Consider the following 54909-nt stretch of genomic DNA (forward strand, 5'->3'; position numbering starts at 1 on the left):
CTCCGCCCCATGCCCACCCGCGGAGAATGGACCGATCAGATCAGCAGCGGCAGGAGGAGAGCGCCGTGGCGCTTACAGCTTTCGACGAAGCAGAGCAATTTTCTGACGACGGATAGCCTGAAGCAGGAGACCGTGAGAAGGCTGGCGTGGAGGCTGGGCGTTTCGAGCAGCGGTAAAGGATACCCGTGCCGTGTTCCGGTCACGCGCAGTTCCTGCCCGAGAGCGCGCTGGCCCGCGAATACATCCATGCGAGCTGAGGCATGTAGGTGTCCTTACCTGACGATGACCGGCGAGGAGTATACTGCGTCGCGAACGGAATCTTGGCTTGCAACTATTTGGCATCGTTGGCGTTCCCTGTCACATGCATGGCGGCCCCCTCGGGGTTGCCGAGCACGGGGCTTGCCGCGCACGCAGGGGTTCAGATGATCCGGTCCGAATTGATCCAGAAGATTGCCGACGAGAACCCCCACCTGATCCAGCGTGACGTTGAGAAGATCGTAGGCACCGTGTTCGAGGAGGTGATCGCCGCCATGGCGCGCGGCGACCGGGTCGAGTTGCGGGGCTTCGGCGCGTTCTCGGTCAAGCAGCGCGACGCGCGGCAGGGCCGCAACCCGCGCACCGGCGACATGGTGCAGGTGGAACAGAAGCACGTCCCGTTCTTCAAGACGGGCAAGCTGCTGCGCGACCGGCTCAACCCCGACGACTGAGGGCGGGCAGCCGTCATACGCGCCCACCGGCCTGGCTTCGGGGCGGTTGCGAGCGGCGGCGCGATGGGCCAGATTGCGCCCGACGCCGCCCCGCCGTCCGGTTCGCCGCACCGCGCGGGCCCGTGGCCGCCGACCCGATAGGAGCCTTTGATGCGAACCCTGCGCCTGCTGCTCGTGACCCTGCTGGGCCTGATCCTGATCTGCATCGCGCTGGCGAACCGCACGTCGGTCACGGTCAGCCTGGTCCCGCGCACGGTGGCAGAGTTCGCGGGCGGTCGCTGGTCGGCCTCGATGCCGCTGTTCCTGCTGATCTTCCTCGCGCTGGCCCTGGGCATGGTGCTGGGGATCGTGGTCGAATGGATGCGGGAATCGCATTACCGCAACCTCGCCGCCGCCCGGCAGCGCGACCTGGCGGCCCGCCAGCGCGCGGGCGATGTCGTCGTGACCCGCACCGGCGCGGTCGCGCCCCGCGACGAAGTGCTGGCGATCCTCGACGCGCCCAAGGCGCCGCGCCCGCAAACGACCGCCGGGCTGCCGGTTCCAGGCACCGCAACGGCGCAACTGCCGGTGCCCGCGTCCGCCACGGCCGTCGCCCGCCCGTGAACGGACGCCCCGAAACGGCCGTCAAGATCTGCGGGCTGCGGACGGCGGCCGACATCGAGGCGGCGGCACAGGTAGGCGCGCGCTATGCGGGCTTCGTGTTCTTCCCGCGCTCGCCCCGCAACCTCTCGGTGGACGAAGCCGCGGCGCTTGCGCTGGCCGCACCGGACGGGATCGCTCGGGTGGGCCTGTTCGTGAACCCCACCGACGCCGACCTCGATCATGTCCTCGCGTCCGTGGCCCTCGACATCGTGCAGCTGCACGGGGCCGAACCGCCCGCCCGCGTGGCCGAGGTCCGCGCCCGCACCGGCCTGCCGGTGATGAAGGCGGTGGGCGTCGCGGGCCCCGGCGACTTGCCCGCGCTGACCGACTACGGTATTGTCGCCGACATCCTGCTGATCGACGCCAAGCCGCCGAAGGATGCGGCCCTGCCGGGCGGAAACGGCCTTGCCTTCGACTGGTCGCTTCTTGCCGGGCGCCGGTTCCTGCGGCCGTGGATGCTTGCCGGCGGCCTGACACCCGGCAACGTGGCCGAGGCGATCCGGCTGACCCGCGCGCCCGCCGTGGACGTCAGTTCCGGCGTCGAAAGCGCGCCGGGGGTCAAGGATGCGGGGCTGATCCGCGACTTCGTCGCCGCCGCCACCGGCGCGACCGCCACCAGGGGCACAACCGCCCCGGACGCCAGGCGGTGATCTGGCGCGAGGCCACCCGCGACGACGTGCCCGCGATCGTGGCCATGCTCGCCGCCGACTCGCTCGGGGCATCGCGCGAGGTCGCGGACCCCGCCGCCTATCTCGCCGCCTTCGACGCGATGGCGGCCGAGGGAGCGAACCTGCAGATCGTGGCCGAGGACGGCGGGCGCGTCATCGCCTGCTACCAGATCACCTTCATCTCGGGCCTGTCGCTGCAGGGCACCCGACGCGCGCTGGTCGAAGGCGTCCGCGTCGCGCCCGAACTGCGTGGGCAAGGCGTCGGCGCGCAGATGTTCGCTGATGCCGAAGCGCGCGCCCGCGCCGCCGGCTGCCGGGTCATGCAGCTGACCACCAACGCCGCCCGCACCGATGCGCACCGCTTCTACGACAGGCTCGGGTTTACCGCGTCCCATGTCGGGTTTAAGAAAACGCTCTGACCCTGCCGACAGGAGCGTGCGATGGCCGACGATCTGCTGAACAGCTACATGAGCGGCCCCGACGAGCAGGGCCGCTTCGGCATCTTCGGCGGCCGCTTCGTCAGCGAGACGCTGATGCCGCTGATCCTCGACCTGCAGGCGGAATACGAGAAGGCGAAAACCGATCCCGCCTTCGCCGCCGAGATGGAGGATCTGCAGGTCAACTACGTCGGCCGCCCCTCGCCGCTTTACAAGGCCGAGCGGCTGACCGAACGGCTTGGCGGCGCCACGGTGTATTTCAAGCGCGAAGAGCTGAACCACACCGGCAGCCACAAGGTGAACAACGTGCTGGGCCAGATCCTGCTGGCGCGGCGGATGGGCAAGACCCGGATCATCGCCGAGACCGGCGCCGGCCAGCACGGGGTCGCGACCGCGACCGTCTGCGCGCGCTTCGGGCTGAAATGCGTCGTCTACATGGGCGCGCACGACGTCGAGCGCCAGCAGCCCAACGTGTTCCGCATGCGGCTGCTGGGGGCCGAGGTGATCGCCGTTCGGTCTGGCCGGGGCACGCTGAAGGACGCGATGAACGACGCCATGCGCGACTGGGTCACCAACGTCCACGACACCTTCTACTGCATCGGCACGGTGGCGGGCCCCCACCCCTACCCGGCGATGGTCCGCGACTTCCAGTCGATCATCGGGCGCGAGACCAGAACCCAGATCATGGCCGCCGAAGGCCGCCTGCCCGACACGATCATCGCCGCGATCGGCGGCGGCTCGAACGCGATGGGCCTGTTCCACCCGTTCCTCGACGACTCGTCGGTCCGCATCATCGGCGTCGAGGCGGGCGGCAAGGGCGTGGATGCGCGGATGGAACACTGCGCGAGCCTGTCGGGCGGCCGCCCCGGCGTCCTGCACGGCAACCGCACCTTCCTGTTGCAGGACGACGACGGCCAGATCCTGGAAGGCAGCTCGATCAGCGCGGGCCTCGACTATCCCGGGATCGGGCCGGAACACGCCTGGCTTCACGACGTGGGCCGGGCCGAATACGTGGCCATCACCGACGACGAGGCGCTGGCGGCCTTTACCCTGTGCTGCGAGACCGAGGGGATCATCCCCGCGCTGGAACCCTGCCACGCGCTTGCCCACATCGCCAAGATCGCGCCCGCGCTGCCGCCCGAGCACCTGATCGTGCTGAACCTGTCGGGCCGCGGCGACAAGGACATCTTCACCGTCGCCCGCCACCTGGGGGTCGAGATCACGGCCTGACGGCGTGCCCGCTCAGCGGGTCAGCGTCAGGACGTTCAGGATCGACTCGCGATAGGGCTGCGGGAACAGGATCCGGGCGCTGTCGGGGCCGGTGACCTCGAACACGCCAACGTCGGGCAGGGTTTCGCCCGCCGAGGTGTCCACGACCTCGGGGAAATCCGCGTAATCCATCGGCTGTTCCCCGGCGACGAAGGTCGAGCCGAGATAGACCCAGCGCCCGTCCGCAAGTTGCAGCGTGCCGCGCGTGCGCTGCGATCCGGTGAGCTTGTCGAAGGTCAGGCGGCCGACATCCGCCGCGATCCGGCAGCGGAACGGCGGATAGCCGACCGCGGGCAGCAGCCCGCCGATCTTGGTCATGCTGCACTTCCAGTCGCCAGTCAGGTCTGCCGCGGCCACGTCTTCGGCAGGCTGGGCCAAGCCCGTCAACGCAAGCCTCGCCAGCGCCAATTGGGCCGCATCACCCTCGACGACCAGCTGGCGCAAGGCCGTGCCGGTCGCTGCGTCGAGGTTCGCAAGCCGCTCCGCATCCGCCTGGCGGATGGTCGGTGCGGGTGCCGACTGTGCAAGGGCAGCACTTGGAAGGGCAGCACTTGGAATGGCGGTCGCCAGCAGGGCGGCGACGAAGATCGGGCGGGTCATGGCAGGCTCCTTTCCGCCGGGACGGGATCACGGGGATCAGCCCCCGGTCACCCCGTCCCCGTTGCGGGTCTGGCCGTCAACGGCGTGCGCCCGCAGCAGTTCCAGCGGCACCACCCGCGTCGCGGCGCTGTGCGTCGCCGAAAGGACGACCCGCGGCGCCGCGAATTCCTGCGCCGCCTGCAGGAACCGGCTCGCGCACAGGCACCAGCGGTCGCCCGGCTTCAGCCCGGCGAAGCGGTATTCGGGGCGCGGCGTGGACAGGTCGTTGCCGAGATATTTCGAGAACGCGAGGAACTCCGCCGTCAGGATCACGCAGACGGTGTGGCTGCCGACATCCTCGGGGCCGGTGTCGCAGCAGCCGTTGCGATAGAACCCGGTCATCGGATCGGTCGAGCAGCTTTCAAGCGGCCCGCCCAGGACGTTCAGCGACGGCTCCATCACGACTTGCCCCCGAACATCGCGCGAAGGGCGTCGAGCTTTCCTTCCAGGTCGGCGGGGCGGTCCGCCTGTGTTTGCGCCACGGGCGCGGGCTTCGGCGGTCTTGCCTCGGGCGCAGCCGCTGGCCGCGCGGTCCCGCTGTTTCTCGCCGGCTGCGTCCGCGCCGCGACCGCCGTCATGAACCGCCCGTCGTCGCGCGCGGCCAGCGCAGGCGCGCCGTCCGAAACGCCCCGGATCAGGTCGTCCAGCCACGCGCCATCCGCCTTGGCGAAGTCCGACAGGACATAACCCGCGACCCGGTCCTTGTGCCCGGGATGGCCGATCCCCAGCCGCACCCGTCGATACGCCTCGCCCACATGCTGGTGGATCGAGCGCAGGCCGTTATGGCCCGCGTGCCCGCCCCCGGTCTTGACCCGGCACTTGCCGGGGGCAAGGTCCAGCTCGTCATGCAGCACGACGATGTCGGCGGGATCGAGCTTAAGGTAGCGCATCGCCTCGCCCACCGACTGCCCGCTGAGGTTCATGAAGGTCTGAGGCTTCAGCGCCACGACCTTTTCGTCGCCCAGCCGCCCCTCGGCGACCAGCCCCTGGAACCGCGCCCGCCACGGCGAAAACCCGTGATCGGCGGCGATCCGGTCGATCGCCATCCAGCCGATATTGTGGCGGTTGCCCGCATATTGCGCGCCCGGGTTGCCCAGTCCGACGATCAGCTGCACCGGCCCACCTTTCCCTGCAATTCGACCCATCCCTTGCAGGTGGCCTCGCGCGTTACTAAGACTCTGTCAACCTTTCGCCCGTAAAGACGGTGGACGGGCAGGACCGCGGGCGGGTGCCCGCGATGGACGATCACAGGGGCTTCGATGCACGATCCGCAAGAATTCTACATGAACACGCTCGTCCCGATGGTGGTGGAACAGACCAGCCGGGGCGAACGCGCCTACGACATCTTCTCGCGCCTGCTCAAGGAACGCATCATCTTCGTGTCGGGGCCGGTCCACGACGGCATGTCGACGCTGATCTCGGCCCAGCTGCTTTTCCTTGAGGCGGAGAACCCGTCCAAGGACATCAGCATGTACATCAACAGCCCCGGCGGCGTTGTGACGGCGGGGCTGTCGATCTACGACACGATGCAGTACGTGCGCCCGCGCATCTCGACCCTAGTGATCGGGCAGGCCGCGTCGATGGGCGCGCTGCTGCTGGCGGGCGGCGAAAAGGGCTCGCGCTTCTCGCTGCCCAACAGCCGGATCATGGTCCACCAGCCCTCGGGCGGGTTCCGCGGCAACGCGACCGACCTGCTGATCCACGCCGAGGAAACCCACAAGCTCAAGCACCGCATGAACGAAATCTACGTCGAACATACCGGCCGCACCCTGGACGAGGTCGAGCGCGCGCTTGACCGCGACCGCTTCATGTCGCCGCAAGAGGCCAAGGAGTTCGGGCTGATCGACGAGATCCTGGAAAACCGCGGCAAGGCCGTTCCCGACAGCTGATCGCGGTCCCGTGACGCGCGGTCGCTTGCCGGCCGGGGTTTCGGGATTGTGACGACGATGCGCGGCCCTTAAGATGGGCCGACCCGCGGGTGCGGCGCTTGCCGCCCCCGACCCTGCCGGCCCCTTCGGGTCGCAGTGACGAAGGACGAGGATCCGACCATGGCCAACCAGCCCGGCAGCGACAGCAAGAACACGCTCTATTGCAGCTTCTGCGGGAAAAGCCAGCACGAGGTGCGCAAGCTGATTGCGGGCCCGACCGTGTTCATCTGCGACGAATGCGTCGAACTGTGCATGGACATCATTCGCGAGGAAACGAAGTCGTCGGGCCTGAAATCCGGCGAGGGCGTGCCGACCCCGCGCGAGATCATGGCCGTGCTGGACGATTACGTCATCGGCCAGGAACACGCCAAGCGGGTCCTGTCAGTCGCGGTCCACAACCACTACAAGCGCCTGAACCACGGCTCCAAGGCCGACATGGAGCTGGCGAAGTCGAACATCCTGCTGATCGGCCCGACCGGGACCGGCAAGACGCTGCTGGCACAGACGCTGGCGCGGATTCTCGACGTGCCGTTCACCATGGCCGACGCGACCACACTGACCGAGGCGGGCTATGTCGGCGAGGATGTGGAAAACATCATCCTCAAGCTGCTGCAGGCGTCGGAATACAACGTCGAGCGGGCGCAGCGCGGCATCGTCTACATCGACGAGGTCGACAAGATCACCCGCAAGTCGGACAACCCCTCGATCACCCGCGACGTGTCGGGCGAGGGCGTCCAGCAGGCGCTGCTGAAGATCATGGAAGGCACCGTCGCCAGCGTTCCCCCGCAAGGCGGGCGCAAGCATCCGCAGCAGGAATTCCTGCAGGTGGACACGACCAACATCCTGTTCATCTGCGGCGGCGCCTTTGCCGGTCTGGAACGCATCATCGCGCAGCGCAACAAGGGCACGGCGATGGGCTTCGGCGCGACGGTCAAGGACAACGACGATCGCGGCGTGGGCGAGATGTTCAAGGAACTGGAGCCCGAGGACCTGCTGAAGTTCGGCCTGATCCCCGAATTCGTCGGCCGCCTGCCGGTGATCGCCACGCTGACCGATCTGGACGAAGAAGCGCTGATGATCATCCTCACCCAGCCGAAGAACGCGCTGGTCAAGCAGTACCAGCGGCTGTTCGATCTTGAGGACGTGAAGCTGACCTTCACCGACGACGCGCTCAAGGCGATCGCCAAGCGCGCCATCAAGCGCAAGACCGGCGCGCGCGGCCTGCGCTCGATCATGGAGGACATCCTGCTGGACACGATGTTCGAACTGCCCGGCCTCGACAGCGTGGACGAGGTAGTCGTGAACGAGGAAGCGGTGGACAACCCGGCGGCCAAGCCGCTGCTGATCCACGCCGAGCCGAAGAAGGAAGTTTCGGCAGGCTGATTTCCCCTGACGGCATTCATGAAGCGCGGCTTGACGGCCGCGCTTTTTGCAGCCGGCACGGCGAACCCGGCTTGACCGATACTGCCGACGCACGTTTCCTGACGGCATGAACAGGATCGCCTTCGGTCTCGCCGTCTCGCACGCGCAAGTCAGCGTGTTCGATCTATCGTTCGCGGACTTTCCGATCTGGACGGATGCGGATGTCGCACGCGGCTTCGTATCGCACCAAAGCCACGTTGCCATCGGGCTGCCCGACTGCGTCGCAGTCCACGTCATCTTTGCGCTGCATGGAGGCGCCCTGTCGAGCGATAGAGCGAATGAAGTGCCGCTCCACGCCCGATCCGACCGCATCATGATCGCGTCCGTGCCTGACGAGCGCGAACTGAACGTCCGTCCCGGCAGCTACTTACTAAGGTTTGAGATCACCGACCACGCGGCCGAAATCCCGACCATGCGCCTCGATCTCGCCCCCTTAGGCCAGGGCGGTTCCGGTCACGTCCCCATATAGCTCAACCTGTACCCCAGCGCCTCGGCCAGATGAGGCGGTGGATCGTTTTGCGCGGTCATGGGTTCGGACTGATCGCCCGCGCCGCTCTCTCAGGTGATCGTCCGCGCGGGGCGGTCAAGCTCCGCGACCGATCCAGGCGCGGCCCGCTTATAGCGCCATGCCACGCACCCACAACCTCGTCAGTGCGCCGGCCCCGCCTTGATCAGCTTCTGCATATCCGCAGCCGTCAGCACCTCCGACCGGCCGCCCCACTGCTGGCGCAGGTAGTTCACCAACTCGGCCAGCTGCTGGTCGCTCAGCTGCGCGGCGTAGCCGGGCATGCGCTGCATCCGCTCGCCGTGGGCAAGCTCCTGCGGGGCGATCCCTTCGCGGATAACCCGGACCAGGTTCAGCGGGTCGTCCATCATGGCGGTGGTGTTGGTCGCTAGCGGCACCGACGAGTGGGGCTGCCCCTGGCCGTTGGTCCCGTGGCAGCCCGCGCACAGGCCGAGGTAATGCAGCCGCCCCGCCGGATCGGGCGAGACCGCCGCCGGCAGCGCGGCCGCCGCGCGGCCCTGACCGCCAAGCAGGTAGGTCGAGATGGCGGTCAGCGACGCGTCGTCCATGTGGCTGGTCGATTGCTGCAGGACCGGCAACATCGTCAGCGTGGGCACGCCCTGCGGCGACACGCCGCGATGCAGGAAGGCGATCAGGTCGTCGGGGTTCCAGCCGCGCCGCACCATCGAATTTTGCTGGAGATCGGGCGCATAGGCGCCTTCCAGCACCTGGCCGCCAAGGGCCGGCTCGGTCATCGCGAAGGCGAGGTTCCGGGGCGTGTGGCATTCGCCGCAGTGGCCCAGCACATCGACCAGATAGCGGCCGCGGGCGCGGTCGGGCGCCTCGCCCTCGGCCGGGGCAAAGGGCTGCGCGTCGGGCCGGAACAGCGCGTTCCACAAGGACAGCGCCGGCCGCACGTTGAAGGGGAACATTAGGTCGGGGCGGCGGCTCGGTTTCTCGACCGGGCGCTGCGCCATCAGCCATGCGTAAAGCGCGTCGGAATCCGCGCGGGTGATCGCGTGGTAGCTGACATAGGGCATCGCCGGGTAAAGGTTCCGGCCCCCCGGCGCCACGCCCCAGGCGACCGCGCGGTACAGGTCGTCCGCGCTCCACTCGCCGATGCCGTGTTCGCGCGAGGGCGAGATGTTGGTGCCGTACAGCGTCCCCATCGGCAGGTGCATGGGATAGCCGCCGCCCAGCTCCGATCCGCCTTCGGGATCAAGGTGGCAGGCCACGCAGTCGGCATCGCGCGCGACCTCGGCCCCGCGCGCCACCAGCGCGGCACGGTCAGGCGCCGCGAGGGCGGCGAAATCGACGGTGGCGGGCGGCAGCGGGGCCAGCCGGGTGCCCTTCCAGTAAAGCAGGCCGGTGACGATCAATGCCAGCAGGACGGCGATGGCGAGGTAGCGCAGCAGACGGACCATCAGCCACGCCCCCCGGCTGCCGGACCTGCGGCCGCGGTGACCGCGGGCTCGGGATCGCCGGTGGTGAGGCCGGGAGTGTTCAGCACCACGTCGCGCACCGCGCCGAGATAGCGGACATAGCCGGTGCAGCGGCAGATGTTCTCGTTCATCGCGGCAAGCACCGTATCCTCGACCTGATCGCGCGGGACCGGCGCCCGCTCAAGCCGTTCGACCAGCGCCTGCGCCGAGATGACGAAGCCGGGCGTGCAGAAGCTGCACTGAAACGAGAAATGATCAAGGAACGCCTGCTGGATGGCCGAGGGCACGGGATTGCCCTGCCCGTCATCGCCCGCCATCCCTTCGATGGTGCGGATGGACTTGCCGCTGGCATAGGCCGCGCCGGTCACGCAGGCCGGCAGCGGCGTCAGCGCGGCGGCGCTGCCCGCCACCCCGTCGTCGATCAGCACCGAACAGGCGCGGCACACCCCCTGCCCACAGGCGACGCGGGTGCCGGTGAGGCCGAGATATTCGTGCAGAAGCTCGGTCAGCATCAGGTCGGCCGGGATGTCCAGCGGCCCGACCTTCTGCCCGTTGACGGTCGCCTCGAATGTGATCCGGTCGGCCATCACAGCAACTCCCTGATGCGCTCGGGTGTGAAGGGGGTGCGGTAAAGCCGCTTGCCCGTGGCGTGGGCGATGGCATTGCCGCAGGCGGCGACGACGGGGATCATCACGACCTCGGCCATGCCCTTGGGTGGATCCTGCTCGGACAGCGCCGGCAGGACGTGACCGGTCTGGGTCCACACGGCAACGTCGGCCGCGCGCGGCAGGAGGTAGCGGCTGAGGCCCCACTTGCCGTTCCCCGGCCCTTCGGGGCCAAGCGGCAGATCCTCGTAAAGCGCGTGGCCGATGCCCATCGCGATGCCCCCCTGCATCTGGCCCGAAACGAGTTCCGGCACGATCTGGGTGCCGCATTCCAGCCAGGACTTGTGCGACAACAGCCGCGCCTCGCCCGATCCGGTGGCGACCGACATCTCGACCATCGTCGCGCAGGGGGCGTAGTAGACGGTGCCCGCGTTGTTGCGCTGGACCGGCGGATACAGCACCCGCAGCCGCGGGATGAACGCATAGCCGCCGGCGGTCATCGCGGCCTTGCGATCGGGCGGCGCGCCGTCGCCATAACGCACAGACAGCGCATCGACGGGCGCGCGGAAGGTCTGGCCGTTGACGTTGAAGTCCGCCTCGGCCCAGGCCCAGCGGTTGAAGGTGTGGACGCAGACGCCGGTGACGAGCCCCATCTGGTGCGCGCGCTCGGCCAGCCGTTCCAGCGACAACGGCTCCATCGAGCGGGCGGTCAGGCGCCCCTCGAACCAGCGCGCGTCGGACAGCTCAAGCGGCTCGGCCAGCGCCTGGCCGCCGTCGCCGCCGCCGGACCAGATCGACAGCGCCGCATCCCACAGCCCCAGCCGCAGCAGCAACTGCGCCGCCTGCTGGGTGGCGTGGGTGAAGTAGTAGGCCGAGTTCGACGCCGACCGTGGCGAGGTGATCCGGGGCACCCATGCGGGGTCCTGCGCCAGCCGGTTTTCCTCTTCCTGCGGGGTGGAATAGGGCTGGTCCTGGGTGTGGACGGGCATCTGCGGCCAGTGCATGACCGAAAACTCGACGTCATCCGCAGGCCGCCCCAGCCACGGCTGGACGACCAGCAGCTGCGCGGTGGTGGACCCGCAGCCGATCTCGGCCGAGACGTGGCGCATCTGCAACCGGCCCTGCGGCGTGATCTCGATCTGCACGATCGCCGCCTCGGCGCCGGTGCCAAAGTCTTTCTGCACGGCCGCGAAGCCGACGCCGTACAGCGTGCCCGGGTTGGCCGCCTCGTATTCGGCCTTGCGGGCGGCGCGGTTCGTCCACAGGGGGTCGTTTTCGGCCAGCGCCAGGATCTCGTCGATACGCAGGTGGCCCGAGGGGACCGCGCCCTGGGTGTTCTTCATCCCCGATTTCAGGACGTTGATGCGGCGCAGCGCGATGGCGTCGCGGCCCGTTTCGGTCGCGATCTCGTCCACAAGCATCTCGGTCGCGGCCATCGACTGCAACGTGCCGTAGCCGCGCATCGACCCGGCGGTGACGTTGACCGAGGGGCGCACCTCGCATTTCAGGTCGCTTTTCGGGAAGTAATAGATCGACTGCGCCGCCGTTACCGCGACCGTTCCGACCGAGGGGCTGAAGTTCATCACCCCGCCGCCATCGCCGATCATCTCGCAGGCGAAGCCCTGGAACACGCCGTCGGCATCGACCGAGATCGTCATGTCCGTCTCGAACGGGTGGCGCTTCAGCGCGAACTGGAAGTGCTGCCAGCGGTCCAGCACCAGCCGCACCGGATTGCCCTGCGCGTAAAGCCCGGCAACCGCGACGTAATAGGGGAAGGGCTGGTGTTCCTTCTGCCCGTAGCCGACCGTGTAGCCGGTCACGAAATCCAGCTTGTTCAGCGCGAACCGGCTGGCCTTGACCATCGCCAGCAGATGTTCAGCGACCGTATAGGGCGACTGGGTGGCGCCGATGACGTTCAGCGCACCGGCCGCGGGGTCGTACCAGGCGAGGCCGTTTTCCGGCTCCATCGCCGCGGGATCGACCGACTGGGATGAGTAATGGCGGGCAAAGACCTGCATGCCGGCCGGCGGTGTCGCGAACTCGGCGTGCAGCTGGGCCGCATGCCGCCGCGCCTGGCCGAACACGGGGTGATCGTCATCGGGCCACTTGATGTCCCTGTCGGTTTCCTCGGGCCAGATGATGTAGTTCTTCATTGGCGAGAACTCGTCCGCGCCGCGCGGGTCGGGACCGGCGATCCGCACGAACTGCGCCCCGCCATAGGACTTGCGCGGCGGCTGCGGCGCCTCGTCGCCCCACACCCAGATCGCGTCGTTGAACTGCAGAAGCTTCCTTGCGGCACGGAAGCGTTCGTAGTCGTGCCAGATCGCCAGCGCGGCGGGCTGGCCCATCATGCCCGGAACCTGCCCGCGAACCGCGAAGAAGCGGCCGTAGAAGTCCGCTTCCTGCATCTCGATCCCGTCGGCGGCGAGACGGGCGTCGTCGATCAGCACGTCGGGTTGCAGCGCGTCGCCCAGCACCGACAGGTCCAGCGCCTGCCACACGCGGTCCGCGCGCGGCAGGTGCAGCGTCATCGCGTGGGATTGCCGGTCAGGCCAGCCCTCGACGTCGCGGGCCCGCATGTCGAGCGAGAACACCTTGGACCCGGTGACCTTGGCCATCCCGTCGCGGCGATAACGCAGCCGGCCACCCTGGAACCACTGCGGATCGCGCCCCACCGCCGACGGCATCATCGCGGCCTCGGCCGGCGCCAGCGGCCGAACGACGGCAATCACCCCAAGCGCCGCGGCGGTCCCCAGGAACTGGCGGCGCGAAATGTCTTTGGCTGGCATGGAACCCCCGTCCCGGCGTGCAACATGCATCATCGATAACGTGGACCGCAGGTGGCTGCAACGCGGCGGAGCGGACTTCGTGACCCGGACGTGAAGCTGGAAGCGAAGGACGACCGGGCCGTCACGGACTAACGGCGATGCAACAAGGCAACCCTCTTGCCGCGCCTGCATAATTTCCTTGCCCGAACCCTCGCCATCCCCGATAAGCCGCCTACGGACTGGACAGGAGAGTCGGGCTTCGCGCCCGCGCCGACGGAGCAACGCCCCGGAATCTCTCAGGCAAAAAGACTGCCAGCCCGATACTCTGGAGAGAGATGCAGCAGCATCCGCCGAAGGAGAAAGCCGCTCGCGGCGATGCTCTCAGGCAAAAGGACAGAGGGGGAATGCGTCCGATCGGGCGTGTTCTAACCTTTGGAACCGGAGCGCAGCATGCATTCCATCGCCGTCATCGGCGCCGGCATTACCGGCGTGACCACCGCCTACGAACTCGCCACGCGCGGCTTCGACGTGACCGTCTACGACCGCAACCGCTATCCGGCGATGGAAACCAGCTTCGCCAATGGCGGCCAGCTGTCCGCGTCGAACGCCGAGGTCTGGAACCACAGCAGCACCGTGCTGAAGGGCCTGGGCTGGATGCTGCGGGCCGACGCGCCCCTGTCGCTCAGCCTGCGGCCGACCTGGCACAAATACAGCTGGCTGGCCGAGTTCCTGGGCAACATCCCGAACTATCGCAGCAACACCGCCAAGACGGCGGCGCTCGCGGTCGCGGCCCGGCAGCGGATGCGCGACATCGCGGCGCAGGAAGGCATCGACTTCGACCGCGACGACGCGGGCATCCTGCATTTCTACGGAACCGAGGCGCAGATGGCCCACGCCCGCCGCGTCTCCGAACTGCTGGCCGAAGGCGGGGTCGAGCGGGTCGAGCTTGACGCGGACGGCGTCCGGCGGCTGGAACCGCGGCTGCGCGGCGACTTCGTCGGCGGCTTTCACACGCCGGGCGACGCGACCGGCGACATCCACCTGTACACCACGGGCCTTGCCCGGGCCTGCACGCGGCTGGGCGTCCGGTTCGAGATGGAATCCGAAGTGCTGGCCGTCGAGAACGGGGCCGACGGACGCCTTCTGCGGTTCCGCGACGGCGAGGGCCGCGTGCGCGATGCGCGGCACGCGGCGATCGTGGTCTGCGCCGGGATCGGCAGCCGCAAGCTGGCCCGTTCGCTGGGCGACCGGCTGAACGTGTATCCGGTCAAGGGCTACTCCATCACCGTCAACCTGCAGGACGCCGCCTCGCAGGAAGGCGCGCCGCGCATCAGCCTTCTGGACGACGCGACCAAGATCGTGACGAGCCGGCTTGGCGAGAACCGCTTCCGCGTTGCGGGCACGGCCGAGTTCGCGGGCGAGAACCGCGACATCCGCGACTGTCGGGTGCAGCCGCTGGTGGCGTGGGTGCGCCGCCACTTCCCCGATGTCTCGACCCGGCATTGCGTCCCGTGGGCGGGCCTGCGGCCGATGCTGCCGTCGATGATGCCGAAGGTCGGCCCCGGCAGGAACCCGGGCGTGTTCTACAACACCGGCCACGGGCACCTGGGCTGGACGCTGTCGTCGGCCACCGCCGAGCTGGTCGCGCAGGCCGTCGAGGCCCAGCTTGGCCGGCGCTCCCGCCCGCACCTGCGCGCGGCCGCCTGAGGCGGTTGCACCGACCGGCATCGCCGGCCATGAACCGGCGCATCCCCGGCCGCGGGGGTGCGCCGGTCGCGTTCAGCGGGTCCGCGTATCGACCGGGTAGACGGACGTGAACTTGGTCCGTTCCATCGCGAAATGCGAGGTCAGGTTCTTGATCGGCACCGCGTCGGTCAGCCGCTTGTAGAGCGCGTCGAACGACGCCATGTCCGCGACCGCGACCCGCAGCAGATAGTCCATCTCGCCAGCCATGCGGTGAACCTCCATGATCTCGGGGATCGCGTCGGTGGCGGCGACAAAGGCCTGACGCCATTCGGCCGAATGGTCCACCGCCTCGATTCCCACGAACACGGTCAGTCCGAATCCCAGCCGGGCCGGATCGGCCAGCGCCACGCGGCCGATCAGCACGCCGCTGTCCTGAAGCTTCTGGATCCGCTTCCAGCAGGGCGTCTGCGAGAGCCCGACCCGTTCGGCGATCTGCGCCACCGGGATCGTCGCATCGCGCATCAGCTCTGCCACGATCTTGCGGTCGATGAGATCGAGTTCGTCCATTTCGCCCCTGCCCGCCCCCTGCTGCCGCACGCCGACAGACGGGCGGGGACACGGCGCCAGAACATGACAGAGACGCGAAAATTGTCTATGTCGTTGATCGTCTATTTACCGCTTTGACAACACGAGAAATTTCAATGACTTGTCCGCCGCCGTCGTCGCGACGGGCACGGTTCCGCCGATGACATTGTTGATTCGCCCAGGTCCGTCTGTTTAGGTTTGGCCCATGATTACCCAGAAGATGAAGTACGCGCTCAAGGCCCTGCTGGCACTTGCGGACGAGGCCGCGCGCGAGCAGCCGCGCGCGCTGACGATCGAGGAGATTGCGGCGCGGTCCGGCGCCCCCAAGCGGTTTCTGGAACATATCCTGCTCGAGGTTCGCAACGCCGGTGTGATCGCGTCGATGCGGGGGCGGTCGGGCGGCTACCGGCTGGCGAAGCCGCCGTCCGAGGTGTCGATCTCGGACCTGTTGCGCCGCATCGACGGGCCGATCGCGCCGCTGCCCTGCCTGTCGCGCAGCGCCTATCAACGCTGCGACGACTGCCGGGACGAGGCGACCTGCCGCATCCGCCGCACCTTTGGCGAGGTGTTCTGGAGCTATCTGCTCATCATCGAGTCGCTGACGCTCGAGGACATGCTGCGGTCGGACACCAAGGTCGAACAGATCTTCGGGACCTGAAGCGCGTGCGGCCGTCCCGTGCAGCGCTGGGCGGCAAACGGTTTCAGCGCCGATTTTCCGCGCTGCAAGCCGTAGAATAATCTTCCATATACACGAGCAACTTTGGCGAGATTAGTTCTTGCTAAACTCGACCTGCGCTGTCGTTATTAAGCCAACGAGCGGCATCCGTCGCCTCGAACGACAACCGGAGGCCGAGAATGAGCTACGCGAACCAGGCTCAGTTCGTCTCGAACCGACTGCCGCTCGGCCACGAGAGCGCGCAGGACGGCGAGGCGATCGCCGACGACGCCGCCCCTCACGGCCGTCTCTGCGCCGTCCACCTGATCGACCGGCGCACGGGTTGCGCGCACCGGATCAACGGCACCCCGCTCATCATCTTCACCCACGATCCGCACGCCGCCCGGGCCGAGCTTCTGGCCGGGCGCGACCCCGCCCTGTGGGACACGCTGATCGAGGCGCTGCCGGCGGCGGTCCGTCCCGCATCTGCCGGCGGGTCCCGCAGCCCCAACCAGAAAGCGCGCGCATGACCGGCCAGATGATGCGGAACCAGCCGATGACGATCATGGGGATGGGCCCGGTCCTGCCCCGCCTGATGACGAACGACAAAAGACCCGCCGACGACGCCACGCGGCGCCCGGCACGACAGGAGAACTTCATGCTGCCCACGACGACCCCTGCCCGCACCCCCCGGCAGGCCGCTGAAGCCGCCGCCGCCCCCCGCAACGGCTGGGCCCTGCCCCGCATCCTGCGCGACGCGCTGCCGGTGCTGGCGCTTGGCCTGATGGCGCTCGGCGCGCCCAAGGCGCAGGCGGAAACGCTGCTCAACGTCAGCTACGACCCGACCCGCGAATTCTATCGCGAGTATAACGAGATCTTCGCCAAGCACTGGCAGGGTCTCGGCCACGACGCGCCGCAGATCGAAACCAGCCACGGCGGCTCGGGCAGCCAGGCGCGCGCGGTGATCGACGGGCTTCAGGCGCAGGTGGTGACGCTGGCGCTCGCGGGCGACATCGACAAGATCGCGGCGGCCGGCAAGCTGCCAGCCGACTGGCAGTCGAAGCTGCCGCACAACTCGTCCCCCTACACCTCGACGATCGTCTTCCTCGTGCGCGAGGGCAATCCCAAGGGGATCAACGACTGGGGCGACCTGGTCCAGGACGGGATCGAGGTCATCACGCCCAATCCCAAGACCTCGGGCGGGGCGCGCTGGAACTACCTCGCCGCCTGGGCCTGGGCGCAGAAGAACGGGCAGGACCCGAAAGAATTCGTGACCAAGCTGTTCAAGAACGTGCCGGTGCTCGACTCGGGCGCGCGCGGGGCCACGACGACCTTCGCCCAACGCGGCATCGGCGACGTGCTGCTGGCCTGGGAAAACGAGGCGTACCTGGCGCTGAACGAACTGGGCGAGGATGAATTCGACATCGTCGCGCCGACGATCTCGATCCGCGCCGAGCCGCCGGTCGCGCTGGTCGAAGGCAATGCCACGACCCCGGAATCGCGCGAGCTGGCGCAGGCCTATCTCGATTTCCTCTACACTCCCGAAGCGCAGGCGCTCGCGTTCAAGCACTTCTATCGCGGCTGGGACACGTCGGCGGCGAACCCCGAGGATGTCGCGCGCTTCCCGCAGATGCAGCTGGTCGGGATCGAGGACTTCGGCGGCTGGGGCAAGGCGCAGCCCGAGCATTTCGGCGACGGCGGCATCTTCGACCAGATCTACGTCCCCAAGTGACGCGATCCGGCCGACACCACGACATGAGCACGAGGTAGCGCAAGCCGACATGGGCAAGCCACTGATCCACAGATCCCCGATGCCGGGCTTCGGCCTGTCGGCGGGGATCACCCTGACGATGCTTTCCATCATCGTGCTGCTGCCGATCGGCGCCCTTCTTGCGAAGGGCGCCGGCTTCGGCATCGGCAACATCTGGGAAACAGTGAACCGCGAACGGGTCTGGGCCGCGCTGTTCCTGTCGTTCCGGCTGTCGCTGTTCGCGGCGCTGTTCAACCTGGTCTTCGGCGTCGTGCTGGCCTGGGTGCTGGTGCGCTATCGCTTTCCCGGCCGCCGGATCATCGACGCCGCGGTCGATCTGCCCTTCGCCCTGCCGACCGCCGTCGCGGGGATCGCGCTGACCGCGCTTTACGCGCCGAACGGGGCGTTCGGGTCGCTGTTCAAGGAACTGGGCGTCCGCATCGCCTATACCCAGTGGGGCATCCTGATCGCGCTGATCTTTGTGGGGCTGCCGTTCGTGACCCGCACGGTCCAGCCGGTCGTCGAGGAAATCGAGCGCGAGGTCGAAGAAGCGTCGGCGACGCTGGGCGCCAGCCGCGCCTACACGCTGCGCCACGTCGTCCTGCCGATGCTCGCGCCGGCCGCGCTGACGGGCTTCGCGCTCGCGCTCGCGCGCGCGGTGGGCGAATACGGTTCGGTGATCTTCATCGCCGGCAACCGGCCGCTGCAGACTGAGATCGCGCCCCTGCTGATCGTGATCCAGCTGGAAGAGTTCAACTACGAGGCGGCGGCGGCCATCGGGATCGCGATGCTGCTCATCAGCTTCGCGCTGCTGCTGGTCATCAACCTGATCCAGGTCTGGAGCCGTCGGAGGATCGGATATGTCTGACGCAACCCTGGGCCGCGCGCCCGCGGCCGCCCGCGCCTTCCGCCCCGCGACGCAGGAAACGCCGTGGGTCCGTTGGACCCTCATCGTGATCGCGGTCGCGGGCCTTGGCATCCTGGTCGCCGCGCCGCTGATCGTCGTCTTCGCCGAGGCGCTTGGCGAAGGCTGGGCGGCGGTGATCGAAAGCCTTGGCCACCGCGACGCGCGCTCGGCCATCCGGCTGACGCTGACCATCGCCGCGATCGCGGTGCCCCTGAACGCGGTCTTCGGGATCGCCGCCGCCTGGCTCATCACCAAGTTCGATTTCAGGGGAAAGGCGTTCCTCATCACCCTGATCGACCTGCCGTTTTCCGTAAGCCCCGTCGTCGCGGGCCTGTGCATCGTCCTGATGTTCGGCGCCAACTCGTTCGCCGGCGGGTGGCTGGTCGCGAACGGCATGCCGATCGTCTTTGCGGTGCCCGGCATCGTTCTGGCCACGCTGTTCGTGACCTTTCCCTTCGTCGCCCGCGAGCTCATCCCCGTGATGATCGAGCAGGGCCGCGCCGAGGAAGAGGCGGCGCTGACCCTTGGCGCGTCGGGGTGGCGGGTGTTTCGCACCGTGACCCTGCCCAACATCCGCTGGGCGCTGCTTTACGGGGTTTTGCTGAGCAACGCCCGCGCGATGGGCGAGTTCGGGGCGGTCGCCGTGGTGTCGGGCAAGATCCGGGGCCAGACCGCCACGATGCCGATCACCATCGAGATGCTCTACAACGAATACCTGTCCGTCGCCGCGTTCGGCATGGCCGCCCTGCTGACGCTTCTCGCCCTCGTCACCCTGCTGCTGAAGGCCGGCCTGGAAATCCGCCACGCCGACCAGCTCGCCGCCTTCCGCCGCCTGTGAGGAAAACGCCCATGCATATCGAGATCGACGAAATCGCCAAGATCTTCGGCGCCACCACGGCGTTGCAGCCGGTGTCGCTGGCCATCCCCTCGGGCGCGCTCGTGGCGCTGCTGGGTCCGTCGGGGTCGGGCAAGACGACGCTGCTGCGGATCCTCGGCGGGCTGGAATACCCGTCGTCGGGCCGGGTTCTGTTCGACGGCCAGGACGCGACCGGGCTTACGGTACAGGAACGCCGCGCGGGCTTCGTGTTCCAGTCCTACGCGCTGTTCCGGCACATGACGGTGTTCGACAACGTGGCCTACGGGCTGAACGCCCGCCCCCGCGCGACGCGCCCGCCGCGGGCCGAGGTCGCGCGCCGGGTGACCAAGCTGCTGGACCTGATCCAGCTGCCCGACATCGGCAAGCGCTACCCGAGCCAGCTTTCGGGCGGCCAGCGGCAGCGCGTGGCGCTGGCGCGCGCGCTCGCGATCGAGCCGCGGATGCTGCTGCTGGACGAGCCGTTCGGGGCGCTGGACGCGAAGGTCCGAAAGGAACTGCGCCAGGGCCTGCGCCACATCCACGACGAGACCGGCCTGACCACCGTGTTCGTCACCCACGACCAGGAAGAAGCGATGGAGCTTGCCGACCTGGTCGTCGTGATGTCGATGGGCCGGATCGAACAGATCGGCAAGCCGTCCGACATCCGCGCCCGTCCCGCCACGCCCTTCGTGCGCGAGTTCATCACCGCCTGATCGACAGGTGCCCGCAGGCGCCAACAAGCGTCCCGTCGCTACTCCCGCAGCGCGTCGGGCACGTGGATGCTGACGACGACCGACAGGCCCGGCAGCAGCAGCTCGGACATCTCCTGCCCGGGGTCGATCACGATCCGAAGCGGGACCCGCCGGGTGACCTTGGTGAAGTTCCCGGTCGCGTTGCTGGCGGGCAAAAGGCTGAATTCGGAGCCGGCGGCAGGGGAATAGGATTCGACAACCCCCGTGAACTCCCTCCCGCCCATCGCATCGACGGTGAAGGTCGCGCGCTGGCCGATGCGGACCCCGTGCAGGTCGGTTTCCTTGAAGTTCGCCACGATCCAGACATCGGGCGCGACCAGCTGCGCCAGCGCGGTGCCGGCGGTGACGTACTGCCCCAGCCGCGCGCCGATCTGGCCCATCCGCCCGTCCTCGGGCGCATGCACGACCGTGTTGTCCAGATCGACCCGCGCCAGGTCCACCGCCGCCTCGGCCGCGGCCACGTCCGCGCGCCGCGCCTCGATCGAGACCTCGGCGCTTTTCACGTCCTGGGCGCCGGTCTCCAGCGCCGCGCGGGCGGCCGCCACGTCGGCCTGCGCCTGCGCCAGCGCCGCGCCCGAGCTTTCGACGGCGCTTTCGGACGCGACCCCGCGCTCCCGCAGTTCGGACGACCGCGAGGCGGCGGATTGCGACGCGGCAAGCGCCGCCTCGGCCGACTGCACGCCCGCCTCGCGCGACTGGACCAGCGCGCGGGCGGAATTGATCGACTGCTCGGCGATCGCGACGCTCGCGCGCGCCCCTTCCAGTGCCGCTTCGGCCTGTTCAAGCCGGTGGGTCGCCTGCCGGTCGTCCAGCCGCACGATCACGTCGCCGCGCTTCACCGGCTGGAAGTCCTGCACCTCGACCGACACGACGTAGCCCAAGACCTGCGGCGCAAGCGTGGTGACGCGGCCCCGGACGGCCGCGTTCTCGGTCATCGGCAGGCGCGGGGTGAAGGGGGGCAACTGCCAGGCGTAAAGGATCGTCAGCACGCCGATCGCGCCCAGCACGAGGACGACGAGGGTCGAGATTGTCTTGCGTGTCATGGGGTGACCTGTGGCGGGTTGGAGCTGGCAGGGGGCGCGATCGCCGCGGCGGCGGTGCCCGCCATACGGTCGCGCAGCATGTGCAGGACAAGGATGATCGCCGCACCCGCCGCCGCCAGCGCGGTCAGCAGGAAGGCGTCGTTGTAGGCGAGGACAAAGGCCTGCGCCCCCGCCTCGTCGGCGATCTGCGACACGGCCTGCGCCTGTCGCAACAGCGGGTCGGTCAGCACCCCCGACATGCCGCGGGTCAGCGCCGCGACCTGCCCGGACACGATCTGCGACGTGACCGGCAGGTTGTTCGCCAGTTCCGCCAGGTGGACCGCCTGCCGTTCGTTGATGAAGGTCGTGAACAGCCCGCTGCCCAGCGTCCCCCCGATCGCCTGCGTGGTCAGGAACACGATCACGAACGACAGGATATAGGCCGGCCCCTTGGCCAGCGCCTGCAACAGCCCGCTCATCATCGCGGGCGGCAGGAACATGGCGGCGGCGAAGGCGATCATCGACTGGCTGGCCAGCATCTGCGCGGGCCGGGTGTCGATGGTGGACCGGCTGTCGAGCCACGCCCCAAGCGCGATCAGCAGCAGCGCGAAAAGATGGATGCGCGACTCGCGCCCCGGCTTCATCACCGCGGCGCAGGCGATCCCGCCCGCGATGGACGCCGCAACGATGGCGCCGAACAGGCCGGTCAGCTGATCGGGTCCAAGCCCCAGCGCCATGAACATCCGCGGCGCGCCCGCCGCCTGCTCGGACAGGATCAGCCGCAAAAGCAGCAGGACACCGGCAAGATGCAGGATCGGGCCGCTGGTGATCCAGTGCACGTCGATCAGCGGAACCTTGCGGTGCAGCTCGATCACGACCGCGACCGCCATCGCGGCGAAGGACAAGGCCAGCGTCCAGCCGAGCCACGGCACGGCCGTCCACCACAGCGTCGGCCCCATCGAGAACACCGCCGTCAGCCCGCCCAGCGCCGTGGCGATCAGCGCGAAGCTTGCGACATCCATGGGCGCGATGACCTTGGCCCGCGGCATCGGCTTCAGGGGCAAAAGGAACACCAGCGCCAGGCTGACGAGCGCCATCCCCAGCACCAGCAGATGCAGCACCTGCCAGCTGCCGTCCCCCATCAGGGGCGGCGCCACCACCCGCGCCAGCGGACTGCCGAGCGACAGGAAGGTCAGCGCCAGCGGCAGCCCCAGCCGCATCTTCAGCGCGGGCGCCAGCCCCTCGAGCATGTAAAGGAACGCCAGCGTCGACAACGAGGCCGAGGACAGGCCCGACAGGAACTGGACCGCCACCGTCGCCCGCAGGTCGGATTCGAAGAGCGCCAGCGCCGACACGAGGACGAAGCAGCTGACGCCCACCTCGGTGAAAAGGCGCAGCCCGAACTGGGTGCGGATCTTGATGAGCAGCAGCGGCACCGCCGTCTTGGGGACCATGAAGCCCACGACAAGCCACGTAGCCTCGGTCGTGGTCGCGCCGATCTGGCCCGCGATCTGCGGCAGGACGGCGGGCACCAGCCCCTGGGCGAAGCCCTGCGTCAGCGCGATGAAGATCGAAGTGGCGACATAGGCGAGGATGCGCGGCAGCGGCACCGGCACGAAGGCCGCCTGCGCGGCGGCGGCGGCGGCCGCCGGGGGAAGGGTGCCGTCGTCCCGTTCGGCGATGGCCGGGTCGGGCGCGCGGGACATGTTGGTCGCCGCCGCACTCATGGTCGAAGCGCGCCTTGCAGGTTCTGGATCATGCGGTCGATCACGCGCAGGACGACGCGCAGGTCGTCGGGGTCGATCCCGTCTGTCAGCGCCGTCTCCAGTTCGCCCGGCAGGCCGGTCGCGTCGGCACGCCGGCCCTTGGGCGTCAGGCTGACCACGATCTTGCGGCGGTCCTGGGTGTCGCGCGCCCGCACCAGCAGCCCCGCAAGCTCCAGCCCGTCCAGGTGACTCTGGACCGTGGGGGCGGTGACCTGAAGCCGCTCGGCGATCTCGACCTGCGTCATGCCCGGCGCGGTGGAAAGCAGCGCCACGATCCGCGCGCGGGCAAGCGTCAGCCCGCCCCGCGCGCCGCTGGATTTCGCGGCGGCGCGAAGCAGGCGCGTCAGCTGTGTCAGGCGGGATACGAGCATGTGCCAATATTAATTAGCAAGCTTACGAAGTGCAAGCCGTGGCTGTCAGCCTTGCCCCGGAACTCCGCCGTGGTCTGCGCCGTTCCGGCCCGACGCAACCCCGCGCCGCCCGCCGTAGGGCCGCGTAAGCAAGGAGCGCCGGTGGACCTGCCGACCGTGCTGACATACGCCTTTGCCGCCTACCTGATCGCGACGGGCTATTTCATCGTGGCCGAGAACCGCAAGCCCAGCGCCACGTTCGCCTGGATGCTGCTGTTCGCCCTGCTGCCCGGGATCGGCGTCATCGTCTACCTGCTGTTCGGCCGCAAGTACTTCGGCCAGACCACGCGCCTGATGCGGCAGGAACTGACCGCCCGCCTGCGACCGCTCGTAGAGGGGCTCGAGCCGCAGCACGCGGCGGCGCTGGACAGGCTGGCGCGGGCCGGGGAACACGACACCCTGATCGCGGAGCTGGTGGCGCGGACGTCGCTGTCGGTCGTCACCACCCGCAACCGCCTGACCGTCCTGCGCAACGCCTCGGAAGCCTATCCGGCGCTGTTCGAGGACCTGAAGGCCGCACGGCGGTCGATCCACATGCAGTATTTCAGCTGGGGTTCGGACGACCTGGGCGAGGAGTTGCTGGACGTGCTGGCCCAGAAGGTCGCGGAAGGGGTCGAGGTCCGCATCCTCTACGATCCGCTCGGATCGCTCACGATGCTGCGCCGGTCCTATCTGCGGCGGATGCGCGCGGCGGGCATCAGGATGGAGCCGGTGTCGCGGCTGTGGCGCATCCACACGATCAGCTATCGCAACCATCGCAAGATCGCCGTGATCGACGGGCTGGTGGGCCACACCGGCGGGCTGAACATCGGCGGCGAACACCTGGAACCGCCGCCGGGCTTCGCGCTGTGGCGCGACACCAACGTGCGGATCGTGGGGGCGGCCGTGTCGCTGCTGCAGGCGGTGTTCACGATCGACTGGCGCAATGCGACCGGCGAGGACCTGTTCCACGAAAGCCTGTTCCCCGACGAAGCCCCCGACCTGTCGGACGCCGACCTGCCGGTGCAGTTCTCGTTGTCGGGGCCGGATTCGCGTTGGGCGGCGGTGCGGCAGCTGTATTTCGCGATGATAACCAACGCGCGCGATCGGATCTTCATCCAGTCGCCGTTCTTCATCCTGGACGACACCATCGCCGAGGCGCTGAAAACCGCGGCCCTGCAGGGGGTGGACGTGCGGATCATGATCAGCGAGCGCGGGACCGGCCAGCACCTGCCCTACTGGGCCGCGAACACCTATCTGGCCGACATCGCCCGGTCGGGCGCCACCATCCTTTTGTACCGGACCGGCTATCTGCACGCCAAGATCGCGGCGATGGACGGGCGGGTCTGCACGATCGGGTCGGCCAACATCGACATCCGCAGCTTCAGCATCAACTACGAACTGAACGCGGTCATCTACGATCAGGCGATCACCCGGGCGGTCGAGGATGACTTCCACCGCGACGCCCTTGAATGCGTGCCCTTCACGGCCGAGGCCTATGACCGGCGCAGCCCGCATATCAGGCTGCGGGATTCGCTCGCACGGCTGCTCTCACCCCTGCTGTAGCGCGCCGGGCCAGTCGAGCGTCAGCGGCTGCCCCGGCATCAGCGGCCGGAACCGGTCGCGCGGGATGCCGCGGGCGTCGAGCGCGCGGTCGAGGTCCTGCGGCGGCGCCTCGCGCGGCTCGTGCGTCATCTGGAACGTGCCCCAGTGATGGCCAAAGGCGCGGGCCGCGCCGCAATCCAGCATGATCTGCACCGCCTCGGCCGGGTTCACGTGCTGGTGGCGCATGAACCAGCGCGGCTCATAGGCGCCGATTGGCAGCAGCGCCACGTCGGGCGGCCCGTGGCGTTCGCGGACGCGGCGGAAGATGCTGCCGTCGCCGTAGCCGGTGTCGCCGACGTGATACAGCACCCCGCCCCCCGCACCCGAGATGACGAAGGAACACCACAGCGTCATCCGGCGGTCCGCCACCCCGCGCCCCGACCAGTGGAACGACGGCTCCAGATGCACGCTCAGGCGGTCCGACAGCGCCGCGGCCTCGCCCCAGTCATAGGTTTCGACCTCAAGGTCGGGTTTGTGGCGGCGCAGGATGGTGTCGTTGCCCAGCGGCGCGACGATCCGGGGCGCGTGTTCGCGGTCGAGCCGCAGGATCGCCGGAATGTCCATGTGGTCATAGTGGTTGTGCGTGATCAGCACGGCGTCGATCGGCGGCAGGTCGTGGAACCGGACCGCCGGCGGATGCACCCGGCGCGGTCCCGCGTGCCGCACCGGGCCCAGACGCGGCGCGAAAACCGGGTCGATCAGCAGGTTCACCCCGTCCACCTGCACCAGCACGCTCGCGTGCCCGATGGGCGCGATCCGAAGCCCCGGCACCCGCCGGGGCGGCACATCGAAGCATTCGGGCGGGGTCACGGCGGGCCAGAACCGCGCGGCCTTGACGGCGTTCATCCACGCAAGCTCGAACAGCCCGTTCGTCCGCGGCTCGACGGGGGCGTGGAACCGATTGCCATCGAAGTGGTCGGTCACGGGGCCCTGGTAGAAGCGGTTTCTCGGCATGACGATCTCAGCCGTTGGCGAAGGTTTGCAGGGCGGCGGGCGACCCGCAGTTAGGACACGGCGAGGCTGGACACCCGCCGATCTGCACCGGCGCGCCGCCTGCTCGCAGGGCGGATGAGGGTTCGCAGACCATCGGCAACGTCGATCCCCCCTTCCCGCCAAGGCTCGACGTCCCATTACCAGCCCAGGCGCGCCGAGCGAAGCCCGGATGCCGCCCTTGTCCTGACGTCCCCCTGCGCCTATAGTTCAAGGAACGCTCGTTGGGGCGCCCCGCGCGGGGCTGAGATGTGCCAGGCACAGCACCCATCGAACCTGATCCGGGTCATGCCGGCGAAGGGAACGGGCAATGCCGCGGCGATCCGCACGCATGTCCTTCCCCATCCGCGTGGCCCCCTGACGAGGGGATGACATGGCGATCGCGCTGACCATCGCGGGGTCCGACAGCGGCGGGGGCGCGGGGATCCAGGCCGATCTCAAGGCGTTCTCGGCGCTCGGCGTCTATGGCGCCAGCGTCGTGACCGCGATCACGGCGCAGAACACCCGCGCCGTGACGATGGTCGAGCAGGTGTCGCCAGCGATGATCGCGGCGCAGATCGACGCCGTGCTGGACGACCTGGACGTGGCGGCCGTCAAGATCGGGATGCTGGGCACGGTGGCGGCGACCATGGCGGTCGCGGACGCGCTGAAGGGGCGCGGGCTGCCGGTCGTGCTGGACCCGGTGATGGTGGCCAAGTCGGGCGATCCGCTGATCGACCCGGACGCGGTCGCCGCCCTGCGCGATCACCTGCTGCCGCTCGCGACCGTGTTGACCCCGAACCTGCCCGAAGCCGCGCGCCTGCTGGGCCGCGAGACCGCGCGCGACGGGCACGAGGCCGAGTCGCAGGGCCGGGCGCTGCACGCCATGGGGCCAAGCTGGGTCCTGATGAAGGGCGGCCATGCCGACGGCGCGACATGCACCGACCGGCTGATCGGGCCGTCGCGCCACGACTTCACCGCCCCACGGATCGCCACCCGCAACACCCACGGAACCGGCTGCTCGCTGTCGTCGGCCATCACCGCCGGGCTGGCGCTGGGGCAAACGGTGCCCGAGGCTGTGGGCGCGGCGCACGAATGGCTGCAAGGCGCGATCGCGGCGGCCGATGGTCTGCGCGTCGGATCGGGCCACGGGCCAGTCCATCACTTCCACCGCTGGTGGCAGCCGTGACCGGCCCCGTGACCATCCTCGGCGCGGGCGTCGCAGGGCTGGCGGTGGCGACCGAGCTTGCCGGGCGCGGCATCCCGGTGTCGATCCTCGACCCGGCAAGCGGGCCGGGCGCGCAGGGCTGTTCCTGGTGGGCGGGCGGCATGCTCGCCCCCTGGTGCGAGGCGGAATGCGCCGAAGAACCCGTGCTGCGGCTTGGCCGGACCGCTATCGACTGGTGGGACCGCCAAGGCGCGCGCGTGCAGCGGCACGGCACGCTCGTCGTGACGCCCGCCCGCGACCGCCGCGAACTGGACCGCTTTGCCCGCCGCACCTCGGGGTTCCAGACCATCGACGGGGAGTCGGTCGCCCGCCTTGAACCCGACCTCGCCGGGCGCTTCGACCGGGCGCTGTTCTTTCCGGACGAGGCGCATCTCGATCCCCGCCACGCCCTTGCGACGCTGCGCGGCCGGCTGGCCGATCAGGGCGTCGCGGTCGATCCCGGCCCGGCCCGCACCCCGCCGCCCGCCACCCGCGCCATCGACTGCCGCGGCCTTGCCGCGCGCGACATCCTGCCCGACCTGCGCGGCGTCCGGGGCGAGATGCTGGTGCTGCGCTGCCCCGAGGTCTCGTTGTCGCGGCCCGTGCGGTTGCTGCATCCGCGGGTGCCGATCTACCTCGTCCCGCGCGGCGGCGGCATCTACATGCTGGGCGCGACGATGATCGAAAGCGACCGCCGCGGGCCCGTGACCGTCCGCTCGGTCCTGGAGCTGCTGAGCGCGGCCTACGCGCTGCACCCCGCCTTCGGCGAGGCCGAGATCATCGAGACAGGGGCCGACGCCCGGCCCGCCTTCCCCGACAACCTGCCTCGGATCGGAATGGCCGGCGGCAGGCTGTACGCGAACGGCCTGTTCCGCCACGGCTACCTGCTTGCGCCCGCGCTGGCGATGCAGATGGCCGACCACATCGAAAACGGCACCAAACCGGAGCTCTGGCATGAAGCTGACGATCAACGGTGAACCGCGCGAGGTCGCGGTCAACGACGAGGCCGCGACCGTGGCCGACGCGCTCGACGCGCTTGGACTGGGGGACGCGCGGGTCGCCACCGCGCTGAACGGCGCCTTCGTGCCCGCGCCGTCGCGGGCGGATGCGGCGCTGTCGCCCGGCGACGCGATGGAAATCGTGGCGCCCATGCAGGGGGGCTGAGATGCCGGTCTTTTACGGAACCGAGGTCGCGTCCCCGCTGATGCTGGGGACCGCAGGCTACCCCAGCCCCCGCATCCTTGCCGATGCGTTCCGCGCCTCGGGCGCGGGCATCGCCACCGTCAGCCTGCGGCGCGAGGCGGGGGGCGGGCAGGATTTCCTGCGGCTGGTCGAGGGGCTGGGGGTGCGGCTTTTGCCCAACACCGCCGGCTGCCACACGGCGCGCGAGGCGGTCACGACCGCCCACATGGCGCGCGAACTGCTGGGCACCGACTGGATCAAGCTTGAGGTGATCGGCCACGCCGATCTGCTTGCCCCCGACGTGTTCCAGCTGGTCGAGGCGGCGCGCGCGCTGTCGGGCGACGGCTTCAAGGTGTTTCCCTATTGCACCGAGGACCTGTCGGTCTGCGACCGGCTCCTGGACGCGGGCTGCGAGGTGCTGATGCCCTGGGGCGCGCCGATCGGGTCGGGGCTGGGGCTGAACAACCTGCACGGGCTGCGCGCGCTCAGGGCCGCGCACCCGGACGTGCCGATGGTGATCGACGCGGGCATCGGCCTGCCCAGCCACGCGGCCGCGGCGATGGAAATGGGATTCGACGCCGTCCTGCTGAACACCGCCGTCGCCCGCGCGGGCGACCCCGTGGCGATGGCCGGGGCCATGGCGCAGGCGATCCGCGCCGGGGCCGCCGCGCGCGCCGCCGACCCGATGGAGCCGCGCGAGATGGCCGTGCCATCGACCCCGGTCCTTGGCAAGGCGTTCCTGTCATGAACGCCCTGCCCCGCTTCTACCCCGTTTTCGACAGCGCGGCGTGGGTCGAACGGGCGGTGCGCGCCCGGGTCCGCATGGTGCAGATCCGTCTCAAGGACCCGGACGAGGCACGGCTGTGGCCCGAGATCGGGCGCGCCCGCGACATCGCCCGCGTGAGCGGCGCGATCCTGGTGGTGAACGACCACTGGCGGCTCGCCATCGACCTTGGCTGCGACTGGCTGCATCTCGGGCAGGAAGACCTCGACACCGCCGACCTGTCGGCCATCCGCCGCGCGGGGCTGCGGCTGGGTATTTCGACCCACGACGAGGCCGAGCTGGACCGCGCGCTTTCGGTCGGGCCCGACTACATCGCGCTGGGGCCGGTCTATCCGACGGTCCTGAAGGAAATGCCATGGGCGCCGCAGGGCCTGGACCGGCTTGGCGCGTGGAAGCGGCGGGTCGGGACGATCCCGCTGGTGGCGATCGGCGGGATGACGGTGGAGCGCGCGCCGGGCGCGTTCGCCGCGGGCGCCGACATCGTGTCGGCGGTGACCGACATCACCCTGAACACCGACCCCGACGCGCGGCTGCGCGCATGGCTGGAGGCGTGCGGATGACGCCCCGCGACCCGCATCATCCGCACCGCCCGCACCGCCCGAACGCCGGGGGTTTCACACCCCCGGACCCCCGTGGGATATTTGGGACAGAAGATCCCCGCCACGCGCGGCAGGTCGTGCTGCCCGAGGTGGGGGCGGCCGGTCAGGCGCGCCTTGCCCGTGCGCGCGTACTGGTGGTGGGCGCGGGCGGGCTGGGGTCGCCCGCGATCATGTATCTGGCGGGGGCGGGCGTGGGCGATCTGGTGATCGTGGACCACGACCGGGTCGAGGTTTCGAACCTGCACCGGCAGCCGATCCACGCGGGCCGCGCGGGCGCGGGCAAGGCCGCGTCGGCGGCGCGGTTCGTGCGCGAACTGGACGAAGGGCTGCGGGTCACGGTGGTGGACGAGGCGCTGACGCCCGCGAACGCAGGCGGACTCGTCGGGGGCTGCGACGTGGTGCTGGACTGCGCCGACAGCTTCGCCGTGAGCTACATCCTGTCGGATGTCTGCCTTGCGGCGGGGGTGCCGCTCGTGTCCGCCTCGGCCCTCGGCATGACCGGCTATTGCGGCGGGTTCTGCGGCGGCGCGCCCAGCCTGCGCGCGGTCTTTCCCGACCTGCCCGACCGCGCGGCCACCTGCGCGACGGCGGGCGTTCTTGGGCCCGTCGTGGGGATACTGGGCGCGATGCAGGCGCAGATGGCGCTGGCGGTCTTGCTTGAAATGTCGCCCTCGCCGCTTGGTCAGCTGGTGACGCTTGGCGCGGGCCTGCGCTGGGGCGGTTTCCGTTTCGACAGCGCGGCCGAGCCTGCGGACGGGTTCGCGTTCATCGACAAGTCCGGGATAGGCCCCGACGATTTCATCCTGGACCTGCGCGGCGCGGACGAGGCGCCGGTTCCCGTGCATCCGCGCGCCCTTCGCGCAGACGCCGCCTGCCCGCCCGCGCCGCCGCCCGGCGCACGCGCCGTCCTTGCCTGCCGTTCCGGGCTGCGGGCCTGGCGCGCGGCCCGCGCCCTGGCCCCTACCCATCCAGACATTGTCCTGATTGCCACCGGAGAATACCGATGAAACACCTGCTGACCGCCCCGCTGACCGCCGCAATGATCGCCCTCGCCGCCCCCGCGCAGGCCGCCGACGACATGACGCTGATGCTGGACTGGTTCGTGAACCCGGACCACGCCCCCATCGTGCTGGCGCAGGAGAAGGGCTTTTTTGCCGACGAGAACCTGAACGTCGAGATCGTGGCCCCCGCCGATCCCGCCGATCCGCCGAAACTCGTCGCCGCGGGCCGCGCGGATCTGGCCGTGACCTATCAGCCGCAGCTGCACCTGCAGGTCCACGAGGGGCTGCCGCTAGTGCGCGTGGGCACGCTGGTGGGCACGCCGCTGAACTGCCTGATGGTCAAGGCGGACGGGCCGGTGAAGACCATCGCCGACCTCAAGGGCCGCAAGATCGGCTTTTCGGTCGCGGGCGTCGAGCAGGCGGTGGTGGGCGCGATGCTAGCCAAGGCCGGGCTGACGCTTGACGACGTCGAGATGGTGAACGTCAACTGGTCGCTCACGCCCGCGCTGCTGACAGGGCAGGTCGATGCGACCATCGGCGGCTATCGCAACTTCGAGCTGACGCAGATGCGGATGGCCGGCGGCGAGGGGCGCTGCTTCTTCGTCGAGGAAGAAGGGTTGCCGGCCTATGACGAGCTGATCTTCATCGCCAACATCGACCGGATGGACGCGGACCGGATCAAACGCTTCATGCACGCGATCGAGCGGGCGACGCAGTACATGCTGAACCACCCCCAGGACGCGCGGAAGACCTTTGCGGCCCATGCGCCGGACTTGTCGGACGAGCTGAACACGCAGGCCTGGGACGACACGGTCGGACGCTTCGCGATCTCGCCCGCGGCGCTGGATCACGGCCGCTATGCGCGGTTCGAGGCGTTCCTGAAGGACGCGGGGCTCGTGGACGAGGTGCTGCCGGTGGACCGGCTGGCGGTCGATCCGGGTGCGGCGAAGTGACAGGTTGCGGCGACGCGACGGGCTACGGCGACGCGTTCGACGCCTGGCGGGCCGATGCGGCGGGGCCGTGGCGGGACTATACCCACCACCGCTTTGTGCAGGGCTTGGCGGCGGGCACCCTGCCCCGGCCCGCGTTCCTGGCCTATCTTGTCCAGGACTACCGTTTTCTGATCCATTTCAGCCGCGCCTGGGCGCTGGGGATCGTCAAGGCGGGAACGCTGGCCGAAATGCGGGCCTGCGCCGCGACCGTCGATGCGCTCTTGAACCACGAGACGTCGCTGCACTTCCGCCTGTGCGCGGCGGCGGGCATCGACGCGCAGGCGCTGGACGCGGCCGAAGAGGCGCCCGAAAACCTCGGCTACACGCGCTACGTGCTCGAGGCAGGCTACAGCGGCGATTTCCTCGACCTGCTGGCTGCGCTTGCGCCCTGCGTGCTGGGGTATGGCGAGATTGGCGCGCGTCTGGCCCGCGAGGCCGCGCCGGGCACGCCCTACCGCGACTGGATCGACACCTACGCGGCCGGGGATTACCAGCGCACCTGCCGCGATGTCGGCGCGCTGATCGACGGCGCGGTCGCGGCCCGGCTGGGACCGGGCGCGCAGTCGCTGCCCCGCTTCGCCGAGCTGTCGGCGCGGTTCCGCACCGCCACCCGGCTAGAAGCGGCGTTCTGGAACCTGGGCCGGGCATGACCGCCGCGCGCCCCACCCTGCGCGTCGCGGGCGAGGTGCCGGGGCTGTTCGCGCCCTTGGACCTGACGCTTGCGCCCGGGCGGATCACCTGTCTGCTGGGCGCGTCGGGCGTTGGGAAATCGACGCTGCTGCGGCTGTTCGCGCATCTGCCAACGGGCGTCACCTTCCACGGCCGGGTGGACAGCGCGCCCGCCGCGCTGATGGGGCAGGACCCGGGGCTGTTCGCGTGGCTGACGGTCGCGGGCAACGTGGCGCTGGGGGCGCGGCTGCGGGGCGAGGCGGCGGATGCCGCCCGGACCGCGCGGCTGATCGGGGCGGTAGGGCTGTCCGGGCTGGAAAACCGCCTGCCGGGGCAGCTGTCGGGCGGGCAGCGGCAGCGCGTGGCGCTGGCGCGGACGCTGGCCGAGGATCGGCCGCTGGTGCTGCTGGACGAGCCGTTCTCGGCGCTCGACGCGCGGTTGCGGCTGACCATCGGCGACATGGCGGCGCGGCTGCTGGCGGGGCGAACCGTGCTGATGGTCACCCACGACCCGAGCGAGGCCGCGCGGCTGGGCGACCGGATCCGGGTGATGACGCCCGCGGGTATCGAAGAGGTCGCGGCCCCGCCCGGCCCCGTGCCCCGCCCGCACGATGCGGCCGGGGTGCTGGCCGCGCAGGCCGCCCTGACGCAAAGGTTGCTCGCATGAGGGGTCTTCTCGCCATCGCCGCCGCGCTGCTGCTGTGGGAAGGGGCGGTGCGGCTGACCGGGCTGCCGCCCTATCTTCTGCCCGGCCCGGTCGCGGTCGGGCGGGCGCTTTGGGCCTATCGCGCGGAACTAGGACCGGCCGCGCTGCTGACCGCGGGCGAGACGCTGGCGGGACTTGCGATCGGGGCCGCGCTGGGGATCGCCGTCGCCTGCGCGATGGCGGCGTGGCCGCGGCTGGGTCGTGCGCTGTCGCCCGCGCTGATCGTCAGCCAGACGATCCCCGTCTTTGCGCTCGCCCCGATCCTGACGCTGTGGCTGGGGTTCGGACTGGCGCCCAAGATCGCGATGGTGGTGCTGATCGTGTTCGTGCCGGTGGCGCAGGCGCTGCACGACGGGCTGGTGGCGCCGCCGCTGGCGCAGCTCGACGTCGCGCGGACGATGGGCGCGGGCCGCTGGTCGGAACTGCGCCACCTGCGCTTTCCGGCGGCCCTGCCCCGGCTTGCGTCGGGGCTGCGGCTGGGGGCGATCTATGCGCCGGTCGGCGCGGTCATCGGCGAATGGGTGGGCGGCGCGCGGGGGCTTGGCGCGCTGATGATCCAGGCCAACGGGCGGATGAAGACCGACCTGATGTTCGCCGCCCTCATCGTCGTGGTGGCGCTGTCTCTGACGATCTACCGGGTGCTCGACCGCGCGCTGGCGGGCATGCTGGCGCGGCGCGGGTTCTGAGCCTCTACAGCAGCGTCTTGAGGTCGGTGTCCGCGTCGGCCACCTGCGCGGGGCGCGGCGAGCGTCCCGCCTCGATCAGGCGCTTGCCGACCATGTAGGCGCGCGGGTCGTTCATCGCGTCGATCGCCAGCAGTTCGGTCCCGCGGAAATACCAGTGCGACCGGACCCCCGGCGCTGTACCCAATCGCACAGCGACCTGATCGTAGCCGGTGTTCAGCCCCGCAATCTGCAGCTTGACGTCGTACTGGTCCGACCAGAACCACGGCTGCGCGGCGTAGTCGCGGCCCGCGCCCAGAATGTTGGCGGCCACCGCCTCGGCCTGGTCGATGGCGTTCTGGACGCTTTCCAGCCGGATCGACTGGCCGCGCCAGGGGAACCGCGCGCAATCGCCCGCGGCCCAGATCGTCGGGTCCGACGTGCGCCCCTGCGCGTCAACGACGATGCCGCCGTCACAGGCGAGCCCCGCCCTTGCCGCCAGCGCGTCGTTCGGGACGACCCCGATCCCGACAATCACAAAGTCCGCGACCTGCGTGCGCCCGTCGCCCAGATGCGCCGCGATGCTGCCGTCGGCCGCCTGCTCCATCCCCAGAAGCCCGGTCGCCTCGAGGATCTCGACCCCGTGCGCGGCGTGAAGCGCGCGGAAATAGTCCGAGGTCTGGGGCGCCGCCACCCGCTGCAGGATCCGCGCCGTCGCCTCGACCAGCGTGACGCGCAGCCCCAGTTTCGACGCGACCGCCGCCGCCTCGAGCCCGATATAGCCGCCGCCGATGATGAGGACGCGGCGGCCGGGCGCGAACATGGGCGCCATCCGTTCCACGTCGGCCAGCGTGCGGACCAGGTGGACGCCGGGCAGGTTGCCGCCGAGCGCGGCGGGCAGCGCGCGGGGCGCGGCCCCGGTCGTGAGCGCAAGCTGGTCGTAGGCCACCTCGCCGCAGTCCAGCAGCAGCCTTGACCCGGCGCGGTCGATCTCGATGACCTTGGCCTCGGTCAGCACCCGGATGCCCTGTTCGTCGTAGAACCGCTGCGGGCGCAGGAACAGCTGGTCCAGCTCCATCTCGCCCATCAGGTATTTCTTGGACAGGGGCGGGCGCTGATAGGGCAGCGCGGGCTCGTCCCCCAGAAGCGTCACCGGGCCCTCGTGGCCCAGCGCGCGCAGCTTGACCGCCAGCGCCGACCCGGCCTGCCCCGCCCCCACGATCACGACATGGCTCATCCTGTGCGATCCTTTCGTGATGAAATGATGTCCGGCGTAGGCGTGGACGGCGGCGGACGCGCGGCGTGGCTGCGCGCATTCAACCGGCAGGGTAACGAGGCTGCGCCCGCCGCTCAAGAACTCGTTGAAACTGCTGGCGGACCGGCCCCTATGAGGGGTCAGGCGACCACCACCCGGGTGCCGTTGTCGGCGCACAGCTGGGCCAGCGTCCCGGGCAGCGGCCGGTCGATGAAGAGCGCGTCCAGATCGGCGACGGACACCACCCGGATCGGCGCCTTCTGCGCAAGCTTGGCCGCGTCGGTGACCAGCCAGCGTTCGCGCGCCTGCCGCAGGATCGCGCGGCTGACCCGCACCTCGGCCATGTCGAAATCAAGGATGTCGCCGTCGCTGTCCAGCGCCGAGCAGCCGACGATCGCGTAGTCGGCCTTGAAGTTGGCCATGAACTCGCTCGTCAGGTCACCCACCAGCCCGCCGTCGGACCGGCGCAGCTGGCCGCCTGCGACCACCACCTCGCAGCTGTCGTTGGCGACGAGGATGTTGGCCACGTTCATGTTGTTGGTGATGACGGTGAGATGGCGGTGGCGCAGCAGCGCGCGGGCCACCGCCTCGGTCGTGGTGCCGATGTTGAGGATCACCGACGAATTGTCCGGGATCTGCGCGGCGCAGGCGCGCCCGATCGCGGCCTTGGCGTCCTCGTTCATGCGCCTGCGCTCATCATAGGCGATGTTGCTGGCGCCCGTGCGCAGGATCGCGCCGCCGTGGACGCGGTCAAGGACGCCTTGGTCGGCAAGTTCGGCCAGGTCGCGGCGGATCGTCTGCGGCGTGACCGCAAAGCGGTCCGCCAGTTCCTCGACGCCAGCGCGCCCGGATGCCCGCACCAGTTCCAGGATCTGCATCTGCCTGATGTTCATGTCGCGGCCCAGGCTTTCGTGGCGCGGCGCGCCACCGTGGCGCAGGGAAGCGCGGCGCGGTTCGCCCGTCAAGCGAACATTTCTGCGGCTATACGAACATGCACGTTGACAGAATCCGCGCGCGGATGTTCGACTTGCTGTCACAAAGCGGAGACATCGGTCGGCCATGCCTGCGACGACGGACCTGTTCATCATCGGCGGCGGCATCAACGGCACGGGCATCGCCCGCGATGCCGCGGGGCGCGGCCGGTCGGTCCGGCTGGCCGAGCAGGGCGATCTTGCGGGCGCGACCAGCAGCGCCTCGACGAAGCTCTTTCACGGCGGGCTGCGCTATCTGGAGTTCATGGAACTGCGCCTTGTCCGCGAGGCGCTGCGCGAGCGCGAGGTCCTGCTGCGCGCCATGCCCCATATCGCCTGGCCGATGCGCTTCGTCCTGCCGCTGGACCCGCTGATGCGGTTCGAAAAGGCGACGCCGGTCTCGCGCCTGATGTCCACGCTGATGCCGTGGTCGCGCGGCCGGCGGCCCAACGCCATGATCCGGGCGGGGCTGTTCCTTTACGACAACCTTGGCGCGCGGAAGATCCTGCCGGGGACCAGGGCGCTCGACCTGCGCGGCACCCCCGAAGGCGCGCCGCTGCAGGACCGGCTGACCCGCGCCTACGAATATTCGGACTGCTGGGTCGATGACGCGCGGCTGGTGGTGCTGAACGCGCGCGACGCCGCCGCGAACGGCGCCGACATCATCGTGGGGGCCGCCGTGACCGACGCGCGGCGCGAGGGGGACGGCTGGACCGTGCGGCTGTCGGACGACCGCGTGTTCCACGCCCGCGTGCTGGTGAACGCCGCCGGTCCCTGGGTCGGGCAGGTCATCCGCGACGTGGCGCACCTGCCTTCGACCGAGCGGGTGCGGCTGGTGCGCGGCAGCCATATCGTCGTGCCGCGGCTGTTCGATCATGGAAAGTCCTACTTCCTGCAGGGCCAAGACGGGCGGATCGTCTTCGCGATCCCCTACGAGAACGCGTTCACGCTGATCGGGACCACCGACGTCGATCACCGCGGACCGGCGGGACAGGCCGTCTGCACCCCGGACGAGATCGACTATCTGTGCCGCTTCGCCTCGCAGTACTTCACCCGGCCCGTGACGCCTGCTGACGTGGTCTGGACGTTTTCGGGCGTGCGGCCGCTTTATGACGACGGCGCGTCGTCGGCGACGGCGGCCACGCGGGACTATGTGCTGTCGCTCGATGATCGCGGGGCGCCGTGCCTTCACGTCTTTGGCGGCAAGATCACCACCTACCGCCGTCTGGCCGAGGCCGCGCTGGCCAAGCTCGCCCCCCACCTGCCCCCGGGCGGGCGCGAATGGACCGCCGGGGCGGCGCTGCCGGGGGGCGATTTCGCGGTGGACGGCGCCGGGGCGCTGGCGGCCACGCTGGGGCGCGACCACCCGTTCCTGACGCCGGGCTGGGCCAACCGGCTGGTGCGCGCCTATGGCACCGAGGCGGCCGAGATGCTGGGCGGCGCGCGTTCGGCCCGCGACCTCGGCCGCGATTTCGGCGCGACGCTGACCGAGGCCGAGCTGGACTGGATGATGGCGCGCGAATGGGCCCGGTCGGCCGAGGACGCGCTGTGGCGACGCTCCAAGCTCGGGCTTCACATGACGGCCGAACAGATCGCGGCGGTCGAGGATCACATGTCCAGCAGAAGGGCTGCCGCATGACGCTGGAACTTCAGGGCGTGACGAAGGACGTGGCGGGCCAGACCTGGATCCACCCGACCGACCTGACGCTCGCGCCCGGCAGCATGAACGTCCTCCTTGGGCCGACGCTTGCGGGCAAGACCTCGCTGATGCGGCTGATGGCCGGGCTGGACCGCCCCACGGCGGGCCGGGTCCTGTGGCAAGGCCGCGACGTGACCGGCCAGCGGGTGCAGGACCGCAAGGTGGCCATGGTCTATCAGCAGTTCATCAACTACCCGTCGATGACGGTTTACGACAACATCGCCTCGCCCCTGCGGCTGCAGCGGGTGCCGCGCGCGCAGATCGACGCGCGGGTGCGCCGCACGGCCGAGATGATGCGGCTGACGCCGCTTCTGCATCGCCGGCCGCTGGAACTGTCGGGCGGCCAGCAGCAGCGCACGGCGCTGGCCCGCGCGCTGGTCAAGGACGCGGGCCTGGTCCTGCTGGACGAGCCGCTTGCGAACCTCGACTACAAGCTGCGCGAGGAACTGCGGGCAGAAATCCCCCGCATCTTCGCGGCGTCTGGCGCGATCTTCGTCTATGCGACCACCGAACCAGACGAGGCGCTGCTGCTCGGCGGCAATACCGCGACGTTGTGGGAAGGCCGGGTGACGCAATTCGGGCCCACGCCCGAGGTCTATCGCACCCCCCGCGACGCGACCACCGCACGGGTCTTCAGCGATCCGCCGATGAACTTCGCGATGGTGCCGGTGCGGAACGGGACGGGGTCGCTGGCCGGGCAGACCTGGCCCGCGGGCGACCTGCCCGACGGCGATTACCGCGCGGGTTTCCGCGCCCCCCACCTGTCGATCGACCAGACGCCCGGCACGATCCCATTGCAGGTCGAGGTGGACGGGACCGAGATCACGGGGGCGGAAACCTATGTCCACGTCATCCACGACGCCACCCGCTGGGTTGCGCTGGTGCCGGGGGTGCGGCGGCTGGAACGGGGCACGGCCCTGACGCTGTGGCTCGATCCCGCGCATGTCTTCCTGTTCGCGGACGGCGGCCGGCTTGCCCGCGCCGCACCCTATGCCGCGGCGGCCGCCACGGCGGCTGTCAGCGCGGCGGCCACGGCTGCGGACACGGCAGCGGCCTGAGCGGGACGGGACAAGCACATGGCACGCATCACCCTTGACGACCTCGCCCACAGCTACGACCGCCACCCGCGCGGTGACGCGGATTACGCGCTGAAGCCGATGACGCTGACGTGGCGCGACGGCGGCGCCTACGCGCTTCTGGGCAGTTCCGGCTGCGGCAAGACCACGCTTCTCAACATCATCTCGGGCCTCGTGCGGCCGTCGCGCGGCCGGGTGCTGTTCGGCGACCGGGACGTGACCAACCTGCCCACGGCGGCCCGCGACATCGCGCAGGTGTTCCAGTTCCCGGTCGTCTACGACACCATGACAGTGCGCCAGAACCTCGCCTTTCCGCTGAAGAACCGGGGCGTCCCCGAGGCCGAGATCGCCCGCCGCGTCGCCGGCGTCGCGGCCATGATCGGGATGGAGGAGACCCTGGACCGTCGCGCGCGGGGGCTGACGGCCGACGCCAAGCAGAAGATCAGCCTGGGGCGCGGGATGGTGCGCCACGACGTGAACGCGATCCTCTTCGACGAGCCGCTGACGGTGATCGACCCGCACATGAAGTGGGAACTGCGCACGCAGCTGAAATCGCTTCACCGCGAGTTCGGGCACACGATGATCTACGTCACCCACGACCAAACCGAGGCGCTGACCTTCGCCGACGAGGTCGTCGTCATGTCCGAGGGGCGGGTGGTGCAGGCGGGCACGCCGCAATCGCTGTTCGATCGCCCCGAACACACCTTCGTCGGCTACTTCATCGGCTCGCCCGGCATGAACCTGCTGGACGCGCAGGTCGACGGCGCGACCGCGCGCGTGGCGGGTGCGGCCGTGCCGCTCGCCGCGCCTTACCGGCTGAACGCGGGCCGGGTGCAGATCGGCATCCGCCCCGACGCGGCGCGCCTGTCCGGCGGCGGCGACGGCATCCCGTTCCGGCTTGAGCGGGTCGAGGACGTGGGCCACCATCGCATCCTGCGCGGGCGCGTGGGCGATCAGCCGTTCAACGTGGTTCAGGGCGAGGGCGCGCCGATTCCGGCGGACGCGGACCGGGTCACGCTGGATCCGGCGCGGATCGGGGTGTTCGTCGACGACTGGCGGGTCGAGCCGCAGGAAAGGGCCGCCTGATGGAAAAACCCGTCAACAACCGCGCATGGTTCCTGGTGCTGCCGGTCCTTGTGCTGGTCGCCTTTTCCGCCGTGATCCCGCTGATGACGGTCGTCAACTACTCGGTGCAGGACACGTTCGGGAACAACGAGTTCTTCTGGAACGGCATCGGCTGGTTCAAGGACGTGCTGGAAAGCGACCGCGTCCACGCGGCGCTGGGGCGGCAGCTGCTGTTCTCGGGCATCATCCTGGCGATCGAGATCCCGCTGGGCATCTTCATCGCGCTGAACATGCCCAAGCGCGGCTTCTGGGCCAGCCTGTGCCTCGTCCTGATGGCGCTGCCGCTGCTGATCCCGTGGAACGTGGTCGGCACGATCTGGCAGGTGTTCGGGCGGGTGGACATCGGCCTTCTCGGCCACACGCTCGCGGCGCTCGGGTTCGACTACAACTACGTCAACGACCCGATCGACGCCTGGGCCACGATCATCGTCATGGACGTGTGGCACTGGACCAGCCTTGTCGCGCTGCTGTGCTACGCCGGCCTGCAATCCATTCCCGACGCCTACTACCAGGCCGCGCGGATCGACCAGGCGAGCCGCTGGGGCGTGTTCCGCTTCATCGAGTTGCCGAAGATGTCGGGCGTCCTGCTGATCGCGGTGCTGCTGCGCTTCATGGACAGCTTCATGATCTATACCGAGCCGTTCGTCGTCACCGGCGGCGGCCCCGGCAACGCCACCACCTTCCTGTCGATCGACCTCGTGAAGATGGCGATCGGGCAGTTCGACCTTGGTCCGGCGGCGGCGTTCAGCCTGATCTACTTCCTCGTGATCCTGCTGATCTCGTGGGTGTTCTACACCGTGATGACCGCCCAGCGAGAGGTGCCGTGATGGCAGTTGCGCGCGAGGACCGGCGCTGGGGCTCGGCGGTCGTGATGACGATCTACCTGATGTTCCTGCTGCTGCCGATCTACTGGCTAGTGAACATGAGCTTCAAGACCAACGCCGAGATCACGGGCGCCTTCAGCCTGTGGCCGACCGATCCGACGCTGCGGAACTACCGCGTGATCCTGACCGACCCCAGCTGGTACATGGGCTACGTCAACAGCCTGACCTATGTGGTGATGAACACCGCCATCTCGCTGGCGGTAGCGCTGCCCGCGGCCTATGCCTTCAGCCGCTACCGCTTCCTCGGCGACCGGCACCTGTTCTTCTGGCTCCTGTCGAACCGGATGGCCCCGCCCGCCGTCTTCGCGCTGCCGTTCTTCCAGCTTTATTCGGCGGTCGGGCTGTTCGACACCCACATCGCGGTCGCGCTGGCGCATTGCCTGTTCAACGTGCCGCTGGCGGTATGGATCCTGGAAGGGTTCATGTCTGGCGTCCCGCGCGAGATCGACGAGACAGCCTATATCGACGGCTATTCCTTCCCCGAGTTCTTCGTACGCATCTTCACCCCCCTGATCGCCAGCGGGATCGGCGTCGCCGCGTTCTTCTGCTTCATGTTCAGCTGGGTCGAACTGCTGCTCAGCCGCACGCTGACCAGCGTGAACGCCAAGCCCATCGCGGCCACCATGACCCGCACGGTCAGCGCGTCCGGTCTGGACTGGGGCGTCCTCGCGGCGGCGGGGGTGCTGACGATCGTGCCGGGCGCGCTCGTGATCTGGTTCGTGCGCAACTACATCGCCAAGGGCTTCGCCCTGGGGAGGGTGTGATGGCGCGCCGCGTCCGGGCCGGGCTGGCCGGAACGCTGCTGGTGGCGATCGGCGTGTTCCACGAGGTCGCGGGGCTGTTCCTGTTCCGCGCCGAACTGGCGGAAATCGCGCGCGCGGGCGTTATCGACAGCGTGATGCCATCGCTCGACCCGGCCCTGCGACCGCGGCAGGCGGCGTTCTGGTTCATGGTGTCGGGCCCGGTCCTGATGATGCTCGGGGCGCTCGCCCGCTGGACCGAGCTGCGCGTGGGCCACCTGCCCGGCTGGCTCGGCTGGTCGGTGCTGGCGCTCGCCGTTGCGGGGGTCGCCCTGTTCACCCTGTCGGGGTTCTGGCTGATCTTCGTGCCCGCCATCCTGATGATCCGCAACGCCCGCGCCTGCGAACTGCACGACCCGAGGACCGCGCCATGACCATCTCTGCCGCCAGACGGCCGTCGCCGGCCGTGAACCTGGGCTTCGCCGTTGCGGCGGGGCTGATGCTGGGCGCGCTTGCCTGGCTGGTGATGCTGGTCCCGGCCGAGGACGGCGTGCGCGAATGGACCGGCGCGCTGAACCCCGGCGGGTGGATGGCGTGGACCTTTCCGACTGCGCTGTTCTTCTGGGTCATCGCGGCCCTGCTGCTGGCGTTTACCTGGCTCGCCATCCGCTTCCCCGAGACGCCGCGCCGCGGCATCCTGGGCATCGCCACGACCCGGGGCGACCGGCTGTTCGTCAGCCTGCTCGGCTCGGCCTTCGTCAATCTTGCCTGGCAGGGGTTTGGAGGAGCCCCGGGCTGGGTGGGACTGGTCCTGTCACTGATCTACGCCGCGGCGGTCTTTCGCTGGGTGTGAAAACCGGGCCGAACGGCCCATTGGGGAGGAACGACATGAAACTGCACCTGACGACCGCCATCGCGCTTGCGCTGATGGCCACCGGGGCGCCGAACCTGGCGCTGGCCGGGATGGAAGAAGCCAAGACCTTCCTCGACAGCGAGATCGGCGATCTTTCCACGCTGGACCGCGCCGGCCAGGAAGCCGAGATGCAGTGGTTCATCGACGCGGCCCAGCCCTTCGCGGGGATGGAGATCAAGGTCGTGTCGGAAACGATCACCACCCACGAATACGAATCCAAGGTGCTGGCGCCCGCGTTCACCGCGATCACCGGGATCAAGGTCACCCACGACCTGATCGGCGAAGGCGACGTGGTGGAAAAGCTGCAGACGCAGATGCAGTCGGGCGAGAACATCTACGACGCCTATGTCAACGACAGCGACCTGATCGGCACCCACTGGCGCTATCAGCAGGCGCGCAACCTGACCGACTGGATGGCGAACGGCGGCAAGGACGTGACCTCGCCCACGCTCGACATCGACGACTTCATCGGCAAGTCGTTCACCACAGCGCCGGACAAGAACCTGTACCAGCTGCCCGACCAGCAGTTCGCGAACCTTTACTGGTTCCGCTACGACTGGTTCAACGACGAGCAGAACAAGGCCGACTTCAAGGCCAAGTACGGCTACGACCTGGGCGTTCCGGTCACCTGGTCGGCCTATGAGGACATCGCCGAGTTCTTCACCGGCCGCGAGATCGACGGCAAGAAAGTCTATGGCCACATGGACTACGGCAAGAAGGACCCCTCGCTCGGGTGGCGCTTCACCGATGCGTGGCTGTCGATGGCCGGGAACGGCGACAAGGGCATCCCGAACGGCCTGCCGGTGGACGAATGGGGCATCCGCGTCGACGAAAACAGCCGCCCTGTCGGCAGCTGCGTGGCGCGCGGCGGCGACACCAACGGCCCGGCCTCGGTCTATGCGATCCAGAAATACCTCGACTGGATGAAGGCCTATGCCCCGCCGGCGGCGCAGGGCATGACCTTCAGCGAAAGCGGCCCCGTCCCGAGCCAGGGCGAGGTCGCCCAGCAGATGTTCACCTACACCGCCTTCACCGCCGACTTCGTCAAGGAAGGGCTGCCGGTCGTGAACGAGGACGGGACGCCGAAATGGCGCTTCGCCCCCTCGCCCCACGGTGCCTACTGGCAGGACGGGATGAAGCTCGGCTACCAGGACGCGGGCGCGTGGACGCTGCTGAAATCCACGCCCGACGACAACGCCAAGGCCGCATGGCTCTACGCGCAGTTCGTGACGTCCAAGACGGTGGACGTGAAGAAAAGCCACGTCGGGCTGACCTTCATCCGCGAATCGACGATCCAGGACGAAAGCTTCACCGAACGCGCCCCGAAGCTGGGCGGTCTGGTCGAGTTCTATCGCTCGCCCGCCCGCCTGAACTGGTCGCCGACCGGCACCAACGTTCCGGACTATCCCAAGCTCGCGCAGCTCTGGTGGCAGGCGATCGGCGACGCGGCATCTGGCGCCAAGACCGCGCAGGAGGCGATGGACAGCCTGTGCGCCGAGCAGGAAAAGGTGCTGGAGCGTCTGGAACGCGCCGGCGTCCAGGGCGACATCGGCCCCAAGATGGCCGACGAGCACGACCTTGCGTGGTGGAACAACTACGCCAAGGAAAACGGCAGCATCGCGCCGCAGATGAAGCTCGACAACGAGGATCCGCAGCCTGAAACCATCAGCTACGACGAGCTGGTGAAAAGCTGGCAGAACTGATCCGCTTGCAGACCACGGGGGCCCGCGCGCCGGGCCCCCTTTTCATTCGCGAACGGCACGACGGAGAACGCGCTTGGCCATCCTTGCCATCGACCAGGGCACGACCTCGTCCCGCGCCGTGATCTTCGCGGACGACCTGACCCCCCGCGCCAGCGCGCAGCAGGAGTTTCCGCAGCATTTCCCCCGCTCGGGCTGGGTCGAGCACGATCCCGAAGACCTGTGGGCCACGACCGCGGCGACCGCCCGCGCGGCCATCGAAAAGGCGGGCAACCCCGCGCTCGCCGCGATCGGCATCACCAACCAGCGCGAGACGACGGTCGTGTGGGACCGCCGCACCGGCCGCGCGATCCACAACGCGATCGTCTGGCAGGACCGGCGCACGGCTGACCTGTGCGGGCGGCTGAAGGAACAGGGCCACGAGTCTGCGGTGAGCGAGGCGACGGGCCTGCTGCTCGATCCCTATTTCAGCGCGACAAAGGTGGCGTGGATACTCGACCACGTGGACGGCGCCCGCGCGGCGGCCGACGCCGGGCACCTTGCGTTCGGGACCGTCGACAGCTTCCTGACCTGGCGGCTGACGGGCGGGCGGGCGCATGTGACCGACGCCACCAACGCCTCGCGCACCATGCTTTACGACATCCGGCGCGGCGACTGGTCGGACGATCTGTGCGCGCTTTTCGACGTGCCCCGTGCGATGCTGCCCGAGGTGCGCGACAGCGCGGCCGAGTTCGGGATGAGCCGCGCCGACCTGTTCGGGCGCGAGATCCCGATCCTGGGGATCGCGGGCGACCAGCAGGCGGCGACGGTCGGTCAGGCGTGCTTTTCGCCCGGCATGATAAAGGCCACCTACGGCACCGGCTGCTTCGCGCTTCTCAACACCGGCGACACCGCCGTCCGGTCGCAGAACCGGCTGCTCACCACCATCGCCTATCAGCTGGACGGCAAGCCGACCTATGCGCTGGAGGGGTCGATCTTCGTCGCGGGCGCGGTCGTCCAGTGGCTGCGCGACGGTCTGGGCCTGATCCGCGAGGCGTCCGAGACGGCGGCGCTCGCCGCCCGCGCCGACCGCGCGCAGCAGGTCATCATGGTCCCCGCCTTTACCGGCCTTGGCGCGCCCTGGTGGGTGCCGCAGGCGCGCGGCGCGATCTTTGGCCTGACGCGCGGCACGGGACCGGCCGAACTGGCGCTTGCGGCGCTGGAAAGCGTGGCGTTCCAGACCCGCGACCTGACGCTTGCCATGCAGCGCGACTGGCCGTCGCTGGGCGATTCCGTGCTGCGCGTGGACGGCGGGATGACGGCGTCCGATCCCGCCATGCAGGCGCTTGCCGACGTGATCGGCGCGCCGGTGGACCGCCCCGTGGACCGCGAGACGACCGTGCGCGGCGCGGCCTGGCTTGCCGCATGGAAGGCGGGGCTCTGCGCGGGCCCGGATGCGGACGGAACGGACCCGGACGGAACCGACGCGCGCTGGCAGCGCGACGCCCGGTTCGAGCCTGCGATGGACAGCGCCACGCGCGAGGCGCGGCACGCCCGCTGGACCCGCGCGGTCAGGGCCGTGATCGCCATGCACGACGGCGACTGAGCCGCCCTGCCCCGCGCGGCGCAGGTTGCCGCCGCGGCCGATGACAACCGGAAGTTGCAGATTTGCGACGATCCGCCAACATCGCGGGGCGACTGGCGCAAACGTGCCGACGCGAAAGTTCTGTCATGAACAATGGAACCTCAAGCTGCTAGGCATCCGTCGCTCGCAGCCGAAGGCGGCTGCCCCGGACCGGCCGACCGCGCCGTCTGCAAGAAATCACACGAACGAGGGACTGCATGCCAACGAACCAGAACGACGTCATCAGGGGGCCCTACCGCGCCGCCGTGGACGCCCTTGCAGGGGACGACCTGCTTTACTGGACCCACACGTCGGGGAACGCCACACTGCGCGGGGGCAGCACCGGCGAACACTACGACACCAACCCCTACAACGCCGGCAACCCGGGCGGCGACCGGCTGTACCTGACCGGCACGCAGGGCATGAACGTCAAGCTGCTGACGACCGAAAGCGGCACCGCGACTGTCGCCGGTCGCACTCTTTCCTTCAGCGGGATCGAGCGGGTGCACGGGTCGGACGGCAACGACACGATCTCGGCCGCCGGCGCCAAGCTTGCGGCCGCCCATGACGGCACGCCCACGCACGGCGTGTCGTTCTACGGCGGCGGCGGCCACGACGTGCTCACCGGGTCGGCCTATGCCGACGTGCTGGACGGCGGCACCGGCAACGACACCATCCGCGCCGGCTCGGGCGACGACTTCGTCCAGTCCAGCACCGGCAACGACCTCATCTACGGCGACGCCGGGAACGAGAACATCCGCTGGGGGCTCGGCAACAACGTGGCCGCCGGCAACGACACCATCTACGGCGGCGAGACCGGCGAAGGCATCGGCGACCTCATCAACATCTGGGGCGTGAACGGCGACTTTCGCACCGGGGTCCGGGTCGGGTTCGACACCGCCGAAAGCGGACACGCCACCTCGACCATGGGCGGCGTCACCAGCACGCTCCGCTTCTACGAGTTCGAGAACGCCTGGTCGCACGAGGGCAACGACTTCGTGTCGGCCGCCAGCGCCAACGTCGCGCTGAACGCGCGCGGCATCCACTTCAACACCCGCTGGGGCAACGACGTGCTGATGGGGTCGAACGGCAGCGACACGCTGGAAGGCGGCGCGGGCAGCGACACCATTACCGGCGGGCGCGGCAACGACCTGATCTCAGCCAACGCGGATTACTACAACATGCGCGCGCCGGGCGACGACGTGCGCGACACGCTGGTGTTCGCGCGCGGCGACGGCGCCGACACGGTGCTGGGCTTCGACACTGGCATCGACGTGCTGCAACTGGGCGGTCGCAGCTATCACGCGACCGAGGTTGCGGGCGGCACGCTTCTGGACCTTGGCGGCGGCGACCGCATCCTGCTGAGCGACGTGTTCGACTTCATCTGAGCCGAACCTTCGTGGCGCGGGCGGATCGCCTGCCCGCGCCACATCTCTGCGATCATCGTTGTTACGCAACGGTCGCAATTTCTTCACGGCACCTTCGCAGCAGACGCGGACAACGCTTCCGTCCGTCCCCCGCGAGGTAATCCGATGAAACTGCCCCTCTCCCTTTGCTCCGTCCTGGCGCTCGTCGCCGCGACGCCCGCGCTTGCCGACCCGGTGTTCAACCGCGTCGCATCGTTCCCCACGACCGCCAACATGGCCGAGGGCGAGGACAACGCGCGCGAGACCTCGGCCGAGATCATGACCGCGACGGAAGACGGCAACACGCTGATCTATTCGGACAGCCCCCTGGGCGTGATCGGCCGCATCGACATCACCGATCCCGCCGCGCCCAAACCGCTCGGCAACATCGCCATGGACGGTGAGCCGACCACGACCGTTGTCATCGGCAACACCGCCTTCGTGGGCGTGAACACGTCGGAATCGTTCACCGCGCCGTCGGGCGCGCTGCGCACCGTGGACCTTGCCTCGGGCACCGTGGCCGAAAGCTGCGACCTTGGCGGGCAGCCGGATTCGGTTGCCCGGAACGCGGACGGATCGATGCTGGCCGTCGCGATCGAAAACGAGCGCGACGAGGACGTGAACGACGGCGACCTGCCGCAGATGCCGGCGGGCTATGTCGTGACCGTCCCGGTCAAGGACGGGCGCGCCGACTGCGCCGGGCTGACCAAGGTCGACCTGACCGGCATCGCCGAGGTCGCGGGCGACGATCCAGAACCCGAATACGTGGCGTTCAACGACGCCGGCGAGATCGTCGTCACGCTTCAGGAAAACAACCACATCGCGATCATCGGCACCGACGGCAAGGTCGCCTCGTCCTTCAGCGCGGGCGCTATCGACCTGGACGGGATCGACACCGAGGATGACGGCCGGTTCGACTTTACCGGCACCCAGCCGGGCCGCCTGCGCGAACCGGACGCTGTCGCGTGGATCGACGCCGACCATTTCGTCACCGCCAACGAAGGCGACTGGAAGGGCGGCAGCCGCAGCTTCACCGTCTGGAACAAGGACGGCACCGTCGCCTACGAGGATGCGGGCCAGTTCGAAAAGGCGATCGTCGCGGTTGGCCACTATCCCGAAGGCCGCTCGGACGCCAAGGGTGCCGAGCCCGAGGCGGTGATCGTGTCGGACTGGAACGGGCAGAAGCTGATGTTCGTGGCGTCCGAACGCGCCAGCATCGTCGGCGTCTACGACGTGGCCGACCCGGCCGCGCCGAAGCTGCTGCAACTCCTCCCCTCGGGGATCGGCCCCGAGGGGCTGGTCGCGATCCCGCAGCGCGGCCTGTTCGCCACCGCGAACGAGACCGACCTGGGCGAGGATGGCGCGGCGCGCGCCCATGTGATGCTGTTTCAGGCGGGCGACGCCGCGGCCAGCTGGCCCACGATCCGCTCCGAGGGAAGCGACGGCTCCCTTGGCTGGGGCGCGCTGTCGGGCCTGACCGTCGATCCCGCGACGCCGACGCAGCTTTTCGCCGTCAGCGACAGCGCCTATGACGCGATGCCGTCGATCTATACCATCGACGCCTCGGCCACCCCGGCCCGCATCACCGCCCGCACCACTGTCACCCGCGATGGCGCGCCGGCCGAAAAGCTGGACTTGGAGGGGATCGCCGCAGACGGCGACGGCGGGTTCTGGCTCGCCTCGGAAGGCGACGCCGAGAACGAGGTGCCGCACGCCGTCCTGCACGTGGACGCATCGGGCGCGATCACGCAGGACTTCCCCCTGCCCGACACGCTCGCCGAAGGCGCGACCCGCTTCGGGTTCGAGGGCGTGGCGGTCCACGACGGCAAGCTGTGGCTCGCGGTGCAGCGCGAATGGAAGGACGATCCCAAGGGCCAGACCAAGCTTCTGCAGCTTGATCCCGCCTCGGGCGAATGGGCCGGCGTGCGCTACCCGCTGGAAAGCGGCGACGGCTGGGTCGGCCTGTCGGAAATCGCGATCCACGGCGACGACCTGTACGTCCTGGAACGCGACAACCTGATCGGCGAGGCGGCCGCGCTGAAGCAGATCACCCGCGTGGCGTTGTCCGACCTGAAGCCCGCGCCCCTAGGCGGCGACCTGCCCGTCGTCACCAAGGAAGTCGTGCGCGACCTGATCCCCGACCTGAAGGCCGCGAATGGCTATGTCATGGACAAGGTCGAGGGGATGGCGATCGCGCCGGACGGGACCGTGCATGTCGCGACCGACAACGACGGTGTGGACGACAGCTCGGGCGAGACGCTCTACTGGACCTTCAAGCTGCAGTAAGCGGCCAGCAAGGCAAAGGACGGGGGCGCAACGGATCGTTGCGCCCCTTTCGCATGCGCGCTACCCCGAAGGCGTCGCCAGCTCCGGGGGCAAGCATGATCACCGAGATCGAGGATTTCTTCGCCCATGGCTGCGGCCGATGCGCGCGGTTCGACACCGCCGACTGCTCGGCGCTGATCTGGTCCGACGGCCTGTCGCGGTTGCGGGCGATCTGCCGTGGCGCGGGCCTGACCGAGGTCGTGAAGTGGGGCCATCCCTGCTACATGCGCGGCGACCGCAACATCGCCCTGATCGGCGCGCTCAAGGGCGACTTCCGCCTGAACTTCTTTGACGCGGCGCTGCTGAACGACGCCGCCGGGCTGCTGGAGCGTCAGGGCCCGAACACCCGCCACCCCGACAGCATCCGCTTCACCTCGGCCGCGCGGGTGACCGAACTCGAAGCGGAGATCCGGGATCTGCTGGCCCAGGCGATCGGCAACGCCGCCGCCGGGCTGCGCCCCACACGCGACAAGGTCGAATTTGACCTGCCAGACGAACTCGTCGACGCGCTGGACGCCGACCCGGACCTTGCCGAGGCGTTCGCCGCGCTGACGCCGGGGCGGCAACGAAGCTACGTGATCGCGCTGTCGTCGGCGAAGACTTCCGCGACGCGCACCGCGCGGGTGGAACGGTTCCGGGCGCGTATCACGGCCGGGAAAGGCGCGACCGAGCGGTAAGTGGCGTGTGGCTTGGTAGGGGAAGGTGGCGGAGCGAACGCGACTGCGGTCGAACCTTCTCTGGGGCGAAAGTCGTTGATTTTACTATGATGCGAGCCACCGGAAAAGCATCAGCGGGGGTAAGGCACTCACGCTTGCGGCCGCGCCTTGCAGATGGAACCCTTGAAGAACGCATCCGCCGTTTGATGACCATTCCGGGGATTGGTCGTCTGACCGCGACCACCATGCTGATCGACATGCCGGAGCTTGGGCACCTCGAGGGCAAGAAGATCACCGCTCTCGCCGGACTTGCGCCCATGACGCAGCAATCTGGAAAGTGGCAGGGCAAGGAGCGGATCACCGGAGGTCGGTCATCAATTCGGCGCGCGATCTACATGCCCGCACTTGTCGCCATTCGTTTCAACCGGGACCTCCACGCCAAGTATCAGCAGCTGCTAAAGGCCGGCAAAGCGAAGAAAGTCGCCATAACGGCCATTATGCGGCGCATCATCGTCCTTGCAAACACCTTGCTGCGCGAAAGGCGAGATTGGCTGCCTGACCGCCCTTGACCAAGACGGATACTCGATCGTGCGGGGCTGGCTCACAGCGCCGGTTCGGCGGTAGCACGAAGAACCTGGTCGGCCGTGATGTCGCCGCCACGGCGCACGATGCGGAACGTTCCCTCGCGCGTGGGTGCGAAGGTCAGGCGCAGGGTGAAGATATAGCCGCCCGCGCCCGGAAGCGCCTCGAAGACGAGATCGTAGATGCCTTCGGGAACGGCCACCGGGTGGGTCTCGCACACCGAGCCCACGAGCACCGGCTCGGCCACCGTGAACGGTACTTGAACGGCCCAGAGCGCGTCAGGCGCCGGACCCTGATACGGACCTGCGTAAAGCTCGACCAGACACCCGCCATCGTGGTCGGGGATGCCGAAGGATCCCGCCGCGTCTCGACCCCGCCCACGGCCGTCACCTGCCCGAGCCCGCGCCGCATCGCCGCCTCGCGGTCGCTGCCCTCGGCCAGCGTCGCATCGACCCGCCGCCAGTGTCGCCGCTCCAGCGCCAGGACGCTTTCGAGAAGATCGGCGATTTCCTCGCCTCCTTCGCCCGCCAGCGACAGAAGCGCTTCCATCCAGGCGCGGCAGGCATCCACCATGTCCTCGTCGCCCGACATCAGGATCTCGTGCTCGCCGATCAGGTCCGGCTCCAGCGCCGCGATCCCGTCTCGCCCGGCGGCGTAGAGGCGCACGAGATCCCGCAGCGGCAGGTCGGCCGGAGCGCGGGCGCCGAAATGCGCATCGGCCGACAGGAGCCGCGTGGCATACGACATTGTCGTTCCAGGCGAAGCCCTGTGCTACATGCTCATCGCTCCAGATGAGCCCCAGCGTGGGGTGGCCCGCCGGAAACACCAGCATCTGGGCATTGTCAATCAGCGCGGAAAACGTGCGATCACATAGGCCTCCTCGATCGTCGTGAGACTGGAACTACCTGGGCGTGCCCCAGTCAGCTGCTGCGTTGCAATCTTAGGGCATGAGGGGCCTTGGAGATACGGTAGAAGTGGCTGGCGATGCGGTCATGGCAGGGCTTGCGGGGTCTGAAACGACCGATTATGGTGCCCCTCACGAGGGCTCCAAGCGATCGACTGTTTGCGATCGGCGAGCGCACCTGCCCCGCCGACCAGGCCGGCATCAATGCAGCGCCGGACCACCAGCTCGATTACCGTCCGCAGGACATTGCCCGCAGCGAAGCGACCGTGCCGGTTCTTCGATAAGCTCGACCGGTCCTGAACGCGACTTTCGAGTCCAAGCCGGCAGAACCACCGGTAAGCAAGGTTCAGATGGACCTCCTCGCACAAACGCGTCTCGGACTGGGCAACGCCCATCTCACAATATCTCGGGCCGAGGTTTTCACCGGTAACGACCGCTTGTGGCGGTGGTCCCGGTCCAGAGTCTTTGGCTGAGGCTCTCGGCGGAGTGGCCGGTTCCTTATCCACCCGACCCGAAGGTCAGAGAAGGATGCCTCTTTCGAGGACTTGCTCGTGTGCCTGATGCACGGATGGCTTCGGCCCCGAAGGACCCCGGCACTACCGGACCGACCAGAGGTCGACACCGGGTCATGTCGCAGGAGCGCGGGCCGCGATCAAGCGGGTGAGAGGCTCAAGCGCTAATTGCGGGCTCGGCATGCTGGGGACTGACAGCCAGACGCGCGGGGCAACGCGATTGATTTGACTCGGAATGAGCGTGGGCGGCACGCTACGATGACAGATCAAGGATTTACGACGGGAAAAATGCGGGTTCGAGTAGCAACTCACATATCTTCTCGAGCCGCAGCAGGCCACGCGCGCCGTGGCAACTGGTTGGCAGATACTGCCAGCTTAACACGCAAGGTTCACGTTCTCGTCACAAAGGAAGCCTAAAACGACGGCCTGAACAGCAACGGGACATCGTGATGCTTGGCTCACCTGACAATGGAATTCCCGTCGCCAAGACGCCCGAGGCTCGCAGACGCGCGATCGTCATGCCTTTGCTCATCGCGCTGGCCGTGGCGGCAGTTGCTCTGCTGCTGTGGCAGGGCGGACCGGATCAACCGCGCGGCGCCGGATCGTCGCTGGCCCAGCCGCTGATTGAGCGGGCCGCCGGTGACTGGCGCAACTTCCGCAACGCCGACAACCCGGCGCGGGTCAAGGCGACCGGCTCGGACTGGGTCGTGGACGGCTCGGCAGGGCTGGATTACCAGCCGCTCGGCTCGATGGGCGGGCTGAACCTGCTCAGGGAAGGGCGCGTCGATTTTGCGCTGGCCGACTATGGGCTGACGCCCGAGGCGCTGGCCGAGGGGCCGTTCCGGCAACTGCCGCTGGCCGCGGGCGCGGTGGCGGTGGCGGCGAACCTGAACGGCGTCACCGGCCTGACGCTGGACGCGCCGACGCTTGCCGCCATCTATCAGGGCCGCATCACGCGCTGGTCGGACCCGGCGCTGGCGGCGCTGAACCCCGGCGTTACGCTGCCCGACACGCCGATCGTCGCCGTCCATCGCGGCGACGGGTCGGGGTCGACCAACGCGCTGTCGCTGTGGCTGGCGGCCTTCAGCCCCGACTGGGCGGGCGGCCCCGGTGTCGGCCCGCAGCTGACCTGGCCCGGCGGTCAGGCCGCCGACGGCAGCCGCGGCATGATCGCGGCCTTGACCGCGACCCCCGGCGCCATCGGCTATGTCGAGGCCGGTCAAGCCCGCCGCGCCGGGCTGACCGTAGCCGCGCTGCGCAATGCCGCGGGGCAGGCGGTCCTGCCGGACGCCCCCGGCCTGCGCGCCGCGCTGTCGGCGGTCGACTGGGCGGCGCCGGCCCCCGACGCCATGGCCCGCGCCGCCGCGCCCGAGGCCTATCCGCTGACCACCGCGATCCATGCTTTCGTGCGCGCCGACCGCGACACCACGGCAGCCACCCGTACGCTGCTGGACTTCGTCATCGACCGGGGCGCTGGCGCCTCCGAGTCCCTGGGCTACCTGCCGCTGCCGGCCGATGCCTCGGGGCCGGCGCGTCAGCAGCTTTCCGGCACTCCGACCCCCAACAGCTGAGACCCACCATGGAAATCGACGTCTTCAAGGAAATCATCGTTCCAGTGGTGGGCGGCCTCGGGCTGTTCCTGCTGGGGCTCGAGTTCATGGCCAACGGCATCCAGGCCCTGTCCGTGAACAAGATGCGGGCCTTCCTCGCCCGCGCCGCCGGCACGCCAATCAAAGGCGTCATGGCGGGGACCATCATCACCGGGATCATCCAGTCGTCCACGGCGATGACCGTGATGACCGTGGGTCTGGTGAACGCGGGCGTTCTGACGTTGCGCAGCGCGATCAGCGTCATCATGGGCGCCAACGTCGGCACCACGCTGGGCAACGGGTTGATCGCCCTGCCGCTGGGGCCGCTGGGCCTGTTCTTCGGCGGGATCTTCGCGACGATCTACTGCTTCGCCAAGTCGGACAAGTGGCGCAACGTGGCGCTGGCCTGCATGGGCTTTGCGCTGATCTTCTATGGCCTGAACCTGATGACCGGCGGTCTCAAGCCGCTGCGCTCGATGCCCGAGGTCATGGACCTGATCTCGCATCTGGACGCCTCGAGCTATACCGGCGTCATCTCGTGCGCCTTGATCGCGGCGCTGGTCACGGCGCTGATCCACTCGTCCTCGGCCACCATCGGCATCGTGATGGGTCTTGGCAGCTCGGGGATCCTCGACTGGCAGACGGCCATCGCCTTTGCCATCGGCGCCGACCTCGGCACGACGATCACCAGCTGGATCGCCTCGCTGAACCTGTCCAAGAACGCCAAGCGCACCGCCTATGCGCACATTACCTTCAACTTCATTGGGGTGATCGTGGTGCTGGCGCTGTTCTATCCGGCGATCCAGGTGCTGACCTGGGTGATGGGCTTCTTTGGCGGCGATCCGGGCACGCCCACGATGATCGACGGCAAGGAGGTCTATCCGCTGGTCCCGGTCGCGATCGGCCTCTTCTCGATCTTCTTCAACATCTTCAACGTGATCATCCTGTTCCCCTTCGTGAACACGTTCGAGCGTTATCTGTCGCGCGTCGGCCGCACCGAGGATGAGGACATCGAGGATTACTCGGTCCCGCGCTTCCTTGACAAAGGCGCGCTGGCCGACTTCCGCCGGGCGCTGCCGGCGGTGCAGCAGGAGCAGCGCCGCGCCCTGGCGGGGGCGGCCCTGTTCCTGGACATCGCCCGCGGGCGTCCGGGTGCGCCCAAGGCTCCGGCCGAGCACCACGAAGCGACCGAC

57 protein-coding genes, 1 pseudogene and 2 riboswitches (1 of these 60 only partly in view) are annotated in these 54909 nt (G+C 69.1%); of the genes and pseudogenes, 42 read left to right on the forward strand and 16 right to left on the reverse strand.

Translation table 11 applies throughout. The features are described from left to right. Positions 1–35 precede the first annotated feature (35 nt). On the reverse strand, positions 36–248 hold the full coding sequence (locus FNF32_RS11490) for a hypothetical protein (protein ID WP_131673870.1): 213 nt from the start codon (positions 246–248) through the stop codon (positions 36–38). Between the two features lie 174 nt (positions 249–422). Between FNF32_RS11490 and ihfB the strand changes: the two genes are divergently transcribed. The 5 genes from ihfB (at position 423) to trpB (ending at position 3684) form a co-directional block, all read left to right on the forward strand. Beyond that, complete coding sequence (gene ihfB, locus FNF32_RS11495; RefSeq protein ID WP_131673869.1) at positions 423–707, forward strand: integration host factor subunit beta; 285 nt, start codon at positions 423–425, stop codon at positions 705–707. Between the two features lie 150 nt (positions 708–857). Continuing rightward, positions 858–1310, forward strand: coding sequence for a lipopolysaccharide assembly protein LapA domain-containing protein (locus FNF32_RS11500; protein ID WP_131673868.1), 453 nt, complete (start codon positions 858–860; stop codon positions 1308–1310). Beyond that, positions 1307–1999: a phosphoribosylanthranilate isomerase gene (locus FNF32_RS11505; protein ID WP_131673867.1), complete on the forward strand. Its 693-nt coding sequence runs from the start codon at positions 1307–1309 to the stop codon at positions 1997–1999. Before FNF32_RS11500 ends, FNF32_RS11505 begins: the two co-directional genes overlap by 4 nt. Positions 2000–2043: 44 nt before the next feature. Next, on the forward strand, positions 2044–2436 hold the full coding sequence (locus FNF32_RS11510; protein ID WP_131673875.1) for a GNAT family N-acetyltransferase: 393 nt from the start codon (positions 2044–2046) through the stop codon (positions 2434–2436). Positions 2437–2457: 21 nt separating this feature from the next. After that, complete coding sequence (gene trpB, locus FNF32_RS11515; RefSeq protein ID WP_131673866.1) at positions 2458–3684, forward strand: tryptophan synthase subunit beta; 1227 nt, start codon at positions 2458–2460, stop codon at positions 3682–3684. A gap of 12 nt (positions 3685–3696) precedes the next feature. Here trpB and FNF32_RS11520 read toward each other — a convergent pair whose 3' ends face one another. From FNF32_RS11520 to pth, 3 genes are read right to left on the reverse strand one after another with little or no spacing between them, the layout of a single operon-like run. Next, positions 3697–4323, reverse strand: a complete 627-nt coding sequence (locus FNF32_RS11520) for a DUF4893 domain-containing protein (protein ID WP_131673865.1) — start codon at positions 4321–4323, stop codon at positions 3697–3699. Between the two features lie 36 nt (positions 4324–4359). Continuing rightward, positions 4360–4761 carry a DUF2237 family protein gene (locus tag FNF32_RS11525; RefSeq protein WP_131673864.1) on the reverse strand — a complete coding sequence of 134 codons (402 nt, stop codon included), beginning with the start codon at positions 4759–4761 and terminating at the stop codon, positions 4360–4362. Beyond that, positions 4761–5477, reverse strand: coding sequence for an aminoacyl-tRNA hydrolase (gene pth, locus FNF32_RS11530; protein WP_131673863.1), 717 nt, complete (start codon positions 5475–5477; stop codon positions 4761–4763). The genes FNF32_RS11525 and pth overlap by 1 nt, the downstream gene beginning before the upstream one ends. Before the next feature lie 144 nt (positions 5478–5621). Here pth and FNF32_RS11535 point away from each other — a divergent pair, with 144 nt between their 5' ends. The 3 genes from FNF32_RS11535 (at position 5622) to comJ (ending at position 8181) form a co-directional block, all read left to right on the forward strand. Further along, positions 5622–6251 (forward strand): ATP-dependent Clp protease proteolytic subunit, encoded by a 630-nt coding sequence (locus FNF32_RS11535; RefSeq protein ID WP_131673862.1) that lies wholly within the window; start codon positions 5622–5624, stop codon positions 6249–6251. Between the two features lie 159 nt (positions 6252–6410). Beyond that, positions 6411–7673, forward strand: a complete 1263-nt coding sequence (gene clpX, locus FNF32_RS11540; protein WP_131673861.1) for an ATP-dependent Clp protease ATP-binding subunit ClpX — start codon at positions 6411–6413, stop codon at positions 7671–7673. 106 nt (positions 7674–7779) lie between these two features. Next, a complete protein-coding gene (comJ, locus tag FNF32_RS11545) occupies positions 7780–8181 on the forward strand; it encodes a competence protein ComJ (RefSeq protein ID WP_131673860.1) in 402 nt (133 codons plus the stop codon). A 179-nt stretch (positions 8182–8360) separates the two neighbouring features. On the opposite strand, the gene FNF32_RS11550 is transcribed toward comJ, so the two are convergent. The 3 genes from FNF32_RS11550 to FNF32_RS11560 are packed head-to-tail and all read right to left on the reverse strand — an operon-like array spanning position 8361 to position 13053. After that, the gene (locus tag FNF32_RS11550) at positions 8361–9641 is read right to left on the reverse strand and encodes a cytochrome c (RefSeq protein ID WP_131673859.1); all 1281 of its coding nucleotides are present in this window, start codon (positions 9639–9641) and stop codon (positions 8361–8363) included. After that, positions 9641–10246: a (2Fe-2S)-binding protein gene (locus FNF32_RS11555; RefSeq protein ID WP_131673858.1), complete on the reverse strand. Its 606-nt coding sequence runs from the start codon at positions 10244–10246 to the stop codon at positions 9641–9643. Before FNF32_RS11555 ends, FNF32_RS11550 begins: the two co-directional genes overlap by 1 nt. After that, entirely contained in the window at positions 10246–13053 is a 2808-nt protein-coding gene (locus tag FNF32_RS11560; RefSeq protein WP_131673857.1) for a xanthine dehydrogenase family protein molybdopterin-binding subunit, read from the reverse strand. Before FNF32_RS11560 ends, FNF32_RS11555 begins: the two co-directional genes overlap by 1 nt. 294 nt (positions 13054–13347) lie before the next feature. Further along, a riboswitch (glycine riboswitch) is annotated at positions 13348–13439 on the forward strand. Between the two features lie 43 nt (positions 13440–13482). Between FNF32_RS11560 and FNF32_RS11565 the strand changes: the two genes are divergently transcribed. Beyond that, a complete protein-coding gene (locus FNF32_RS11565) occupies positions 13483–14739 on the forward strand; it encodes a D-amino acid dehydrogenase (protein WP_131673856.1) in 1257 nt (418 codons plus the stop codon). A 72-nt stretch (positions 14740–14811) separates the two neighbouring features. Here FNF32_RS11565 and FNF32_RS11570 read toward each other — a convergent pair whose 3' ends face one another. After that, the gene (locus tag FNF32_RS11570; protein ID WP_131673855.1) at positions 14812–15285 is read right to left on the reverse strand and encodes an Lrp/AsnC family transcriptional regulator; all 474 of its coding nucleotides are present in this window, start codon (positions 15283–15285) and stop codon (positions 14812–14814) included. Between the two features lie 223 nt (positions 15286–15508). On the opposite strand from FNF32_RS11570, the gene FNF32_RS11575 reads away from it, so the two are divergent. From FNF32_RS11575 to FNF32_RS11600, 6 genes are all read left to right on the forward strand, one after another. Further along, positions 15509–15961, forward strand: coding sequence for an Rrf2 family transcriptional regulator (locus tag FNF32_RS11575; protein WP_131673854.1), 453 nt, complete (start codon positions 15509–15511; stop codon positions 15959–15961). 197 nt (positions 15962–16158) lie between these two features. Then, on the forward strand, positions 16159–16488 hold the full coding sequence (locus FNF32_RS11580; protein WP_131673853.1) for a hypothetical protein: 330 nt from the start codon (positions 16159–16161) through the stop codon (positions 16486–16488). Between the two features lie 254 nt (positions 16489–16742). Beyond that, a complete protein-coding gene (locus FNF32_RS11585) occupies positions 16743–17690 on the forward strand; it encodes a sulfate ABC transporter substrate-binding protein (protein WP_246087811.1) in 948 nt (315 codons plus the stop codon). A 79-nt stretch (positions 17691–17769) separates the two neighbouring features. Next, positions 17770–18576 carry a sulfate ABC transporter permease subunit CysT gene (gene cysT, locus FNF32_RS11590; RefSeq protein ID WP_425467908.1) on the forward strand — a complete coding sequence of 269 codons (807 nt, stop codon included), beginning with the start codon at positions 17770–17772 and terminating at the stop codon, positions 18574–18576. Beyond that, on the forward strand, positions 18569–19453 hold the full coding sequence (cysW, locus tag FNF32_RS11595) for a sulfate ABC transporter permease subunit CysW (RefSeq protein ID WP_131673851.1): 885 nt from the start codon (positions 18569–18571) through the stop codon (positions 19451–19453). The genes cysT and cysW overlap by 8 nt, the downstream gene beginning before the upstream one ends. Positions 19454–19464: 11 nt before the next feature. Beyond that, a complete protein-coding gene (locus tag FNF32_RS11600; RefSeq protein WP_131673850.1) occupies positions 19465–20184 on the forward strand; it encodes a sulfate/molybdate ABC transporter ATP-binding protein in 720 nt (239 codons plus the stop codon). A gap of 38 nt (positions 20185–20222) precedes the next feature. Here FNF32_RS11600 and FNF32_RS11605 read toward each other — a convergent pair whose 3' ends face one another. The 3 genes from FNF32_RS11605 to FNF32_RS11615 are packed head-to-tail and all read right to left on the reverse strand — an operon-like array spanning position 20223 to position 23382. Further along, on the reverse strand, positions 20223–21266 hold the full coding sequence (locus FNF32_RS11605) for an HlyD family secretion protein (RefSeq protein WP_131673849.1): 1044 nt from the start codon (positions 21264–21266) through the stop codon (positions 20223–20225). Further along, a complete protein-coding gene (locus FNF32_RS15340; RefSeq protein WP_185961946.1) occupies positions 21263–22972 on the reverse strand; it encodes an efflux MFS transporter permease in 1710 nt (569 codons plus the stop codon). Before FNF32_RS15340 ends, FNF32_RS11605 begins: the two co-directional genes overlap by 4 nt. Continuing rightward, the gene (locus FNF32_RS11615; protein ID WP_131673848.1) at positions 22969–23382 is read right to left on the reverse strand and encodes a MarR family winged helix-turn-helix transcriptional regulator; all 414 of its coding nucleotides are present in this window, start codon (positions 23380–23382) and stop codon (positions 22969–22971) included. Before FNF32_RS11615 ends, FNF32_RS15340 begins: the two co-directional genes overlap by 4 nt. Positions 23383–23523: 141 nt before the next feature. Here FNF32_RS11615 and cls point away from each other — a divergent pair, with 141 nt between their 5' ends. After that, a complete protein-coding gene (gene cls, locus FNF32_RS11620; protein WP_185961947.1) occupies positions 23524–24966 on the forward strand; it encodes a cardiolipin synthase in 1443 nt (480 codons plus the stop codon). Here cls and FNF32_RS11625 read toward each other — a convergent pair. Beyond that, positions 24952–25959, reverse strand: a complete 1008-nt coding sequence (locus FNF32_RS11625; protein ID WP_131673846.1) for an MBL fold metallo-hydrolase — start codon at positions 25957–25959, stop codon at positions 24952–24954. The genes cls and FNF32_RS11625 overlap by 15 nt on opposite strands. Before the next feature lie 251 nt (positions 25960–26210). Beyond that, a riboswitch (TPP riboswitch) is annotated at positions 26211–26315 on the forward strand. Between the two features lie 53 nt (positions 26316–26368). Here FNF32_RS11625 and thiD point away from each other — a divergent pair. The 10 genes from thiD (at position 26369) to FNF32_RS11675 (ending at position 33800) form a co-directional block, all read left to right on the forward strand. Beyond that, positions 26369–27163 carry a bifunctional hydroxymethylpyrimidine kinase/phosphomethylpyrimidine kinase gene (gene thiD / locus FNF32_RS11630; protein WP_131673845.1) on the forward strand — a complete coding sequence of 265 codons (795 nt, stop codon included), beginning with the start codon at positions 26369–26371 and terminating at the stop codon, positions 27161–27163. Further along, the gene (gene thiO / locus FNF32_RS11635; protein WP_246087804.1) at positions 27160–28158 is read left to right on the forward strand and encodes a glycine oxidase ThiO; all 999 of its coding nucleotides are present in this window, start codon (positions 27160–27162) and stop codon (positions 28156–28158) included. The genes thiD and thiO overlap by 4 nt, the downstream gene beginning before the upstream one ends. After that, on the forward strand, positions 28136–28345 hold the full coding sequence (gene thiS / locus FNF32_RS11640) for a sulfur carrier protein ThiS (protein ID WP_131673843.1): 210 nt from the start codon (positions 28136–28138) through the stop codon (positions 28343–28345). Before thiO ends, thiS begins: the two co-directional genes overlap by 23 nt. Before the next feature lies 1 nt (position 28346). After that, positions 28347–29111: a thiazole synthase gene (locus tag FNF32_RS11645; protein WP_131673842.1), complete on the forward strand. Its 765-nt coding sequence runs from the start codon at positions 28347–28349 to the stop codon at positions 29109–29111. Further along, positions 29108–29707: a thiamine phosphate synthase gene (locus tag FNF32_RS11650; RefSeq protein WP_131673841.1), complete on the forward strand. Its 600-nt coding sequence runs from the start codon at positions 29108–29110 to the stop codon at positions 29705–29707. The genes FNF32_RS11645 and FNF32_RS11650 overlap by 4 nt, the downstream gene beginning before the upstream one ends. Positions 29708–29784: 77 nt before the next feature. Further along, positions 29785–30753 (forward strand): HesA/MoeB/ThiF family protein, encoded by a 969-nt coding sequence (locus FNF32_RS11655; protein ID WP_425467910.1) that lies wholly within the window; start codon positions 29785–29787, stop codon positions 30751–30753. Beyond that, positions 30750–31700 carry an ABC transporter substrate-binding protein gene (locus FNF32_RS11660; RefSeq protein ID WP_131673840.1) on the forward strand — a complete coding sequence of 317 codons (951 nt, stop codon included), beginning with the start codon at positions 30750–30752 and terminating at the stop codon, positions 31698–31700. Before FNF32_RS11655 ends, FNF32_RS11660 begins: the two co-directional genes overlap by 4 nt. Next, positions 31697–32389, forward strand: coding sequence for a TenA family protein (locus FNF32_RS11665; protein ID WP_131673839.1), 693 nt, complete (start codon positions 31697–31699; stop codon positions 32387–32389). Before FNF32_RS11660 ends, FNF32_RS11665 begins: the two co-directional genes overlap by 4 nt. Continuing rightward, on the forward strand, positions 32386–33075 hold the full coding sequence (locus FNF32_RS11670) for an ABC transporter ATP-binding protein (protein ID WP_131673838.1): 690 nt from the start codon (positions 32386–32388) through the stop codon (positions 33073–33075). Before FNF32_RS11665 ends, FNF32_RS11670 begins: the two co-directional genes overlap by 4 nt. Next, positions 33072–33800, forward strand: coding sequence for an ABC transporter permease (locus FNF32_RS11675; RefSeq protein WP_131673837.1), 729 nt, complete (start codon positions 33072–33074; stop codon positions 33798–33800). Before FNF32_RS11670 ends, FNF32_RS11675 begins: the two co-directional genes overlap by 4 nt. Before the next feature lie 4 nt (positions 33801–33804). Here the strand turns inward: FNF32_RS11675 and FNF32_RS11680 are convergent, their stop codons facing one another. After that, complete coding sequence (locus tag FNF32_RS11680) at positions 33805–35013, reverse strand: NAD(P)/FAD-dependent oxidoreductase (protein ID WP_131673836.1); 1209 nt, start codon at positions 35011–35013, stop codon at positions 33805–33807. A 158-nt stretch (positions 35014–35171) separates the two neighbouring features. Next, positions 35172–35924 (reverse strand): DeoR/GlpR family DNA-binding transcription regulator, encoded by a 753-nt coding sequence (locus FNF32_RS11685; RefSeq protein WP_131673872.1) that lies wholly within the window; start codon positions 35922–35924, stop codon positions 35172–35174. Between the two features lie 166 nt (positions 35925–36090). Between FNF32_RS11685 and glpD the strand changes: the two genes are divergently transcribed. From glpD to FNF32_RS15465, 13 genes are all read left to right on the forward strand, one after another. Next, on the forward strand, positions 36091–37641 hold the full coding sequence (gene glpD, locus FNF32_RS11690; RefSeq protein WP_131673835.1) for a glycerol-3-phosphate dehydrogenase: 1551 nt from the start codon (positions 36091–36093) through the stop codon (positions 37639–37641). Then, complete coding sequence (locus FNF32_RS11695; protein ID WP_131673834.1) at positions 37638–38759, forward strand: ABC transporter ATP-binding protein; 1122 nt, start codon at positions 37638–37640, stop codon at positions 38757–38759. The genes glpD and FNF32_RS11695 overlap by 4 nt, the downstream gene beginning before the upstream one ends. Before the next feature lie 18 nt (positions 38760–38777). Continuing rightward, positions 38778–39863, forward strand: coding sequence for an ABC transporter ATP-binding protein (locus FNF32_RS11700; protein ID WP_131673833.1), 1086 nt, complete (start codon positions 38778–38780; stop codon positions 39861–39863). Next, the gene (locus FNF32_RS11705) at positions 39863–40729 is read left to right on the forward strand and encodes a carbohydrate ABC transporter permease (protein ID WP_131673832.1); all 867 of its coding nucleotides are present in this window, start codon (positions 39863–39865) and stop codon (positions 40727–40729) included. Before FNF32_RS11700 ends, FNF32_RS11705 begins: the two co-directional genes overlap by 1 nt. After that, positions 40729–41550, forward strand: a complete 822-nt coding sequence (locus FNF32_RS11710; RefSeq protein WP_131673831.1) for a carbohydrate ABC transporter permease — start codon at positions 40729–40731, stop codon at positions 41548–41550. Before FNF32_RS11705 ends, FNF32_RS11710 begins: the two co-directional genes overlap by 1 nt. After that, positions 41550–41960 carry a DUF6463 family protein gene (locus FNF32_RS11715; protein ID WP_131673830.1) on the forward strand — a complete coding sequence of 137 codons (411 nt, stop codon included), beginning with the start codon at positions 41550–41552 and terminating at the stop codon, positions 41958–41960. Before FNF32_RS11710 ends, FNF32_RS11715 begins: the two co-directional genes overlap by 1 nt. Then, entirely contained in the window at positions 41957–42379 is a 423-nt protein-coding gene (locus FNF32_RS11720; protein ID WP_246087806.1) for a DUF2160 domain-containing protein, read from the forward strand. Before FNF32_RS11715 ends, FNF32_RS11720 begins: the two co-directional genes overlap by 4 nt. A gap of 35 nt (positions 42380–42414) precedes the next feature. Next, positions 42415–44142 (forward strand): ABC transporter substrate-binding protein, encoded by a 1728-nt coding sequence (locus tag FNF32_RS11725; RefSeq protein ID WP_131673829.1) that lies wholly within the window; start codon positions 42415–42417, stop codon positions 44140–44142. 73 nt (positions 44143–44215) lie between these two features. Beyond that, positions 44216–45724, forward strand: coding sequence for a glycerol kinase GlpK (gene glpK, locus FNF32_RS11730; RefSeq protein ID WP_131673828.1), 1509 nt, complete (start codon positions 44216–44218; stop codon positions 45722–45724). Positions 45725–45960: 236 nt separating this feature from the next. Next, positions 45961–47130, forward strand: coding sequence for a hypothetical protein (locus FNF32_RS11735; RefSeq protein ID WP_131673827.1), 1170 nt, complete (start codon positions 45961–45963; stop codon positions 47128–47130). 144 nt (positions 47131–47274) lie between these two features. Further along, positions 47275–49434 (forward strand): esterase-like activity of phytase family protein, encoded by a 2160-nt coding sequence (locus FNF32_RS11740; RefSeq protein WP_131673826.1) that lies wholly within the window; start codon positions 47275–47277, stop codon positions 49432–49434. A 95-nt stretch (positions 49435–49529) separates the two neighbouring features. Continuing rightward, positions 49530–50150, forward strand: coding sequence for a YdeI/OmpD-associated family protein (locus FNF32_RS11745; RefSeq protein ID WP_131673825.1), 621 nt, complete (start codon positions 49530–49532; stop codon positions 50148–50150). A gap of 185 nt (positions 50151–50335) precedes the next feature. After that, positions 50336–50698, forward strand: coding sequence for a transposase (locus tag FNF32_RS15465; protein WP_221930715.1), 363 nt, complete (start codon positions 50336–50338; stop codon positions 50696–50698). 32 nt (positions 50699–50730) lie between these two features. Here FNF32_RS15465 and FNF32_RS15470 read toward each other — a convergent pair whose 3' ends face one another. Further along, positions 50731–50958: a hypothetical protein gene (locus tag FNF32_RS15470; protein ID WP_221930716.1), complete on the reverse strand. Its 228-nt coding sequence runs from the start codon at positions 50956–50958 to the stop codon at positions 50731–50733. A gap of 215 nt (positions 50959–51173) precedes the next feature. Between FNF32_RS15470 and FNF32_RS15475 the strand changes: the two genes are divergently transcribed. Continuing rightward, complete coding sequence (locus FNF32_RS15475) at positions 51174–51506, forward strand: hypothetical protein (RefSeq protein ID WP_221930717.1); 333 nt, start codon at positions 51174–51176, stop codon at positions 51504–51506. A gap of 273 nt (positions 51507–51779) precedes the next feature. On the opposite strand, the pseudogene FNF32_RS11765 reads toward FNF32_RS15475, so the two are convergent. Beyond that, positions 51780–52019: pseudogene (locus FNF32_RS11765) on the reverse strand (transposase); the annotation flags it as partial. A 626-nt stretch (positions 52020–52645) separates the two neighbouring features. Between FNF32_RS11765 and pstS the strand changes: the two are divergent. Together pstS and FNF32_RS11775 are read left to right on the forward strand one after the other, a co-directional pair. Then, complete coding sequence (pstS, locus tag FNF32_RS11770) at positions 52646–53698, forward strand: phosphate ABC transporter substrate-binding protein PstS (RefSeq protein WP_185961948.1); 1053 nt, start codon at positions 52646–52648, stop codon at positions 53696–53698. An 8-nt stretch (positions 53699–53706) separates the two neighbouring features. Then, positions 53707–54909, forward strand: partial view of a Na/Pi cotransporter family protein gene (locus FNF32_RS11775; protein WP_131674843.1) — the 5' portion only. 510 nt of this gene lie beyond the right edge of the window; 1203 of the gene's 1713 nt are visible here — the first part of the coding sequence; its start codon is at positions 53707–53709; its stop codon lies off the right edge, out of view.

The sequence above is a fragment of the Paracoccus marinus genome (genome assembly GCF_007018965.1).
GTDB lineage: Bacteria > Pseudomonadota > Alphaproteobacteria > Rhodobacterales > Rhodobacteraceae > Paracoccus > Paracoccus marinus.

Bases quoted from the DNA above. Each gene is read 5' to 3' on its own strand.
- FNF32_RS11625 (WP_131673846.1), bottom strand. From the start codon at position 25,959: ATGCCGAGAAACCGCTTCTACCAGGGCCCCGTGACCGACCACTTCGAT.
- thiD (WP_131673845.1), top strand. From the start codon at position 26,369: ATGGCGATCGCGCTGACCATCGCGGGGTCCGACAGCGGCGGGGGCGCG.
- trpB (WP_131673866.1), top strand. From the start codon at position 2,458: ATGGCCGACGATCTGCTGAACAGCTACATGAGCGGCCCCGACGAGCAG.
- comJ (WP_131673860.1), top strand. From the start codon at position 7,780: ATGAACAGGATCGCCTTCGGTCTCGCCGTCTCGCACGCGCAAGTCAGC.
- cysW (WP_131673851.1), top strand. From the start codon at position 18,569: ATGTCTGACGCAACCCTGGGCCGCGCGCCCGCGGCCGCCCGCGCCTTC.
- FNF32_RS11585 (WP_246087811.1), top strand. From the start codon at position 16,743: ATGGCGCTCGGCGCGCCCAAGGCGCAGGCGGAAACGCTGCTCAACGTC.
- FNF32_RS11535 (WP_131673862.1), top strand. From the start codon at position 5,622: ATGCACGATCCGCAAGAATTCTACATGAACACGCTCGTCCCGATGGTG.
- FNF32_RS11565 (WP_131673856.1), top strand. From the start codon at position 13,483: ATGCATTCCATCGCCGTCATCGGCGCCGGCATTACCGGCGTGACCACC.
- FNF32_RS11555 (WP_131673858.1), bottom strand. From the start codon at position 10,246: ATGGCCGACCGGATCACATTCGAGGCGACCGTCAACGGGCAGAAGGTC.
- FNF32_RS11580 (WP_131673853.1), top strand. From the start codon at position 16,159: ATGAGCTACGCGAACCAGGCTCAGTTCGTCTCGAACCGACTGCCGCTC.
- FNF32_RS11520 (WP_131673865.1), bottom strand. From the start codon at position 4,323: ATGACCCGCCCGATCTTCGTCGCCGCCCTGCTGGCGACCGCCATTCCA.
- FNF32_RS11500 (WP_131673868.1), top strand. From the start codon at position 858: ATGCGAACCCTGCGCCTGCTGCTCGTGACCCTGCTGGGCCTGATCCTG.
- FNF32_RS11560 (WP_131673857.1), bottom strand. From the start codon at position 13,053: ATGCCAGCCAAAGACATTTCGCGCCGCCAGTTCCTGGGGACCGCCGCG.
- FNF32_RS11570 (WP_131673855.1), bottom strand. From the start codon at position 15,285: ATGGACGAACTCGATCTCATCGACCGCAAGATCGTGGCAGAGCTGATG.
- FNF32_RS11680 (WP_131673836.1), bottom strand. From the start codon at position 35,013: ATGAGCCATGTCGTGATCGTGGGGGCGGGGCAGGCCGGGTCGGCGCTG.
- FNF32_RS11615 (WP_131673848.1), bottom strand. From the start codon at position 23,382: ATGCTCGTATCCCGCCTGACACAGCTGACGCGCCTGCTTCGCGCCGCC.
- FNF32_RS11575 (WP_131673854.1), top strand. From the start codon at position 15,509: ATGATTACCCAGAAGATGAAGTACGCGCTCAAGGCCCTGCTGGCACTT.
- glpD (WP_131673835.1), top strand. From the start codon at position 36,091: ATGCCTGCGACGACGGACCTGTTCATCATCGGCGGCGGCATCAACGGC.
- FNF32_RS11715 (WP_131673830.1), top strand. From the start codon at position 41,550: ATGGCGCGCCGCGTCCGGGCCGGGCTGGCCGGAACGCTGCTGGTGGCG.
- FNF32_RS11695 (WP_131673834.1), top strand. From the start codon at position 37,638: ATGACGCTGGAACTTCAGGGCGTGACGAAGGACGTGGCGGGCCAGACC.
- FNF32_RS11705 (WP_131673832.1), top strand. From the start codon at position 39,863: ATGGAAAAACCCGTCAACAACCGCGCATGGTTCCTGGTGCTGCCGGTC.
- FNF32_RS11605 (WP_131673849.1), bottom strand. From the start codon at position 21,266: ATGACACGCAAGACAATCTCGACCCTCGTCGTCCTCGTGCTGGGCGCG.
- FNF32_RS11490 (WP_131673870.1), bottom strand. From the start codon at position 248: ATGGATGTATTCGCGGGCCAGCGCGCTCTCGGGCAGGAACTGCGCGTG.
- ihfB (WP_131673869.1), top strand. From the start codon at position 423: ATGATCCGGTCCGAATTGATCCAGAAGATTGCCGACGAGAACCCCCAC.
- FNF32_RS11510 (WP_131673875.1), top strand. From the start codon at position 2,044: ATGCTCGCCGCCGACTCGCTCGGGGCATCGCGCGAGGTCGCGGACCCC.
- FNF32_RS11550 (WP_131673859.1), bottom strand. From the start codon at position 9,641: ATGGTCCGTCTGCTGCGCTACCTCGCCATCGCCGTCCTGCTGGCATTG.
- clpX (WP_131673861.1), top strand. From the start codon at position 6,411: ATGGCCAACCAGCCCGGCAGCGACAGCAAGAACACGCTCTATTGCAGC.
- FNF32_RS15465 (WP_221930715.1), top strand. From the start codon at position 50,336: ATGACCATTCCGGGGATTGGTCGTCTGACCGCGACCACCATGCTGATC.
- FNF32_RS11670 (WP_131673838.1), top strand. From the start codon at position 32,386: ATGACCGCCGCGCGCCCCACCCTGCGCGTCGCGGGCGAGGTGCCGGGG.
- FNF32_RS11700 (WP_131673833.1), top strand. From the start codon at position 38,778: ATGGCACGCATCACCCTTGACGACCTCGCCCACAGCTACGACCGCCAC.
- FNF32_RS11735 (WP_131673827.1), top strand. From the start codon at position 45,961: ATGCCAACGAACCAGAACGACGTCATCAGGGGGCCCTACCGCGCCGCC.
- FNF32_RS11650 (WP_131673841.1), top strand. From the start codon at position 29,108: ATGAACGCCCTGCCCCGCTTCTACCCCGTTTTCGACAGCGCGGCGTGG.
- FNF32_RS11725 (WP_131673829.1), top strand. From the start codon at position 42,415: ATGAAACTGCACCTGACGACCGCCATCGCGCTTGCGCTGATGGCCACC.
- FNF32_RS11660 (WP_131673840.1), top strand. From the start codon at position 30,750: ATGAAACACCTGCTGACCGCCCCGCTGACCGCCGCAATGATCGCCCTC.
- FNF32_RS11685 (WP_131673872.1), bottom strand. From the start codon at position 35,924: ATGAACATCAGGCAGATGCAGATCCTGGAACTGGTGCGGGCATCCGGG.
- FNF32_RS11710 (WP_131673831.1), top strand. From the start codon at position 40,729: ATGGCAGTTGCGCGCGAGGACCGGCGCTGGGGCTCGGCGGTCGTGATG.
- FNF32_RS11675 (WP_131673837.1), top strand. From the start codon at position 33,072: ATGAGGGGTCTTCTCGCCATCGCCGCCGCGCTGCTGCTGTGGGAAGGG.
- FNF32_RS11740 (WP_131673826.1), top strand. From the start codon at position 47,275: ATGAAACTGCCCCTCTCCCTTTGCTCCGTCCTGGCGCTCGTCGCCGCG.
- pstS (WP_185961948.1), top strand. From the start codon at position 52,646: ATGCCTTTGCTCATCGCGCTGGCCGTGGCGGCAGTTGCTCTGCTGCTG.
- FNF32_RS15340 (WP_185961946.1), bottom strand. From the start codon at position 22,972: ATGAGTGCGGCGGCGACCAACATGTCCCGCGCGCCCGACCCGGCCATC.
- FNF32_RS11720 (WP_246087806.1), top strand. From the start codon at position 41,957: ATGACCATCTCTGCCGCCAGACGGCCGTCGCCGGCCGTGAACCTGGGC.
- thiS (WP_131673843.1), top strand. From the start codon at position 28,136: ATGAAGCTGACGATCAACGGTGAACCGCGCGAGGTCGCGGTCAACGAC.
- FNF32_RS11600 (WP_131673850.1), top strand. From the start codon at position 19,465: ATGCATATCGAGATCGACGAAATCGCCAAGATCTTCGGCGCCACCACG.
- cysT (WP_425467908.1), top strand. From the start codon at position 17,770: ATGCCGGGCTTCGGCCTGTCGGCGGGGATCACCCTGACGATGCTTTCC.
- FNF32_RS11745 (WP_131673825.1), top strand. From the start codon at position 49,530: ATGATCACCGAGATCGAGGATTTCTTCGCCCATGGCTGCGGCCGATGC.
- FNF32_RS11525 (WP_131673864.1), bottom strand. From the start codon at position 4,761: ATGGAGCCGTCGCTGAACGTCCTGGGCGGGCCGCTTGAAAGCTGCTCG.
- FNF32_RS11645 (WP_131673842.1), top strand. From the start codon at position 28,347: ATGCCGGTCTTTTACGGAACCGAGGTCGCGTCCCCGCTGATGCTGGGG.